This window comes from Acinetobacter sp. CY17 (assembly GCF_059515825.1).
Map to the genome: position 1 here is coordinate 1 of NZ_JCAKMX010000024.1, position 44,295 is coordinate 44,295.

A 44,295-nucleotide genomic window follows, 5' to 3' on the forward strand; every position below is an offset into this window, starting at 1 on the left:
ACAATTGGTCACGTTGACCATGGTAAAACAACTTTAACAGCTGCGATTGCAACTGTATGTGCTAAACAATTTGGTGGCGAAGCGAAAGACTACGCTGCAATTGACTCAGCACCAGAAGAAAAAGCACGTGGTATTACAATTAATACTTCACACGTAGAATACGATTCTCCAATCCGTCACTACGCTCACGTAGACTGCCCGGGCCACGCCGATTATGTTAAAAACATGATTACTGGTGCTGCTCAAATGGACGGTGCGATCCTTGTATGTGCTGCGACTGATGGTCCAATGCCACAAACTCGTGAACACATCCTTCTTTCTCGTCAGGTAGGTGTACCTTACATCGTTGTATTCTTAAACAAATGCGACCTTGTAGACGACGAAGAGCTTCTTGAATTAGTAGAAATGGAAGTTCGTGAACTTCTTTCTACTTACGACTTCCCAGGTGATGATACTCCAATCATCCGTGGTTCAGCTTTAGCTGCACTTAACGGTGACCAAGGTCAATACGGCGAATCAGCTGTTGTAGCTCTTGTTGAAGCGCTTGACTCTTACATCCCAGAACCAGAACGTGCAATCGATAAAGCATTCTTAATGCCAATCGAAGACGTATTCTCTATTTCTGGTCGTGGTACAGTAGTCACTGGCCGTGTTGAATCAGGTATCGTGAAAGTAGGCGAAGAAGTTGAAATCGTTGGTATCAAAGACACAGTTAAAACAACTGTAACTGGCGTAGAAATGTTCCGTAAACTTCTTGACGAAGGTCGTGCGGGCGAGAACTGTGGTGTTCTTCTACGTGGTACTAAGCGTGAAGACGTTCAACGTGGTCAAGTATTAACTAAACCAGGTGCGATCAAGCCACACACTAAATTCGACGCAGAAGTATACGTACTTTCTAAAGAAGAAGGTGGTCGTCATACTCCATTCCTTAACGGTTACCGTCCACAGTTCTACTTCCGTACAACTGACGTAACTGGCGCAATCTCTCTTCAAGACGGCGTTGAAATGGTTATGCCTGGTGACAACGTAGAAATGTCAGTAGAATTAATCCACCCAATCGCAATGGACCCAGGTCTACGTTTTGCGATCCGTGAAGGTGGTCGTACAGTTGGTGCTGGTGTTGTTGCTAAAGTAACTGCATAAGTATTAATTGTGTGAAAAAAAGCGTCCCTTTGGGACGCTTTTTTTATCGCTGGCTTTTTGAAATAAAGTTTTTATAATGCCAATTTTATTTAACTAACGTAGATAACGAACATGATTCGTTTTATGCAAGCAGCTGATGTTGCTGTTGTGACTCAAATTGAGAACAAAGTTCAAAGCCACCCGTGGAGCGAAAAGCAATTTTCGCAAGCAGTTGAACAGTATCAAAGTACTGTGATTGAAAAAAATGGTCAGGTATTGGGTTTTTGTATTTTGCAGCCTGTATTAGACGAAGCTAACTTACTGCTTATGGCGATTGATCCAAGTCAGCAAGGCCAAGGTTTGGGTTATGAGTTGCTCAGTCAATCGCTAGAGATGCTTCAAAATAATCCATTACAGATTTTTTTGGAAGTGCGTCAAAGCAACATTGCAGCAATTAAATTGTATGAAAAGGCAGATTTTCATCAAATTGATTTACGTAAAAATTATTATCCGAAGCCTGATGGCACGCGTGAACATGCCATTATTATGGTCAAAGCATGTAGTGATGATTTTGCTCAACTCTTCAAATAAATCATTTGATAATGGAGTTGTTCCAACCTGAGGGCAGGGTGGTCATCAATGATCGCCCAAGCTGCTGAATTTCATCTTTATTTAAAATCCGATTTAGGCGACGCCATTGTCCATCAATGAGTAATTCAAGCGGTACATACTGCGATTTATAATTCATTTTATCTGAATGTGGTACCCAATAGCCTAAATAAACAAACGGCAAGCCTTTTTGCTGAGCATATTCAATCTGCTTTAAAATCGCATAAACACCTAAAGATCGACGATTCTCATCTGGATCGAAAAAGGTATACACCGCAGAAATACCGTCATCAAGCGGATCACAGGTGGATACGCTGACTAAACGTTGATCTTGCCAGAGTTCTAAAAAAAAACTCTCGGTACAGGTATGCATTAAAAACTTTTCAAACTGGTCTTCACTGGGTGGATACATATCCCCATCAGCATGACGTTGGTTAATGTAGCGCTCATATAAATCATAATGAATGGAGGTGGCATCTTGAGTGCGGGTAATTTTAATGCTTAAGTCTTGATTGCGTTTCCAAGCCTTTTTTTGTTGACTATTCATGTGAAAGTCTTGAACCGGTACACGGCAAGACAAACATTGGCGGCATAGATGGCATTCCGGACGATAAACAAAATCCCCACTACGGCGAAAACCTAAGCGTGATAATTCAGATAGCGTCACAACATCAATACGATGTGCCGGATCTAAAAACACCATCCGCGCAGATTTTTTCTCCAAGTAACTGCAATTATGCGGAGGCGTAATGTAATACTGTAAATCATTTAACAGGGACTGCGGGTGATAAGAATTCATAACAAGTTCCCTCTAGCTATTTATCATTCATTTAGGCACATGTTTTGCGCTATTGTTTTACTTGAAAATACACTGTCCTGATATTTTTTCCAATCGACAGCAGGGGCATTTATCACATCTTGTAACGAATTAAGATAGGCTTGGCGAGAAAGTGTACTCGCACCTAAACTTAATAGATGGTCATTCACCAGTTGGCAATCAATCCAAGGCAGCTGATTGTCTTGTCCAATGAGCATTAAGGTATAAAATGCCATTTTAGAAACGTCGGTTTGCCGACTAAACATCGACTCACCAAAACAGCCTTTACCAATGCTGACGCCATATAAGCCACCAACCAACTGATCTTGTTGCCAGACTTCTACACTATACGCATAGCCGAGCTGAAACAGTTGGCAATAACCTTGAATAATGTCTTCGCAAATCCATGTATCGGCAGCATAACTGCGCGGCATGCTACAAGCATGGATTACTTGCTCAAAAGCTTGATTGACTGTAATTGTATAATCAAACTTTTTCATATTACGTACTAAAGATTTACTCGGTTTGTAATCAAATGGGCGAATAATGCAACGGGGTTCTGGACACCACCAACAGATTGGTTCACCTTCGGAAAACCAAGGAAATAAGCCGTGCCGATACGCTTCTAATAAGGTACTTGGCGCAAGATTGGCACCAATACAAATCAAACCTTGTCCTTCGGGGTCGGCTTGAATAGGATCAGGGAAAATAAACTCAGATTGCAGCTGCATGATCGACACATATTCAAAAGGATCGACTTTATCTTAGCCGATCCTTAACCATTTTAGCTAAATAAAGCCAATTGTTTCGCAATCAATGGTTTTGCTTGGTGAATAAAGAGTTGGGCTTGTTGGCTTAAATAGACTAAGCTGGCTTGACGCTCGAGCAAAGGTTGCTGATGATCATCTAATAAATGCCAATTTAACTGATCAAAGTTTTGCTGTGCATATTCAGCTAAGTCTTCAGGGAGGCGAAGCTGCTCAAAGAAATAACCACGATAAAACAAAGCTTCAATTTGCGAGACGGCAATACCAATCCCTGTCATTGGATTGGCTAATACCTGATAGTTTTGGTGATAGCTGGCCTGTTCTAAGATATAACGATTTAAGGCTTGGCTGGATTGAACAGTGCTATTGGGGACTTTGTTTTGACAAGGCTGGGCTAAATTTAAATGACATAAAATCACCAAAGCATTGAGCAGCTGCGCGTAACTTAAGTTAGGCAAGGCATGTTCGAGTTCAAATAAGCTTTGGCTCTTATATTGAATGCATTTGAAGTGCTGGGCTAAGGGCTGGTAAATCTCTTGTAACAGATTAAATTCACCTAAATGTCCTTGAATCGTTGTAGGTAGAGATTCTGCAGAACTGAGTAAGACAAAGCGAGTTTGACGTAAACGTTGCTGAATTTGTAAAGCGGAGAGCGTATTTTTACCGCGAATAAATAAATCTTTCCTAAATTGAGTATTTGCAAAGTAATCACGGCATTGTTCTTTAAAAATAGGGTGCTCAATTTGATTTAAAAATTGCTGATGTTGCTGGCTAAAATTAATGTCATCTAGATGCACATCTAAATTGGTGCTACTGGCAAAGGACAGTTTAATTTCTTCTAAAGTACGTACCACTTGTTGAAAGGAAAAACACTGCCAATCTTGATTGAGATATTCGTGAATCAAATAGTCAGGATTTTGTTGTTGTAAGCTCTTAAGTTTGTCTAAGGCAAAAGGATTTTTTTTGCTAAACTCTGGACCTTGCTGTAATAAGCTTTGGCTAAACGCTAGCGCATCTTTGACTTTTTGTGCCGGCTGAATACTGGTGCTATTGAAGTGAAAATGGCTATGTAGTAGTTCACGCAGTGGCATATTGGCTGCCCAGCCAGTTAAGCAATTATAACTGATATAGACAATCCCTTTGGGTTTTAAAAATTTACGAATAAATTTTAAAATAATGTGTTGATTGCGGTGACTAATCCAACTCCAAATACCATGTAAACTAATGGAATCAAATTGAGGTAAGTCATGCTCAAGGAGTTCATCAAAACTGGCATCAAAAAAATGATGCGCGGCCTGACTGTGCTCTGCCATGAGGTTGGCATGTGCGGCATGTGCAGGATTGAAATCCGTGCCATAAAATGTCCCTATATTTGAAGCAGCATGTATATTAATGCTTACCCCTTGGCCAAAGCCTAATTCGCAATGCTGGTGTTCAGTTAAGCTATCACTACATTCAACACCATTGAGTAATAAGCAAAACTTTTGAAAGTTTGGACTTAAATCTCGATAGTAGCCATATGTGTAATTCACATCCGTATGATAGCCGTCCGTCCAATTTGTTGTCATGAGAAACTCTTATTAGTAAGTCTTGAGAAACGGTCGGCACTTTATAACTGATTGTTAGACAAAATAAAACCACCGCAAAAGGGTGGTTTTACTAAATGGTAAAAAAAACTTATTCGCCTAAGGCATCCAAGTATTTTTCTGCATCCAGTGCAGCCATACAACCAGAACCCGCTGAAGTAATCGCTTGACGGTAAATGCTATCGGCAATGTCACCTGCAGCAAAAACACCAGGAACTGAAGTTTGTGTTGCATTGCCTGAAGTACCACTTTGGACTTGAATATAGCCATCACGTAATTGTAATTGACCCTCAAACATGCTGCTATTTGGTTTATGACCAATGGCAATAAATAGACCAGATACATCAACGTCTTGGGTTGAATCATCTTGAGTTGATTTTAAACGTACTGCGGTCACGCCAGTCTGATCACCCAACACTTCTTCGACTTGATGGTTCCAAATGATGCTGATTTTGCCTTCTTTTTCTTTGGCAAAAAGGTGATCTTGTAGAATCTTCTCAGAACGTAGGCTGTCACGGCGATGCACTAAAGTGACGTGTGAGGCGATGTTAGACAAATAAAGTGCTTCTTCAACTGCAGTATTACCACCGCCAACGACCATGACTTTTTGTTCTTTATAGAAGAAACCATCACAGGTCGCACATGCGCTTACGCCTTGACCCATGAATTTTTGTTCAGACTCTAAACCTAAGTATTGAGCAGTTGCACCTGTACAAATAATTAAAGCATCACAGCTAAACTCTTCCATATCGCCTTTTAAGACAAATGGACGTTGGCTTAAGTCAACTTCATTAATATGGTCGTAGACGATTTCTGTACCAAAACGTTCAGCATGTGCTTGCATGCGTTCCATGAGGGCAGGGCCTGTTAAACCTTCAGGGTCGCCAGGCCAGTTATCAACTTCTGTGGTGGTGGTCAGCTGACCACCGAGTTGTAAGCCTGCAATGAGAGTAGGTTTTAAGTTAGCACGCGCAGCATAAACTGCTGCACTATAGCCTGCTGGACCTGAACCTAAAATAATTAAGCGTGAGTGACGAGCGCTCATCGAGGGCATCCTTTTTTTATTGAGTAATTTATGGAATTATACAGGTAAAAGCATGAGCCGTCTTAGCGCTTGAATGTAGATATTTTTGATCATGTAAATTGATTTAAACTATATAGACAACAAAACCAGCATTATCGATTGAGTTAACAATATCCAAGCATTCTGCTGCATCTTTTTTTGTACAACAGGTGCATAATATTGCTCTTTAGTTGGCACTTCACCTGCCATAAACTTTGAACCACTTAGCCATAGGACCGTATATGACTGCAATGTCGAGTGCTTATGCACAGCGCTTATTACAGACATTATTTTTGCTCTCATTTGGAACATATTTGTTCCTTGCAACAGTAACCTATACGCCGTTTGACCCAGGTTGGATGCATATCTCTAGTGATACCCAACAGGTGTCTAATGCCAGTGGCGTAGCAGGCGCATGGCTTGCCGACTTAATGTTTGGCTTTTTAGGCTGGGCAAGTTTATTGATTCCGCTTTACTTTTTTATTGAAGCGGTTCAGGTGTGGTGGCCACATAGTTTTCTGACTCGTCCTTTTCGTTATGCGGCACAATTTTTTATGCTGCTTGCTACATCGACCTTATTATATTTGTTTTGGGAAGTCCCTGCTGATACTTTAGCCAATGCTTCAGGTGGGATTATTGGCTATGAATTGGGACAAAGTTTGGCAGGCCTACTGACTATTTATGGCGCTGCGGCATTTTTAATTGTGTTTTTAGTGGTGCTGTTTACCCTCGCATTTGGGGTGAAATGGAATAAAACCCTCACTACCCTTAAAGCCTTACCTACTCAGTTACAAGATTTATTTTATAAAAATGTACCTGAAAGTGAGTCAGCATTTGACCGTACCACAGAGCTGAGCAGTCAAAAGACCAGCTCAGATGTAGCCAAGCCAAGTCCAGTGATTACGCCTGCAGCAGAGCATCAGCCTGTGCAGCATGCACCGGTACGTGAGGCAGCGGCAGAGCGTTTATTTAATGAAATGCTAAGTAAAGAGCGTGAAGCTGAACAACGTTTGCTTGAGCAGGCACGACAAGCTGAATTGGCTAAGCAAGCTGAGCTCGATCGCATTGAAGCTGAAGCGCAAGCCAAAATCCAAGCTGAACAAGATATGCAACACAGCTTTGCTGAGGCACGCCGTGTGCAAGAAGAACAAAGCCGTGCAGCTGCAAGCAATGAAGTATGGCGTGCTTTACATAGTGAAGAAGCCCAAAAACAAGAAATTGATGCTTTGTTAAAAGCAGCTGACGAAGAGATTCCTACAACGCAAACATTTGAGCCCACAACACAGCCCTTAAAAATGCTCAAACAAGACCAAGTAGATTGGGATGATGACCAAGTCTTTGATGATTTGATTAAAAGTGTGCCGCAAACATCGGCTTTAAAAGAAGACAGTGATGTGGTGGTGGCACCTGTACGTAGTAAAGTGACGGATAAAGAACAACCCCAACCAAGTGCAGATCAAGCGCTTGAAGCAGAATTAGCGGCGATTGATGAAATCTTAAAAGATCAGCCACGAGTAGCGAGTAGTTATGCTCAGTCTTCAGCTTTTGTACAAGCCCCGATTCAAACTATGGTGACAGCACCAGTATTCTCTACGCCTGTTGCTGATGTGACTGCTGTTGAACCAGCACCAATCACTGCAGAGAAGAGTAGCGATGATTTAGTGCTTGAGCCAAAGGTAGCAGCCACAGAACGACATGAAGTTGATGCAAAATCACCAGCCTCTGAGGCAATTGAAGTTAAAAAAGAATTGTCTAAACAAGAATTTATTGAAGCATGGCAACAAACCGCAGGTGAACCACAAGCACTTGAAGATGAGTTCGATGCACCGCTTACTGATGCTTATGGCCGTCCAATGTCACGTGCCATGCAAGTGGCACAAAAGCGTTTAGATTTATCGCCATTACCGGGGATTGAATTATTAGATAAAGTTGATCCAAACAAGAAAGTCAATTTTACCCAAGAGCAGTTATCACGTTTGTCTGAACTACTGGAAATCAAATTACAAGAGTTTAACGTTAAAGCTAAAGTGGTAGAAGCCCAGCCGGGGCCGGTCGTGACACGTTTTGAACTGGATTTAGCTCCAGGGGTAAAAGCGTCTAAGGTAACTAATATTTCACGTGATTTAGCACGTTCTATGTCGATGGCATCGGTACGTGTGGTAGAGGTCATTCCGGGTAAACCGTATATTGGGATTGAAGTGCCAAACAGCACCCGTGAAATGGTACGTTTGATTGAGTTAATCCAAACCCCAGCCTTTACTGATCCCAATGGCCTACTTTCTATGGCCATGGGTAAGGACATTTCAGGTAACCCTGTTATTGCGGATTTAGGTAAAGCACCACATATGTTGGTGGCAGGTACGACAGGTTCAGGTAAATCTGTTGCGGTGAACTCGATGATTTTATCGATGTTACTTAAATATAATCCCGATCAACTGCGTCTCATTTTAATTGACCCTAAACAGCTTGAACTTGCCAACTATAGCGACATTCCGCATCTATTAACCCCTGTTGTGACTGACATGAAAGATGCTGTTAATGCATTGAATTGGTGTGTCAATGAAATGGAACGTCGTTATAAACTGATGTCGTTCTTAAAAATTCGTAAATTGGCTGATTACAACCGTAAAGTTGAAGAAGCTTTGGCCAATGGCGAAGATTTAATCGATCCAACGTGGAAAGCCAGCGAATCTGTAGCAGGGGAATTTGCGCCGCGCTTGCAACCTTTACCATCCATTGTGATTGTAGCGGATGAATTTGCTGACATGATTATGCAAGTGGGTAAAAAAGCTGAAGAAATGATTACGCGTCTAGCGCAAAAATCGCGTGCAGCAGGGATTCACTTACTGCTTGCGACGCAGCGTCCATCGGTAGATGTGATTACAGGTTTAATTAAAGCCAATATTCCAACCCGCGCGGCCTTACGCGTCAACTCTAAAATTGACTCACGCACGATTTTGGATGCCAGTGGTGCAGAAGATTTACTCGGTCATGGTGATATGCTGTTTTTAGGACCAGGTAAAATTGAACCTGAACGTGTCCATGGCGCATTTATCAGTGATGATGAAGTCAATCGTATTTGTGACGCATGGCGTGAGCGTGGCGCACCAAATTATGTTGATGAAATACTAACACCTTATGATGAAGAGCCAAGCTCACGTGGCTTTGAAGAGGGTGAGGGCGGTTCAGATCGTGATGCTTTATATGATCAGTGTGTGGCCTTTGTACTTGAAACCCGTAAAGCCACCACCTCATCTCTACAACGTAAGTTTAGTTTAGGTTATAACCGTGCTGCACGCATTATTGACCAAATGGAAGAAGGCGGTATTGTCAGTGCCATGGGTGCCAATGGTAAACGTGAAATTTTAGTTTAAGTCAAAACAGCCTGCCAAGCGCAGGCTTTTTTATGCTTGCTAAAATCAAAAAAAATAGCTGTTTAAATTCTAGTCAGGTTTTATAGTAGGCAATAACCCCTCAAGATACTTACAATATGCTTGTTATTATTATGGCTTTAGTGCCATTAATTAGTCTGATTGCTTTAGGTTATGCGTTTAAGCATTTTCATTTTTTGTCTGAAGAGTTTTGGCGTGGGGCAGAACGACTCAATTATTTTATTTTATTTCCTGTACTGCTGTTTAAAAACTTAGCTTTTGTTAGTTTAGAGTTATCCAGTTTAGTGTGGGTCATTGCAGCCATGCTCATAACAATTTTGCTGGTGAGCTGCGGTTTATGGTTCGCAAAATTTTATTTTCATATTAAGCCTGCACAATTTGGTGTTTATGTACAAAGTCATATTCGTTTTAATACCTATATGGGCTTAGCTCTAGTCAGTAGCTTATTTGGTGCTTATGGCATGAAAATCTTTGCCATGATGATCGCCATTGCGATTCCTACAGTCAATATTATTTCTTTATTGGCGTTTGCTCAGCAAAATCATTCTATTTACAGCACCTTACTGGCTATTATTCGAAACCCGTTAATTATTGGCTGTGTGGCTGGGATTGTATTTAACTTTACAGGCTTAGGCTTGCCGACAGGTATACATGATTTGATAGGGTTATTGGGCAGTGTGAGTTTGCCACTCGGCTTGCTTGCAGTAGGCGCAGCTTTACAGTTTCAAACATTAAAACTGGATATTTGGCGTTTAAGTTTCAATAGTTTAGGGCGTTTGCTGGTGGTGCCTTTGCTGGCTTATGGTGTGACGCAAGTACTGGCTTTACCTGCTTTAGAAAGTTTAATCGTGCTGACCTTCTTTGCTTTGCCTACGGCTTCAGCTGCTTATATTTTAACCCGTTATCTAAAGGGCAATCATCAATTAATGGCAGGGGTGATTAGCTTACAGACCGTTTTGTTTGTGCTGAGTTTTCCGCTGCTGATGTATTTATTTAAGGTATAAAAAAGCCTGCTACTGCAGGCTTTTAGGGTTTAAGCGAACTTAGCTAGTACGCTTAAAAATTCACTACTATGACGCGGGAATTTAGCAATCACGTCATGAATACGTTGACCTTCAGGGTTGGTGGCATTTACATCACGACCATCGGCAACAAACTGAGTCAATAAACGTTCATAATCGCTTGGACGCATATGTTTGTATGCGTGATAAAGCACGTGAAAATCTGCATTTACACCTGCAGGAGGCAGCTGAGTTAAATAGGCAAATACACGTTCATCTGACCATTCTTCGTTAAACGTTGCTGGTTGAGATAATGCCATCGCAATCTCCTTGGCTTGTTGTCAAAATTAAAAAGGCAAAAATATGGATCAAAGCGCGGCTTGCGCTAAACACAAGCCTCACATCAGCGAGAAAAGATCTACACGCCGCTAAGCGGCGCGTTTCATATGAGCGCTGGAGCAAAGCTCTACTGATCCAGTCACTTGTAGCAGCGCTTTTCGTCTTGCGGCTAGACAAAGTCTACACTTTGTTGATCCAACCACTCGAAGCAAAGCTTCCCGTCTTGCGGCTGGGTAAGGCAAAGCCTTACTGATCCAGCTACTCGAAGCATAGCTTCTCGTCTTGCGGCTGGGTAAGGCATTACCTTACTGATCCATCCTCATATTTTGCCTTGATTCAATTTGCTTGACTAATCAGAATTCAGATTATCGTTCTTCAGGCAAATTGATATTCATTTCAAGCATTTCTAAATTGGCTTCAGAACGGACTGCCATTTGAATATGCTGTTCATCGACACCACGCACGTAGCGACTCACCACTTGCATGATTTCTTTTTTCATTTGCTCAATTTTTTCAGGCGTTAAGCGTTTGCTTAAGCCTTTTTCTGAGGCGACAATGACTTTTAATCGATCTTTAGCAGTTTGTGCGCTAGAAGGCTTGTCCTCGCCGCTAAAAAGTTTACTCCAAAATCCTGCCATCTTAAGCTCCAAATAATCGTGCTAACCAGCCTTTTTGTTTGACTTCTAAATGACGGTAAGGACGATCTTCACCTAAGAAACGTGCGACTAAGTCATCATAAGCTTGGCCTGCAGGGGTGTCGGTATATAAAATCGCCGGTTTACCTTCGTTTGATGCTTGTAAGATGCTCTTACATTCAGGGATCACACCTAAGGTTGGCACTTTTAAAATATCTTTTGAGATATCGTCAATGGTTAACATTTCTTGTTTTTCGGCACGTTCAGGGTTGAAACGTGTAATACATAAGTGTTTACGAATGCGACCTTCGTTATTTTCTACTTTTTTGGTTTTGCTATCAAGCATACCAATAATACGATCTGAGTCACGTACTGAAGAAATTTCAGGGTTAGTGACAATAATCGCTTCGTCAGCATGATACATCGCTAAAATAGCACCACGCTCAATCCCTGCAGGCGAATCACAAATAATGTAATCAAACTCTTGGGCTAACTCGTCCATCACACGTGCCACACCTTCATCGGTTAAGGCATCTTTGTCACGGGTTTGTGAGGCAGGGAGGATATATAAGTTTTCAATATCTTTATCACGAATCAACGCTTGCTGTAGGCGTGCTTCGTTATTTAATACGTTTACAAAATCGTACACCACGCGGCGCTCACAACCCATGATAAGGTCTAAGTTACGTAAGCCTACGTCAAAATCGATCACAACAGTTTTGTGGCCACGAAGGGCTAAACCTGTTGCAAACGATGCACTCGTTGTAGTTTTACCTACGCCACCTTTGCCTGATGTTACGACAACAATTTTCGCCACCGAATCCACTCCTGTTATGGTTCAAACACCCGATGTTAAGTTTGGGTGTTTTGGTGATTATTTATACGTTAAAATTCAAGCGCCTGAAATACAAGCTCTTGACTATCATTTAAGTAAATATGTACAGGTTTCTTGGTCATATCTGCCGGAATATCATCCGCGACACAATAGGTTCCTGCAATAGACACCAACTCTGCTTCTAAGGAATGGCAGAAGATGCGCGCCGCATGATTTCCGCCTGCGCCAGCAATCACTCTACCACGAACACTACCATAGATATGTATATTTCCTGAAGCGATCACTTCGGCACCACTATTGACACCTGCACTTAAAATAATATCGCCGTGATCTTGCACTAAGCATTGTCCTGTACGCAGCATTTCATCATGATATGAAGTGGCATGCGCGATACGATTAGCAGGTGCTTTTTCTGCTGTTTGTTCAGTGCTATCAGTCGTTTCAACTGCTTCTGGCTCAGCAGCGAGGACTTGTTCTTTGGTGGCTTTAATACGTTGTAGTGGGCGATCTGCTGGTAAAACAGGAAATTGGATCAAACGTGCCGCATCTGAAAGTACGCCTTCTACCACTGCCATCGGTTGTAAATCGAGGCTGATCAGCAGTTGAATCAGACCAATCAGTTCTTGTTCGACGGTTGAATCAAGAATGACTAATGTACCTTGTGAGGAGGTACCTTGCAGCATGTGTGTCAGTTGTTCACGGATAGCATCATGATCATTTGTGTCCAGGGTTAATCGGGTAAAATTAACCATTCTGCCGGTAATCCGGATATCAGCCATACCTGTTCCTTAAGACTTGTTCACGACTTATTATTTATGCCGAAGTAATGTTATAAAATAGAGCAAATCCTAGAACAATTTGCATGATTTCTCTAGCATCTTGACTAAATATTTTCATGCTTGTTTATTCTTTGTCAGCTTGTTTTTCTGCCAATACCTGCTGCCATTGTTTGATCTTAACCTGCTCACGTAAAGCATCCAAACTTTCAAACACGGCTGATTCAACCAAACGGTCAATTTCAGGGTTGTTTTCAATGGCAATTTGACTGACTTTCTCGGCAATCATTTTATAGGTCGCATTATCGCGTGCCTGTTCACTATGGGTAAAGGGTTCAAGCAAGCCTTGGCTAATATTTTCACCTAAGCGCTGCCCAATACTTTGAATCTGCTGTTCAATACGTCCACCAACTAACGGAATGAGGCGCAACATTTGTGACAGTTCTGGGGTATCTTCAATGGCTTTATTGACCACCAAGCCCACATTTTTAGCAATATCATGCCGCTGGGCCTGTAATTCTTTGCCCAAAGAGTCTTGCAAGACATCGGCTAAAGCAGTCGCGAGTAACTCACGGTGATGATTGACGATGTCTTCGATATATTTTTTATGTGTGGTGCTGCTTTGTAATTCGGTTTTCACTGCATTGATTAAGGTCAACACAATACGGCTGGTGAGTTCTTCCATCAGCAGGCGATAGTAGAAATTGCCGCGTGCATACCATTTTTGTGGAATCACTGTATAACCATGGCTATGCAGGTTATAGGCAATAGCAAAGGCACGGCCTAAACGTAAGAAACGGAACATCGGCAAAATTGAAATAATTTCATACCAATGAATAAAGGGGAAAAACCACCAACGTTGATGATGCTTAAACACAATCGCAATCATCCAACGCACGAACAGCTCAAACACTAAAAATGAGGTAAACCAACCTTCGGTGGTTTTCACCCAAGGATGTAAGCTGGCTTCGTAAAAGTCGAGCACTTGCGGTAATTGAATAAAGTTAAACAACCATTCCGCATAATCACTCATTAAAAATGCGTTGGCCCCTAAACAAAATAAGTTAAAGGTAATCAGCCCCAACATCAAAAAGTCATAGATCAAGGCGACTTTCCAGCCCCATGATCCGTGCTGAACAAAGTGAAAAGAAGATTTCAAAACTTTGTGTTGTGGCTGTTTCATGCTGTTCCTTTAACCGTGTTGCTTATGCAACTGTTGTTTCATTTGCTCAATCAGGTGGTCTTTTTCAGTCCAAATCTGTTGTACCCATTTATGAAAACGCACGCGATATTCACGGTCACTTTCATAATCACCCTCGAGTACCCAAGTGGGAATTTCAATTTTGCGTAGATTCACTGCAATGTGTTTGACATGACCCAACCAGAACTCACCATATTCAGGCACATGCTCATCATACACAATGGTCATATCCACCAATGCATCGACTTTTTCACCTAAGATTTTTAAGGCCAGGGCTAAGCCACCTGCTTTAGGTTTAAGTAGATGAGTATAAGGAGATTTTTGTGCATCGTGCTTCTCTTGCGTAAAGCGTGTGCCTTCTAAATAATTGAGTAAGGTAAAAGGCTGGCTGAGCAATTGCTCGCAGGCTTTACGGGCTTCTTGCAGATCGCGATTTTTAAGCTCTGGATTTTTGGCAATTTCTGCCTTGCTATGGCGCTTCATCATCGGGAAACCTAAAATTTTAAAGGCTTGACCGACAAAAGGAATAAAGATCAGTTCCCACTTGGTAAAGAAGCGCGTTAGCGGCATACGTTTTAAACCGACATATTGATTGACCGTGGTATCCACCCAACTTTGATGATTACAGATCATCAAATAACGCCCCTCTAAACTTAATTCTAAGTTGGGGTCAATGTGTATATCCCATGTTAAATCAGGTAAGACATGCTCAATTAAGTGGTTATTAACGTTAATCCAACTATTGGCCAACTTAATATTGGTCTCATCGATTTTAGGTGATTTTTTAACAAGTTTGGTTAAGCCTAAACCAAGGACGGGTGGGCCATGTACAAAAGTATTGGTTGCCATCACTGAAGTCACGGTTAACGCTTTTTGGACTTTTTTTAATAAAGAAGCACGTGGCTGATCTGTGGACATGCGGCTACCTATTGTTGCTGACCGAAAAAATATGCTGCTCAATATAGAGCCAGTTAGAAAAAATGCAAATTATCACTCGGTAACTATGAAGAAAATATGGGGAAAAATCGCTTAAAATCGTGATATATATTACAAAATGTAAATTAAAGCTTTATTATTAACAAAAAATCAATGTTACAAATTTGATTTTTGTTACATGATTCACACAGCGTAAAAACACCAATAAAGGAGGCATGCTATGCGTGCACTATTGATTACAGCAGTAGCAGGGGCATTGGCACTTTCAGGTTGCCAAAACATGGAATATGACAAAGCAGCTCTTGGTACAGTGCTCGGCGCAGGTGCAGGTGCACTGATTGCAAAAAGCAATGCAGATAAAGATAAAATGGGTCAAGCAGCTGCCATTGGTGCAGTGGTTGGCGCAGGTGCGGGCCTTCTTCTTGATCGTAAAGAAAAGCGCTTAAAAGAAGAATTAGCAGGTACGGGTATTGATGTGGATCGTAACCAAGACGGTTCAATCAATCTTGTGATGCCATCTGTAACATTTGCAACGAATTCATCAACTGTTCAACCGCAATTCCAAGCTGCGTTAAATGATGTTGCAAAAGTACTTCGTGAAGATGGTGCATCAAACAAGTTAGCGCTTGTGATTCACGGTCATACAGACAACACAGGTACAGATGCAATCAACAACCCATTGTCACAAAACCGTGCCAATTCAGTACTTAACTACTTAGCGGGTCAAGGCATCTCTGCAGGTCGTATGACAGCACGTGGCTATGGTTCAACTTCACCGATCGCAAGCAACTCAACTGCTGCGGGCCGTGAACAAAACCGCCGTGTAGAAATCACAGTTTACGAAACAGCAAACTAAGTTTGTTGAGGTAAATTTAAAAACCACCTTCGGGTGGTTTTTTTATGCCATCGAGTTCATTTTTTTAATTAGGCAATCCTGATTTTGCCGACTATAATCAGCGCCTACACGCAAAGAGGATTGAATATGTCGACCGCAAGTCAACTCAATGACAAGCAACTTGAAGCCATGAAATACACTCAAGGACCCTTGTTAGTACTTGCAGGCGCAGGTTCAGGCAAAACCTCGGTGATTACCCGTAAGATTGCCCATTTGGTGCAAAATTGTGGTATTCCGGCGTATAAAATTACCGCTATGACCTTTACCAATAAAGCCGCACGCGAAATGAAAGAGCGTGTAGCCAAGTTGTTATCGCGTGAAGAGGCGAAAGGTTTGTCAGTTTCGACCTTCCATACCTTTGGTTTGAATCTACTGCGTTTAGAACTCAAACATACCCCGTTGAAAAACAATTTTTCGATTTTAGATGCCGATGACTGTAAGCGCATCTTGATGGATTTGATGCACCGTGACAATTTATCAGGTGCAGAAAGCAAAGATTTAATTGCCAAAGCCATGAAGAAAATTTCCGATTGGAAAAACGATCTGATTGCACCAGAGCAAGCCCATAGCACTTGCGAAACCCCAGAAGATGTCCAGTTTGCCCATTTATATCAGCTGTATGAGCGTAATTTACGTGCTTATAACGCTGTGGATTTTGATGACTTAATTGTCATGCCAACCCGTCTTTTACAAGACAATGCAGAAGTGCGCGATAAATGGCAAAATCGCGTGCGCTATTTATTGGTGGATGAATATCAAGACACCAACACCGCGCAGTATATTTTAGTCAAATTACTGGTGGGGGTGATGGGACAATTCACTGCTGTGGGTGATGATGACCAATCGATTTACGCATGGCGTGGCGCTAAGCCTGAAAACATGGCGCAGCTTAAAGAAGACTTTCATAATTTAAAAGTCATTAAACTGGAACAAAATTACCGCTCCACTAGCCGAATTTTAAAAGCGGCAAACTCGGTGATTGAAAATAACCCGCATATTTTTGACAAAAAACTGTGGTCAGATAAAGGTCATGGCGAAGCCATTCGGGTGATTACCTGCCGTAATGACGATGATGAAGCGGAACGCGTGGTCAAAGATTTACTCACTCATAAACTGATGCAAGGTAAATCTTGGAAAGATTATGCGATTTTATACCGTGGTAACTTCCAAGCGCGTATATTAGAAACCCAGCTGCGTCAAATGCAGATTCCATATAAATTATCAGGCGGTCAATCCTTCTTCGCACGGGCAGAAATTAAAGACGTGATGAGCTATTTGCGTTTGATTATTAATCCTGAAGATGACAGTGCCTTCTTACGTATTATTAACACGCCAAAACGCGCCATTGGCCCTGTGACGCTAGAAAAATTAGGTCTATTTGCCCAAGAAACCAATCAGTCATTATTGGCTGCGGCAGGTGATCAACGCTTAAGTTTATCCTTACCTAAAAAAGCCACTTCTCAACTCCTTGAGTTTTATGAGTTTTTAGACGGTTTTACCCGTAACTTGCTTGAAGATGATGAACCAGTCCCGATTATTCGTCAGATGATGAATGAAGCGGGTTATATCGATTACATCAAAGAGCAAGCGGCAACGCCTGCGCAAGAGAAAACCAAGCTGGATAACATTGAAGTATTGTACAGCAGCATTCAAAGCCTAATTAACCGCGCTGAAGATGTTGATGAAAAGAACATTGAAAGTGTGATTCGTAAAATGGTGCTGTTAGATATGCTCGAGCAACAGCAAGAAGAGCAAGACACCGATAAAGTCAATTTAATGACCTTACATGCTGCCAAAGGGCTCGAGTTCCCTTATGTATATATGATTGGCTTAGAAGAAGAAATTCTGCCGCATAAAAACTCAATTGCCGCAGAAACCGTCGAAGAAGAGCGTCGTTTAATGTATGTGGGCATTACCCGTGCCCGTCAAGGTTTGACCATCACCTTAGCTGAACAACGTAAAGCCGGTGGCCAAATGAAACAAATGACGCCAAGCCGTTTCTTAGATGAATTACCGCAAGATGATTTAGATTGGCTTGGTCGTAAGAAAAAGATCAGCAATGTTGATCCTAAATTACAAGCCCAACATTATTTAGAAAACTTACGTGCGCTGATTAAGCGCTAACTCCCATTGCTTAGGAATTTACATGAAAGTTCAAGTTAAAGTTTTAGATTCACGTTTAGGTACTGAGTGGCCAATGCCAAGCTATGCCACCCAAGGTTCAGCAGGTTTAGATTTACGTGCTTGCGTGAATGAAACTACGGTGATTGAACCAGGTCAAACCGTATTAGTTAAAACGGGTTTATCCATTTACATCGAAGATGTGAACTTTGCTGGTTTAATTTTGCCACGTTCAGGTTTAGGTCATAAACACGGCATCGTTTTGGGTAACTTAGTCGGTCTTATTGATTCAGACTACCAAGGTGAACTGATGGTATCGGTTTGGAACCGTAGCCAAACTGCCTTTAGCTTAGAACCCGGCGAGCGTTTAGCACAATATGTGTTGGTACCTGTGGTACAAGCACAATTTGAAATGGTAGATGAATTTGTTGCCACTGAACGTGGTGCAGGTGGTTTTGGTCACACAGGTCAAAACTAATTCTGTAAGCGATGAGGCTCATTGTGTTGAGCTTCATCGTTTTTTAATTGAAAAATTGCGTTAAATAGATTAAAACAATATCCAAAAATTTATACACATTTTATTTTGATTATATACACCTCTAATCTCACTTTAATTAAATTTTCCTATGAATAGACCTGCTGCGTTTCCTGCACATATTTTTCGCGCTTACGATATTCGCGGTAAAGTAAGCCTATTATCGCCTGAGTTAGTGTTTGCCATTGCTCAGGCTTTGGCACGTCAGTATCAAGCAGCAGGCCAGACTGAATTGGTGATTGGTTATGATGCGCGTTTAAGCAGTCCAGCGTATGCCAAGCTGATTCAAACCATTTGTCAGCAACACGGTTTACATGCAGAGTTGATGGGCTGCTGTGCTAGCCCGGCTTTGTACTATGCGGCACGGCATTTTAATGGCAATGGCATTATGGTCACTGCCAGCCATAATCCAAAATCAGATAACGGTATTAAGTGGATTATTCAAGGTGAACCACCGACGCCTGAGATGATTCAGCAAGTGGCGACATGGGCAAAACCACATTTTCAGCCTACACAAAAAATTGAGCTAGAACATGAACCGCATACCGTGGTGGTCAAATATTGTTTGGATTACCAACAAGGGATCTTAGATGATATTAAACTGCAGACTACATTTAAGGTGGTCTTAGATGGATTACATGGTGCGGCAGGGCGCTGTGCAGCCTTAGTATTAGAAAAGCTAGGGTGTGAAGTCATTCAACTGCGCTGTAAGGCCAATGGTGAATTTCCTGACCATGCACCTGACCCATCGCAAGCGGCACATTTAGTCACGCTACAGCAACAGGTCTTAGCACATCAGGCCGATATAGGGATTGCCTTAGATGGCGATGGCGACCGTGTGGTGATTGTGGATGAACAAGCCAATATTATTTCCGCCGATCGATTAATGGTATTGTTTGCCAAAATCTGTTTGTTGGAGCATCCACAGCATGAAGTGGTGTTTGATGTGAAATGTTCTAACCTGGTGGCGCATAGTGTGCAGGATGCAGGGGGCAAAGCCAAAATGATTCGTACGGGGAGTACATTCTTACGTCAATATTTAGCTCAGTCCAAGGGACAAGCGGTATTTGGTGGTGAATACGCAGGGCATTATGTATTTAATGATGGGCGTGGTTTTGGTTACGATGATGGCCTATATGCGGCACTACGCATTTTAGAATACATTGAACAGCACAATATCACCATCTCACAAGCCCTTGCTGACTATCCTGAGCGTTGTAGTACCGAAGACACTTATATTAGTACCTATCAGCAAGACCCTAAACACGTTTTAAACATTGTGGCAGATGCAAGTGAGCAATCGGGCGCGCATTTAAGTCAAATTGATGGGGTAAGGCTTGATTTTGCAGATGGTTTTGGCATTATTCGCGCATCTAATACAGGTGAATACTTTACGGTACGCTTTGATGCCCAGAATCCTGAGCGTCTAGATGCAATCCGTGATACCTTTGCCACCATGCTTCAAGCACATTATCCACAAATTGCACAAGATATCTTAAACGCCAAATAAGGAGCGGCACATGCCACATCAACATACTGGCCTCGACAAAGCACAAGTTTTAACCGAAGCTTTGCCGTATATTCAACGTTTTTCAGGTAAAACGCTGGTGGTAAAATATGGTGGCAATGCAATGACTGACCCTGAGCTGGAAAGCTCATTTGCGCGTGACATCGTATTACTCAAAACAGTAGGTTTAAATCCGATTGTAGTTCACGGTGGTGGACCACAAGTCGATTCATTTTTAAAACAGCTCGGCCGTGAATCTGATCGTATTGACGGTATGCGCGTTACTGACCCTGCAACCATGGAAGTGGTGGAAATGGTTTTAGGCGGCAGCGTTAATAAATCAATTGTGAACTTGATTAACAAACACGGTGGTCGTGCCATTGGTCTAACGGGTAAAGACGGTAATTTACTCCGTGCGCATAAATTACTCATGAAAAAAAACCAAGAAGATGGCTCAATCAAAGAGATCGATCTTGGTTTAGTGGGTGAAGTGGTGGGTGTAAAAACTGACGTACTAGAAATGTTTACCCAAAGTGACTTTATTCCTGTCATTGCGCCACTAGGTGTGGATGAAGAAGGTAACACTTACAATATCAATGCCGATCTAGTCGCAGGTAAAGTCGCAGAAGCTTTAGGTGCTGAAAAATTGATTCTACTCACCAACATTAGCGGTGTATTAGATGAAAATAAAAATCTACTCACTGGTTTAAGCACCCAAGAAGTGGATCGTTTGATTGAAACTGGCGTGATTTATGGCGGTATGATTCCAAAAGTAGGTTGTGCGCTAGATGCTGTAAAAGGCGGTGTGGTGAGCGCACATATTGTCGATGGCCGTGTACCACATGCCACTTTACTTGAGATCTTTACCGATCACGGTGTAGGGACTTTGATCACCAATCGTCAGGCAAAAAAAGCAGCTGAATAAAATGAAAGCCTCCCTTAGGGAGGCTTTTTTATGGCTAAAGTGATTGATAAAAATTAGAAATAGTGATTTGAAAAGCGCTATATAGTCATGCACAATAGCAAAAATTAGTTAGCCCGATGAGAAGATATTATGTGCCAATTACTTGGAATGAACTGTGCCACACCTACAGACATTACCTTCTCATTTCGTGGCTTTTCCCAGCGTGCAGGGATTACCTCAGACCATTGTGATGGCTTTGGTATCGCCTTTTTCGAAGATAAAGCCTGTCGTTTATTTGTTGATAACCAATCCGCAGTTGAATCACCGATTGCGGAATTAATTCGTAATTATCCGATTAAATCACGCAATGTGATTGCGCATATTCGTAAAGCCACGCAAGGCAAAATTAATTTAGAAAACTCGCATCCGTTTAGCCGTGAACTATGGGGCAGACAATGGATTTTTGCCCATAATGGCGATTTACATGATTTTAATCCGCGCCTAAGTGGTCGTTTTACTCCTGTTGGCAATACCGATAGCGAATTGGCATTTTGTTATTTACTGGAGCAACTGGTGCTACGCTTTGGTTATGATGAGCCATCGCTTGAGCAAATTTTTGATTTATTGGTTGAGATTTCACCAAGCATTGCTGAACATGGCACCTTTAATTTTTGTCTTTCCAATGGCCAAGCTTTATTTGCCTATAACATCACCAAATTGCATTGGTTAGTGCGTGAGTACCCATTTCAACCGGCACAATTAATTGATTTAGATGTCGAAGTGGATTTTAGTCAGGTGACTACACCTGAAGACCGGGTTGCAGTCATTACCACAGAACCACTGACCCAAAATGAGACGTGGTCTGCTTTTCAACCGGGTGAAATGCGATTATTTAAAGACGGTCAACCCATTAAAAATCAAATGACGTTTGTGGAGCGTTTAGAACGTGAGCGCTTAAATCCAGCCTTAAAACGTGTTACACGAGCAGATCAATATTAAATGACACAATCAAGTTGCTATTTAAAATAGCAACTTGATGTTTTTAAAATAAAAAAATCATGATTTAAAATCAAAAGTGGTTAAAAAATATCTGAGGTTTTTACTCAACTTAAAATATAAAAACTATTAAAATCAGTACTTTATTAAAAAAACTTAATTTCTTGGATAATTCCTACTAAATCGCTTCATTTTTATTCTATTTAAATCAATATATGATCAATTTTAACGAATTTGGGGATATCAATAGGTAGTCGTATGAAAATGAAATGGATTCCAGAATATAATACTGGCATTGACGTTATTGACGAGCAACACCGCCGTATTCTCGACTACATTAATGAAATTGACAGTATTGGTGTAAATACTGATCGTACACGTATTCGTTCAATTCTAAATAACATTATTGATTATACGCAGTCACATTTTACCTTTGAAGAATCATTACAAGAAGAAGCAGGCTATAAATATCGTGTACCGCATAAACGTGTACATGATTTATTTATTAAAAAGATTGAAAGTTATCGTGATCGTTATGAACAAGGCCATGCGATTGAAACAGAACTGCATGATATTTTGTCAAAATGGTTAATTAATCATATTCAACATGATGATGCAGATTATGTTGGTGCCGTCAAAGAAAATATGATGGGGATTATCAAAGAAAAAGAAAAGAAAAAAGGTAAAAATTGGTTTGCGCGTTTCTTTTCATAACCGTCGAATCCTATAAAAATAAAGCAAAATGATAAAACTTTCAGCCAAGCAAGGTATCTAGGGATGCTTTGCTTTTTCTTTGTTTGGGTTTTGCTTTTTGGTCATGACAACGGCAAAATAGCGCTAGATTTTTATTAGGAAAGCATCATGCACGACAACGCGATGTCTCGATGGCTATCACCGCTGATGGCATTTTGTTTATCGTTTATCATTATTGCCACACTCGCGCCAATTTTAGGTATTGGCGCTGAGCGTCAACTGGATTTCTGGTTGTTGTGGTTGGGGACGATGTTGGTCTTAGCGCTGCCAATTACGTATATGGAAGTGGCGCTGGCTAAACGCAGTAAAACCACAGCTTTAAATGCTTTGTCTGGTTTAACCCGTGATGCCGATGCCTCAGCGCAGTGGCGCTTGGTCGGTTGGCTGGCTGTGGTATTTATGCCGTTTTTAGCAGGCGGTATGTTGTTTAATGCTTCAAATATGTTGACACAGTTTAACGAGATTAGTCATTTAGCTGTATTTGCAGGTTTAGCTGTAGCGGCTTTGGCTTTATCTTTAGCACCGCGTCAAGTGATTGTCATACTGACTTTACTCGGTGTAGTGGCATCTCTAGGCTTGTCAATCGTGCTCGGTGAGCAATTACCGACTTGGCAATTTACTGCACTTGAGTTTGGTGAGTGGGGCGCAGCTACAGTTTTAGCATTGGTGGCCAGTGGTTTAGGTTTAGGTGTGTATTCGCAAGTCAGCCTAGGCCAAGTCAAACAAAGCGATGCAGCGACGACAACTGTATTACCGATATGGATTGCTCAGCTTTTAGCAGTTGGCGCTTTTGGTTTCTTTATTGCCAATAGCCAAATTCCAGCGCTGGCCTTTGTGGTGAGTGTAGTTACAGGTTCAGCATTATTGCTAAGCCTTGCTCGTCAGCAATTGGCTGAACGCCAAATGATTGCCCCAATTCAATGGGCGGTTGTGGCAGTTGCTCTATTGATCTGGGCTATTCCAATGCTCGCTGGGGTATTTAATATTGCACTGCTAGTGTGGGGCTTAATCATTTGTTTAATTTATGCAATTTTTGCAGGTTGGATGATGAAGATCAGTCATCTACGTAAAGCGCTGAATTTTAGCAGTGAAGCAACCTATAACCTGTGGCGTATTGCCATGCGTATTGTGTTACCGCTGTCGATTCTTGTGGCGATGATTGCTTTGCTTGGAAAATTAGTATGAGTCAAAATCAGGTTTGGGTGGCTTATGCTGCCCCTGATGCACAGTTTCATATTGCTTTAGATTTTGTCGAAGGCATGACAGTAGCAGATGCGATTCAAAGCAGTGCTATTGCCGCGCATACGAGCCTTCCTGAACCGCTAAACGTGGGCGTGTTTGGTGTTAAAGTGAATCTTGAACACGTGCTGCAAGTGGGTGATCGGGTTGAGATTTATCGTGCTTTAACCATTAATCCTAAAGATATTCGTCGTAAACGCGCGGCAAAAAATCCTGTTGGAATTTATGGGCGAGCAAATCGCTTTAAACAATCGGAATCATAAAAAAAACCCCTCACTGAGGGGTTTCTTTTTATCTTAAAGCGACTATAGTGGTGGGGCTGTTAAGATCGCCTCTTTAGAGGCAGGTAAACCGGGTTGTGTAGCCGGAATGGTCTCTAGACCTTCAATTTTTTCAACAATACCATTGCCATTAAAATAGACTTTCAGATGCTGACCAGAAGCAGCTGGAATCTTGGCTTTTTTCGCATTGGTACCTGGAATATAATTGTAAATATAGTCCCAACGTAGTGGGTTCATGGGATCAGTAACAGTTGGGCTGCCCAGTAAAAAACGCACTTGTTGATGACTCATACCGACTTGGATTTTAGCGGCTTGTGCTTGGGTCAATGGCGTTCCTTGAGGAATATCCACTTTATATACGCCCAAAGTTGAACACCCTGCGAGCACTGAAGTGACGAACAACGTCAACATAATTTTTTGCATTTTGCTACACTATCCCAAATTATTTATGATGCATTTGATCTGGTCATAGATCATACTGCATCTTAACTTTATTGCCTATTCCAACTTTGATTTTGTTGAGAGACCTTTTTTCATGCCTATTTCAAACCAAGATTTACGTAAAGCTGGACTGAAAGTTACCCTTCCACGAATTAAAATCTTAGAACTATTAGAAAATTCAAAACAACATCATCTAAGTGCGGAAGATATTTATAAGACTTTACTTGAACAAGGTGAAGACGTGGGTTTAGCAACCGTATATCGCGTGTTAACGCAATTTGAAGCGGCAGGTATTATTCAACGTCATCATTTTGAAAACAACCACTCTGTGTTTGAAATTATGCAAGATGATCATCACGATCACTTGGTTTGCCAAAACTGTAACAAAGTTGTGGAATTCCATAATGACTTGATTGAAAACGAACAGCATGAAGTGGCAAAGAAATTTGGCTTTGAACTGACAGGTCACTCATTGAATCTGTATGGTTATTGCGATGCAGCAGAATGCCAAGAAGCATTCCGTAAAAAATAAGCTACACCCAATAAAAAAGGCTTAACCTTAGTTAAGCCTTTTTTGTGTCTGAATTTTTAATGCGCATCAAAGGTGATGTTATTGGCAGCATGCATCAGGCCGCCTGCGCCTTCTTCTGAAAGTTTAATTTGTAAACGTAAATCATTGGCAGAGTCGGCATGTTTGAGTGCTTCTTTGTAGCTAATGATTTTGGCTTGATATAGCTCAAATAACGCTTGGTCAAAGGTTTGCATGCCCAGTTCAGTGGAGCGTTTCATTAAATCTTTGATTTTATGTACATGCCCTTCACGAATGAGATCCGCTACCAATGGGGTATTAATCAGCACTTCAATGGCTGCGCGGCGAGTATGTCCATCGACTGTAGGAACCAATTGCTGCGCTACAATGGCTTTCAGATTTAACGACAAATCCATAAACACTTGATTCTGGCGATCCCCGTCAAAGAAATGCACAATACGATCAATGGCTTGGTTGGCATTATTGGCATGTAAGGTGGCAAAAACCAAGTGACCAGTTTCGGCAAAGGCAATGGCATAGTCCATGGTCTCGCGTGAACGAATCTCACCAATTAAAATGACATCGGGTGCCTGACGTAAGGTGTTTTTAAGCGCGACTTCGAAACTTTCGGTATCAATGCCTACTTCACGCTGAGTAATGATACAGCCTTGATGTTGATGCACAAATTCAATCGGGTCTTCAATGGTAATAATATGACCTTTAGAATTTTTATTACGATAACCAATTAATGAAGCTAGCGAAGTGGATTTACCCGTACCGGTTGCCCCCACAAAAATCACAATACCGCGTTTGAGCATAGCCAATTCTTTCATAATAGGCGGCAAATTCAGCTCATCAATACTTGGAATGACGGTTTCAATCCGACGTAACACCATCCCCGGTTCATCACGCTGCTGAAAAGCGCTGACACGAAAACGGGCTGTGCGTTCTTGGTTGGTAATGGCAAAGTTACACTCGCGGGTGCGGTTAAATTCTTCACGCTGTTTCGGTGACATGATGGACAACACCAACTGCTCGATAATTTCCCCAGTGAGCTTGGTTTTTGCCACAGGAATGATCTCACCGTTAATCTTCATCGAGGGTTCGATGTCGGCAGTGATAAACATATCTGAGGCTTTTTGCTCAATCATTATATTGAGTAAGTCATTAAATTTCATTATAAAGTCCTAATTTTTTTTATTGTTTTTGGAATTATGAAAAGCTTTCAGGTTGTTTTGCCGCAGTGCGCGCTGTTTGGTTGGTGATAATACCTTTAGACACCAACGTTTTTAGGCTTTGATCAAGGGTAGTCATGCCGTAGTTGGCACCAGTTTGAATGGCTGAATACATCTGTGCGACTTTGTTTTCACGAATTAAGTTACGAATCGCGGGAATACCAATCATAATTTCATGTGCTGCCACACGGCCACCACCGACTTTTTTGAGTAAGGTTTGTGAAATAACGGCTTGAAGTGATTCTGATAGCATGGCACGCACCATATCTTTTTCTTCGGCAGGAAAGACATCAATCACACGGTCAATAGTTTTTGCGGCAGAAGTGGTATGTAGGGTACCAAACACCAAGTGACCAGTTTCAGCAGCTGTTAATGCCAAACGAATGGTTTCCAAGTCACGCATCTCACCGACTAAGATAATGTCAGGGTCTTCACGTAGTGCAGAACGCAAGGCGTTGTTAAAGCCATGGGTATCACGATGTACCTCACGCTGGTTGATGAGGCATTTTTTTGATTGATGCACAAATTCAATAGGATCTTCAACGGTTAAAATATGGTCATAACGGTTGTCGTTGATGTAATCGAGCATAGCGGCTAAGGTGGTTGATTTACCTGAACCTGTCGGGCCTGTGACCAAGACAATACCGCGTGGATATTCACAAATATCTTTAAAAATTTGGCCCATACCTAAGTCTTCCATGGTGAGGACTTTAGATGGAATGGTACGAAACACCGCGCCTGCACCCCGGTTTTGGTTAAAGGCATTGACACGAAAACGTGCTACCCCTGGGACTTCAAAAGAAAAGTCAGTCTCTAAGTTTTCTTCATAATCACGGCGCTGTTTGTCATTCATAATGTCGTACACTAATTTGTGTACTTCTTTATGCTCAAGTGGTGGCAAGTTGATTCGACGTACTTCACCATCGACACGAATCATAGGTGGCATACCTGCTGAGAGGTGTAAATCTGAAGCCCCATTTTTAGCCGAAAATGCTAAAAGTTCTGTAATATCCATGCAAATCCCCAAACGAATTAATCTTAATTATTTTGCTAGAATAATAAGGCTTTCTCGAGGCTTAACCAACAGTTGAGTAGAAGGGAAGGTGAAAAAACCGCTATCAAATGAGAATTGCCGTTATGAATCGTCTAGATGCCACACGAAATCAAGTTTTACAACAGATTGCAGAGGCTTGCCAACATGCAGGGCGTGATGTGCAAGAGGTCAGCTTATTGGCAGTTTCTAAAACCCATCCCAGCACAGCTTTGGCCCAAATGTATGCGACCGGTCAACGTGCTTTTGGCGAAAATTATTTACAAGAAGCTTTAGATAAAATTGATGCTTTAGCTGATTTGGATATCGAATGGCATTTTATTGGTCATGTGCAGCGTAATAAAACCAAGCATTTGGCTGAAAAGTTTGCATGGGTACATGGCGTAGACCGTTTCATTGTTGCTGAGCGTTTGTCCAATCAACGTCAAGCCGTGCAAGCACCTTTAAATATTTGTCTACAAGTGAATATTGATGGTCAAGATACAAAAGATGGTTGCCCGCCAGATGAAGTTGCCGATTTAGTGGCGCAAATCAGCCAGTTACCCCATTTGCGCTTACGCGGTTTAATGGTTATTCCGGCTCCAAATCATCCACAAGCCTTTTATGATGCTCAGGCTTTGTTTCATGCAGTGAAAGACCAGCATGCTCAACCGCAAGACTGGGATACTTTGAGTATGGGGATGTCCGGTGATTTAGACGCGGCCATTGCCGCAGGTTCAACCATGGTGCGTGTAGGGACGGCATTGTTTGGGGCGCGTGATTACTCTAAATAAGCATCGGTTGTTACCCCATGCAGAGCGTTTCAGAGCTCGCGCTGCAGGGATGACGTTGTATTTGTAACAAGAACTTTAGACACAGGTGGCTTAGGCTGTGTAGCCACCATCAGCAATAATTTCTGCGCCTGTGATATAAGAAGCTTCTGGGCTGGCTAAAAACGCTACGACATTGGCAATTTCATGGCATTGAGCATAACGTCCTAGGGCAATACCCGGCACAATCATTTGGCTCATTTCACTATTGGCAGGGTTCATATCGGTATCGGTGGAACCGGGGTGAACAATATTGCTGGTAATGCCGCGAGGCCCTAAATCACGCACTAAACTGCGGTTAAAGCCAGAAATTGCGGCTTTACTCATGGTATATAAAGAGATGCCAGCAAAGGCGGCATAGCGGGTCATGGCAGAACCAATATGAATGACACGTCCACCTGATCTCATATGACGTACGGCTTCTTGTGTAGCAACAAACACGCCTGTGACATTGGTGGCCATGGTTTTCTCTAAATCTGCCAAGCTCACCTCATCAATTGTACCAAAGACACTAATGGCTGCGTTATTGACTAAAATATCTAATCCGCCAAAGGTCTCAACAGTACGCGCGACAGCTTGACGTACTGCTTCAGGTTGAGCGGCATCGGCTTGAATCGCTAAGGCTTGGCCACCATTGGCGACAATTTTTTCTACCACCAAATTGGCCTGCGCCACAGAATTTTGATAGGTAATGGCAACGTATGCGCCGTCTTGTGCCAAACGCTGTGCGATGGCCGCACCAATTGAGCGAGAACCCCCAGTGATGAGGGCAATTTTACCTTGGAGTGGGAGAGTTTGAGTTGACATATCATGATCCGTGAAGCGTTAGCTGACTATTTTAATGCGACTTGCCCCACCACCAACAGGTTTAACCTGAATTTGTACTGGAATACGTTCATGCATCTCTTGAATATGCGAAATCAGTACCACTTTACGTCCTTGACTCTGCAGATGATCAAGTGCATTCATCACCATATGCAACGATGCAGGATCTAGGGTACCAAAGCCTTCGTCAATAAATAAGGATTCAAGCTTCATTGAACCCGCTGCCATATTGGCAATCGCTAAAGCTAGCGCTAAAGACACCAAGAAGGTCTCACCGCCAGAGAGGGATAATACGGGGCGGATTTCACTGTTCATGTCTAAATCAATAATGGCCAGACTTAAACTGTCTGGGATACGGTGCAATTGATAGCGCTGTGAGAGAGGTTGTAGCTGTTGGTTGGCATGTTCCACTAAAATATCTAGATGATGCTCTTGGGCGATTTTTTTAAACTTTGTACCTTCTTTATGCCCAATTAAGTCATAGATACGACCCCAACGATATTCCTCCGCCTTAATCTGCTCAATCTGAGTTTGATATTTGCTATAAGTGCTTTGATTGGTGGCATTCATGCGTAGCTTTGCATCCGCCTCATTAAAGGCATTTTGCTGTCTGGTTTTTTCTAATGCCAATTCTGCAAGTTTGATTTGAGCATCTTCAAAGCTGAGTTCAGGTTGCTGCTTAAGATGTTTAGCATAATGTTCTTCAAGCGTTTGCCATGCCGTTTTGGCACTTTCTAAAGCCTGTTGATGATTGAGCAAGTCCTGACGAATATGGCGGTGTTGATCATGCCCAATGGCAAGGCATTGTTCGATCACACTCGGTTGCATCTCAGGGTGGGCCACTGTCCATGTCCCAATTTGCTCAGTGGCTTGTTGCAATTGTTGAGTATTGAGTGTGATTTGGCTGTCCAAATGCTGTTGTTGCAGTTGTAACTGTTGGTGCTGTTCTTCACTCTTTTTTAAGTAGAGTCGCTGTGTAGCAACCACCTGTTGCAATTGTTGTTGCTCTTGATCCAAGGTTGCTTGCCATTCGCTCACCTTCTGATACTGACGACCTGCATAGGCTTCGGTCAGGGCATTGAGTTGATCGCGGAGCAATTTTCCGGCACTGGTAATCTGAGCCAATTGATCTAACTTTTCCTGCGATTGCTTGTTGAATAGTTCAAGTTTGAGTTGCTGTTGACTTAATTCAGCTTGTAGTTTCTCACAATGTTTGTGTTGCTCAGTCACCGCCATCAAAAGTTGTTGGCGTTGTTGTAATTGTTGCAAGATCTGTTCGGCGCAGTGCAGAGGATCTGCTTGCCACTGTTGCTGTTGTGTGTCACTGAGTTGAGGCACGATTGTTTCGATCAGTTGTTCGAGTTGCTGACGTTGTTGTAAGCCAAATTGTAATTGCTCAGCTTGGCGCTGTGCCCAATGCCATGCGTGTAGGATTTGCTGATCGTGCTGTACTTCAAGCTGTAATTGCTGCGTGATTTTCGAGACTTGTTCTAAGTAGATGCGAATTGTGTCCAAGATTTCTGTTGCAGGTTGCTGTGCATTGACATCTAAGGCTTGGTTGTGCAGTTGCGTTTCTAGCTTTTGCTGTTGTAAGCGGATGCTTTGTGTTAACGCATCAAGCTGACCTTGCTGTTGTTGCAAGGTTGCATCCGCTTTGGAAGCTTCAATTTCCAATTGTCTAAGCTGTTGACGCAGTTGAGTGTCTTCTTGCTTTGCATTTTGTAGCTGTTGGTCTTGTAATTGCTCTAAAGCATTGCTGAGCAAATCTGCATGTTCAACAAAGGGATGGGTATGGCTACCGCAGACCATACAGGCTTCATTGGGTTTCAACTGCGCACGTAAATCCTGCACGCTTTGATGTTGTAACAGGCGCTGTTGCTCGAAAATGTGTTCGAGTTGCTGCAATGCAATTTGATGTTGTTGAACTTTTTGCTGTTGGGTACTGATGCGTAGCTTTAAATCATCAGCAATTTTCTGATTGCTCGCTTGCTGTGTTAAGAGTTGCTGATGCTGTTGCTCAGTTTGCACGATCTGCGTCGCCTGTTGCTCAAGGCGTTCTAAAACACGAGATGATTGATCTTGTTTTTGAATAGTATGCTGCTTTTTATGGATTTTTTGCTCAAGTAAGCCAAGTTCTTGATACTGATTTTTCCATATGCAAATACGCTGTTGTAATTCAGACTGTTGTTGCTGTAATGCCGCTACCGAATGTTGCAATAATTCAGGTTGTGTAGTTTTGAGTTGCTGATATTGCTGAATATAATCGTTTAAACGTTGTGAAGTTGTGGAAAATGAATCATCAAAAACAGCCCATTCTTGTGACTGTTGCAGTTGCTGTTCAAACTGTTGTTTACGCTGTAATGCTTGGTTGAAATCGATCTGCTGTTGCTGACATTGCAATTCAAGCGGTTGTACTTGGTTTGCAATAAATTGCTGTTGTTCATGTTTGAGGGTTTGATGCTGTTGAAGCTTGCTTTGAATGTTATGATCAAGCTGTGTGGCTTTTTCTAATTGTGGTTTCAGTTGTTCCAATTGGCTTTGCCACAGAGTGAGATGCTGCTCAGCCTGATGCAAATGCTGAGTCGCTAGCTCATGTTGGATTTGTGCTTGCTGTAACTGGGGTTGGAAATTTTTAAGCTCGTGCGTCAGTTGATTGAGTTTAAATTGACTGTCTTTTTGGGTCTGATATTGGGCACGAATTTCTTGAAATGCATCGAGTTGGGCAAGGAGCTGTTTTTGTGGTTGCAGTTTGAGATCAGCATCTAATTGCACTTCATATACTTCTTTTTTTGCTTGCATGCCTGCATAGAGCTCATGGCGGTCTTTATGCCATTTCAGATCATTCTCAAGTAACTTTTCCGACTGGGCTAAATGTACGAGTTGCTGTTTTAACTGCTGATGCTGCTGATTTAAAGCCTCGAGTTGTTCTTCACTAAGAATATCAATATGACCTAACTGCTTTTCTAAGTCATGACGTTGCTGTTTGATCTCACTAAATTTATCGGCAGCTTTTTTACTGACTTCGCTAAAAATTTGTGAGTTGGTTAAGTATTCTAGTAGATCAGCACGTTCATGGTCTTTGGCTTTTAAAAATGCACCGACTTCCGACTGTGCCAAAAGCACCGCACGGGTGAATTGCTCAAAACTTAGCCCAATCAGTTTTTCAATTAATGGCGTCACTTCCGAGATTTTTTGCGTTAAGGTCGTACCATCATTTAAACATTGAACGAAGCGTTCGACTTTTAAATTACCATCGACTTTTTTACGCGCACGGCTAATTTCCCAACGCGCAATATAGCGTTTCTGATCGAGCGCAACAAATTCAAGTTCAGCAAAACCTGATGTGGTGCCACGGCGGAGAATATTTTTTGAATCTTTAATCGATATATCTTTGCCGCCCACATCTTTCATGCTCCCGGCTGCGCCGCGTAAACGTGGAATTTCATCATAGAGCGCTAAACACATGGCATCGAGTAAGGTTGATTTTCCCGCACCAGTTTTACCGGTAATAGCGATCAAACCTGCTTGAGCCAGTGGGCTGTCTTCAAAATGGATATGCTGTTCACCTGCTAACGAGGCCAAGTTATTTAAACTGAGTCGAATAATTTTCATGGCCAATCCTTAGTGCGCTTGTTGATCCAAATCGTGTTGTGCTGCTTCAAGCAAGGTTAAGAAATCACGTTGTACTGATTCATCCTGCTCATAACCCATTTTGTCCCACAGCGTTAAAAATAATTTTTCAGGCGTGGGTGGTTCTAAATCGACTTTTTGGTTGGTATCATTTTGCTCAGTTTGTTTTTGATAAATTCGAGCAATACGCAGTAAGCGGTAACGATTTGGCGGCAAGGCAAGTTCGATCTGTTGACGTAAATCAACAGGAGGCGGGGCATCCGTCGTATATTCAATTTCTAAAAAATGTCGTGCATTGAGATTGTCAATCTCACCTTGCGGTAAGGCTTGTACAGCGGCAATTAAATCAGTTAAAGGTTTACGAATTCGAATCAGATCGACCGTGCGTGGAATAATATGCGCCTCATAATGAAAACGATTTTTCTCATCTGCCAAAGGATCAATGCTCACTTCAACTACTTGATGTTTATAGTTGCGTTCACTAAATGACAGTGGGATAGGTGAGCCACTGTAGCGGATATGTTCATGTCCAACTTTTTGCGGTTTATGCAAATGACCGAGTGCAACATAGTCAATCACATCATCAAATAATGCGGTGGATAATGCCTCTTCATTACCAATGACAATTGGGCGCTCGGAGTCGGATGTCTCGCCACCTTGCAGATGGGCATGTGACATAAGAATGAGGGCTTGATTGGGCTGTTTACGGGCTTTAGCCTCTAAAATGAGTTGTTGATGCAAATAGGCAATGGCATTTTGGCTGTTGCTGGTGTGTTCATTTAAACCGGTAATTTCTGCGCTACGTAAATAGGGCAAGGTTAAACACCAAGCAATGGTCTGACCTTGGGCATCCTGAATAGGCACCAATAAATGTGATAAATCAAAACTCTGGTTGTCATTGCGTCGAATCACGCCCACTGCTTTGGCATTAAATTTGGCTAAAAAGGGCTCGACTTGCTCGATGCGATAACCAGAGTCGTGATTACCTGCAATCATCAGGGTTTGCATATGCGGGGCAATGGCATGGGCATCGGTTAAAAATTGATAGAGCTGCTTTTGTGCACTTGAGGCGGGGTTAACCACATCAAAAATATCCCCTGCAATGAGTAGTGCATGTGGCTGTTTGGCTTGAATTTGTTGTAATAGCCAAGCGAGAAAATGTTGATGTTCCTCATTACGGTCGTGGTTATGGAAAAACTGCCCTAAATGCCAATCAGAAGTATGAAAAAAACGCACGCTCATGCTATTGCCCAAAAAGTTGCTGCTGCCTACTATAAGGAAAAATGCGCAGAAAATAAAAGACCGACGATTCGAGTGATAGTAAATCGTCGGTCAAAAAAACATTTTGTGCTGACTTTGGTGGCTGCTACACCTAGGTCAAACAAAATTAATTATTATTGCTATAAAAGGTCACCGAAATTTGTGGATGCCATTACAAACGCTCGGCTGCTACAGACCTATACCCTTTATAACGTCACTGTTTTGCAATTGGTTGACAATAAAACTTAAAAAAATAATTTTTTTTTTTATACTGTCATGAGGTCTCAATCCACATGGGTTTAAAAGCAGCATATGTTTAAATATTTTTTAAGATTTTTCATTTACTTAGTGTTATTTACTATGCTGATGGGTATTTTGGCTGCTTTGCTGCCGCGCGGTATGGGACAAGTCTTAACGGCTTTACCATTTTTAATCAGTAGTATTTTATTGTTATTTCATTTTCTTAAAAAAGAGCGCCGTGCGCCTAGTAAGTTAGAACGTAACCGCTTTAGTTTAATTTATGTGCTGATTTTCTTTTTATACAATTATATTTTTGCCGTGCTTGGTCCATTAATGTTTAACCTTAACATTCCAAATGTAGGTGCATTATGGTTAAAAGAGGCTTTAAATCTAGAATTTCAATTGATGCTGATTTCACGCTTACTTATTTTTATGATTCCTTTTTATTTGGTGGTGTTTTGGTTTTATGGTCCACAAGCGCAGCGTATGGCAGCTAAAATGTTTCCACAACAGCAATAATGCTGTAGTGTTGAGCATTGACTCAAAAACAAAAAATATCATAGGTCTTACATGGCTAAACCGTCAGTATTAATTACCGGTGCGAGTGGTTTTATTGGTTCACATTTAATTGCTTTTTTGGTGACACGTGGCTATGAGATTATTGCCTTAAGCCGGCAACTAAGGAGCAACAGTCATGCGGTCACTTGGATCCGTGACTTTGAGCAAATTGGTACGCAGCCGATTGATTATGTCGTAAATTTGGCAGGTGAGAGCATTGGCAAGGGGCGCTGGAGTACTGCTCGTAAACAAAAACTGATCCAGAGTCGGGTGGAGAGCACCGAGCGTTTATATCATTACTTAACTGCGCATAATATATTTCCTAAAAGCATTATTTCTGGCTCAGCGGTTGGTTATTACGGCATTGACCATGAGCACACATGGCAACAGGTCTGTACTGAGGATAGTCCTAGCCAAGCAATTTTTATGTCTGAGCTGTGTCAAAAATGGGAATATACCGCGCTGAAATTTAGTCAATTTAATACCAAGATTATTCGTTTAGGTATTGTATTTGGTAAAAATGGTGGCATCTTGCCACAAATGTTATTACCGATTAAATTCAATTTAGTTGGTAAAATTGCCACAGGACAGCAGCCTGTGGCATGGGTGCATGTGCACGATGTATTAAGAGCAATTGAGTTTTTAATGCGTACCCCGACACAAAAACGCATTTTTAATGTGGTTGCCCCAGAATTAACCAGTCAAGCACAATTTGCCCATCAAGCCGCGCAGTTATTTCATAAGCGACCGCATTTACCGGCACCAGCGTGGCTATTTCAACTGCTGTTAGGCGAGCAAGCACAACTGATTTTAAACGGACAATTTGTCCGACCTCAGCATTTAAATGATGCAGGCTTTATTTTTCATTTTCAGAGTGTGCAACATGCATTAAGTAATTTAAAGCAAAGTAAAAGGCCAGCACATGCTGACCTTAAGAGTTAAATTTATTGCATGTCTTTAAGCTTCAGTGCGGCTTCTTCAGCAAAGTAAGTCCAAATTCCATCTGCGCCTGCGCGGCGGCAGCTCATTAACGATTCAATAATCACGCTATCGGACAACCAGCCATTTTGAATGGCACCGGCAAGCATGGCATATTCACCACTGACTTGATACACAAAAGTCGGCACGCCAAAGGTGTCTTTGACTTCACGCACAATATCTAGATACGGCATACCCGGTTTGACAATCACCATATCTGCACCTTCTTGAATATCAAGGGCAATTTCATGCAGGGCTTCGGCACGGTTGCCAATATCCATTTGGTAATTGTACTTATTGCCACCTTTTAAGTTGCTGGCAGAACCGACAGCATCACGGAAAGGACCGTAGAAGCTTGAGGCATATTTGGCAGAATAGGCCATAATACTGGTATAGATATGGCCATTGGCCTCTAGTGCTTGACGAATGGCACCAATACGTCCATCCATCATGTCACTTGGTGCGACCACATCGGCACCCGCTTCGGCATGACTTAAGGCTTGTTTAATTAATGCTTCTACGGTTTCGTCATTTAATACGTAGCCTGTGTCATCAATAATGCCATCTTGACCATGGGTGGTATATGGGTCAAGTGCACCATCGGTAATTAAAACCATTTCTGGTAATTCTTTTTTAAGTAAGCGCACCGTGTTTTGTACTAGACCATCGTCACGCCAAGCGGCTTCTGCTGTTAAACTTTTATCTTCTTGTGGTGTCACTGGAAATAGCGCGAGTTTTGACACCCCTAGCTCAAGTAAGCGTTCTGCTTTTTTTAATAATAAATCTGCCGATAAACGCTGTACGTTGGGCATACTTGGAATATCTTGAGTTTGATTTTGCCCCGGCAGTACAAATACTGGATAAATTAAATGATCTGTAGAGAGTTGTGTTTCACGTACCATGGCACGTAATTGATCATTTTTACGAATACGACGCATGCGAGTCGCAGGAAAAGCCGGACGATTAAACGTATAGGTCATAACAATCTCAATGTTTCGTATTAAAATTTAGTTTATTGTAGCTCTATAATGACAGCTTGGTCATTGTAAATTGTTGTTAAGGTAATTTGAAAAAATGAATGATGCTGTGAAAAAGTGGACGGGTGAATTAAATCTCGGCGAAAAAATTGAAATCAATGCAGTATTTGAAAAGCTATGCCAAGCCTTTAATAGCTCGCCATTTTTTCAACATAACGGAATGCAAATGCGAGTGGTGAATGGGCAAATTCAAGCTTATATTCAGATGCAACCTCATTTAATTGGTAATATGCAATATCAAATCTTACATGGTGGCTCGACCGCGACGGTACTCGATAGTGTCGGGGGAATTATCGCCATGGCGGAATTGTATAAAAAAGCCAGCAAAGAGACCTTTGAGCAGGTCAGTCTGCAAGCAGCACGCTTGGCAACGCTAGATATTCGGGTGGATTATTTAAAACCGGGACGCGGTGAATATTTTATTGCCACCGCTGAAGCGCTACGCATGGGGCGTAAAGGTTGTACCATGCGTATGAATATGGTTAATGATCAAGATGAGCTGATTGCTACAGCAATTGCCTCTTATGCTTATTGATCAGTGTTAGACTTAAACAGCAGATTAAAATAGCTAAAAAAGACCCGAGCGAGGGTCTTTTTTTATAACAATTGGGCACGGATATGTTTATAGGCCTGCCAATCAAAAGGCGCGATGGGTTTAGGGATATAGGTCGGCTGCTGGGCTTCGAGATGAAAACGCTGTTTAAAATTGGCCACATGGTTTTGATGCTGTAATTTATCTTGATTCCCTAAAATAAAGTCGGCAGCGGCAGCCACACCGAGCTTAAATAATTTTAATTGTTTTTCGAGCGGCATCTGAAAATCAAGCCAATGAAATTCATGAATCTCACGCGCTTGATTGGCTTTAAAGTGATACCACAGCGCAGGGGCAGGCACTTTATGTCGTGCAATCTCGATATAACTAATTAAATGGCGATAATCTTGGTTTTGGTGCAAAAAGTTAAAGTCTGAGGTATGTCTTGCGGTATCAAACAAAGCGTTTAAAAATGCCAACATGCCTTGAGTATTTTGGGGATGCTCACGGTCAGTATCTAGCTTCGCACCAAAGGTTGGACACAAAGGCACATATTGGCGTTGATGAAAAATATCAATTGGGAAGTTGGACATGATCCCACCATCGACCAAAGCGGATTGTTCAGGCAATTGACCTTCATAACCCACCCATTTACTCCAATTTGCTTGAGGGTTGACAGGTAACAGCACAGGCTCAAAAAAAATCGGAATCGCCATGGAGGCACGCACACATTTGGCCAGTGTTAGCTGTTGCTGCTGGTACAGTTCGGCCATACGCGGAAATACAATTTTACTTTGGGTACTAATATCGGCACTGACCATACACAATTGAATATTGGCTGCAATTTTTTCTATCCGTTGTTGGTCGCTCAGCCGTGTGCCGTGTGCTGCACGCATAGGGTGGGCGGTTTCAGATTCGCGTTGGGGGCGCAGTTTAAGGGTGTTGGGGGCTAATTGTAGATGCTGCTCTAAGTCAGCAATATGGTTAATGCTCAGATTTTCTGTCAGCCACTGTTCAAAGCGTTGCCCTGAGTTAAGCGCAATGCGCTCTTTGGACAATAAACGGCGTAGCTCTTTGAGTAAGCTTAAACTCAATTTTTTCTTCCACATGTCGGATTGTTGGCTTTGTAGTGCCTCGACTACATAGTCTGCCAATTTACCGCCATCAATAAACTCCTGCATCGGCATACGACTGAGGAGTTCAAGCAGTTTATCGCTGCGCATTTGGTTAGGTTTAGCAAGCGTGGCTAAAAACACGGCATTGATCGCGCCTGCGGATGTCCCTGCAATATTTAAAAAACGAATGCCTGCTTGTTCTAGGGCATAGGTATAGCCTGCCAAGGCGATGCCTAACACCCCGCCACCTTCTAATACGAGATCGACATATTGATGCCCTTGATCATCGACAATGTCGGAAATGGGTTGCTGTTGAATTTTGCTCGTGATGTTGTGGATAGAATGCCGAATCTCACGGTCGTCTAAGACCTGCTGTTGTAATGTGGAGGAATGAGACATCGCAAAACTCCATCTTATTTATTATTGTGAAATTTGAGTATAGTTTTTTTGAGCGCATTTCTCGAGCAAAGATGATTTTTTTATCAATTGTGCTAAACAATGAACGTGCGCTCAAGCACGAGACTCAAGTGCTTAAAAAAGCCCTGCAAAAAGCTGCTTACAAAAGCACTTAAGTCACAGCGCTTAATGTCAATGCGACTTGGCACGTTGCAGTGCATCTTGCCATTTGGCTAAATGACGCTCACGTTCCAGTTGGGGCATTTGGGGTTCAAATGCACGTTCTAATTGCCAACAGGCGGCAATATCATCGAGCGAACTGAACACGCCTGATTTTAAACCTGCCATAGCAGCTGCTCCCCAAGCAGTAGACTCCAACATTTTAGGGCGTAGCACAGGCACGTTTAAAATATCGGCCTGAAACTGCATGAGGGTATTATTGTGACTGGCACCACCATCGACACAAAGCTGGGTGAGTTGTTGGCCTAAATCGGATTGCATGGCGGTTAAAACATCTGAGACTTGAAAAGCTATCGCTTCTAAGGCTGCGCGGGCAATGTGATGTTTGTTGGTACCGCGCGACATCCCACATAATAAAGCGCGTGCCTCAGAATCCCAATGCGGTGCGCCAAGCCCGGTAAAGGCTGGCACCAAGACCACGCCATCGCTATCAGGGACCTTATTGGCGAGGCGTTCTACATCGCTACTTTTATGTAAAATTCCTAAACCATCCCGTAACCATTGCACAATGGCACCAGCCATAAACACACTACCTTCTAAGGCATAGGTGGCTTGACCTTGTGCTTGCCATGCAAGGGTAGACAAGAGTTGATTTTGGCTGGTTTTGACTTCTTGACCCGTATTAAACAGCATAAAACAGCCCGTACCGTAGGTGTTTTTAGCGCTACCGGGTTTAAAGCAGGCTTGTCCAAACAGTGCAGCTTGCTGGTCACCTAAAATCCCAGTAATCGGAATACAGGCACCCAATAACCCTTGGGCGGTGTCTGCGACATAGCTGTCTGAACTGATAATTTTAGGCAATACGCTGCTTGGAATCTCAAAGCGCTCCAGTAGTTCTTGATCCCAAGTTTGGCTTTTGAGATTCATGAGCATGGTACGTGAGGCATTACTGGCCTCAATAATATGTTCTGCGCCTTGGGTCAAATTCCAAATCAGCCAACTGTCAATGGTGCCAAAGGCAACATGACCTTGCTTGGCCAATGGGCGTAAACCCGCGACATTTTCAAGTAACCACACTAATTTTCCTGCACTAAAATATGGATCAATCCTTAAGCCAGTTTTTTCTAAAATGTTGGTAGTTAAACCTTGCTCAATCAGTTGATTACACCATGTGCTTGCCCGGCGATCTTGCCAAATAATGGCAGGGGCAAGGGCGCGACCTGTACGTTTATCCCATACCACCGTAGTTTCACGTTGGTTGGTTAAGCCAATGGCATGAATATCCTTGGCCAATAAACCCGCGGCAGCCAAGGCTTGCTGCACCACGCCCAATTGGCTACTCCAAATTTCATGTGCATCTTGTTCAACCCAGCCTGAGTGCGGGGTTTGAATTTGGGTTTCGCGTTGCGCTGTGGCTTGAATTTCGCCTTTTTCATTAAAGATAATCGCGCGGCTTGAAGTGGTGCCTTGGTCTAGGGCCAATAAATAACTCATATTTTTTCTAATATTATGCTTGAAAGGCAAAATATTAACCCAATTAATCAAACAAACGCATAAAGCAGGCGTAATTTATCGGTAAATAGACTCGTAATTACTGATAGTTGTGCTATGATTAAGCCGTACTTTGGGGGTGTTTCTGGCTTCGACGCTGGTGATGAAACTCATAGATGCATGCCGAGAGCGCATTTTCTCTCGTAAATCAAATTTGCATTTTTATAGTCGCAAACGACGAATCTTACGCTCTAGCTGCCTAAGGGCAGCTTGTCCGCATCCCTGAATACTTGTGGTTAGGGGTCCCGACTGAAGCGAACGCACACAAGTCCGTATGAAATCAAGCCTCGGGGTTTCGTACTAAATTAAGAGGATCGCAACTTGTACCCTGTTCGTCGGGTCACAAGGCGCTAAAACAATAGACGATATCTAAGCATGTAGTATTCTGGGGCGTAATGCTGGCGGACGCGGGTTCAACTCCCGCCACCTCCACCAAATACCTAGCTGAATATAACAGGATATAGCGTTATATAAAGCGGAAAGGCTTGATTCTAAAGGGATCAAGCCTTTTTTTATGTCTAAATATAACTGAGCTTAACCGACTATATGAGGTTGTATCATGTATCAGATTGTGTATCATTAATAAATTATTGAAACCACTGTGATACACGATGAAGCGTTCAGATATTAAAAAGCGTCCTTTGTCAGATACCGTTTTGGAAAATCTAAAACCTGAAGATAAGGACTATCGGGAGTTAGATGGTAATGGGTTGTATTTCTTTGTACAGAAGAATGGAAACAAGTCTTGGCAATTAAGATATAAAAAGCCTGATGGGAAATGGTCTTGGGTTGGGCTAGGTGGTTATCCTGCGATTAAAGGCAAACTTGCTCGAAAGAAAGCTCAAGAATTATTGAATGACATCGGCAATGGCGAAAATCCTATTGTCAGCAAGCAAGAGCGAAAGATAAAAGAGCTTGAAACTAACAATGCTACTTTTGAAGCTTTAGCTCGTGAATGGCTTGATACCAAGCAAATGCAATGGGTATCCGATACCATGACACGTAACAAAGGTGCGTTAGAGAAGCATATATTCCCAATGTTTGGAAAACGCTTATTTGTTTCTATCCGACCGATTGAATGGATGGAGTATCTAAAGCGCATTCAGCTTGAAAAAAAGATTTATGAGCAAGTTAAGCGTATGTGTGCAATGTGTCGTGACATTTATGACTATGCAAAGGTTACAGGGCGCATTGATTACAATCCATTAGAAGGAATGCAGAAATACCTTATTCAAGGCAAAAAAGAAAATATGGCTCATGTGTCGGAAAATGAATTGCCTGCATTGCTCCGAGCTATCAATAATTATCCAACATTAGATAGCCGTATTGGTTTACAACTCTTAGCTATGTTGTTCTGTCGACCAAGTGAGTTACGTGAGGCTAAGTGGGAAGAGTTTGATTTAGAAAATGCACTTTGGACTATCCCAGACTTCCGCATGAAGAAACGCCGTGAACATACAGTACCCTTGCCAAAACAAGCTATTGATTTGCTTAAACAGCTTAAGACTATTTATTCTGAATCTGATTTCCTTTTCCCAAGTCGATCAGATAAGAATAAGCCAAAGTCGGATACAGTTTTTATTATGGCATTGCGCCGTCTTGGGTATGAGGGGCGTCAGACCCCTCATGGATTCCGACATATTGCTAGTACGCTTTTAAACAACCGTGGCTTTGATGAAAGACACATTGAGTCTGCTTTAGCGCACGTCAAAGATGGTGTGGCAGGTGTATATAACAAAGCCCAATATTTGGAAGATCGTGCACGTTTGATGCAATGGTATGCCGACTATCTTGAAGAGTTGGCAGATATGAAAGTAATTCAATTTAAGAAGGTTAAATAACGTTGGATTTTCTGTCTTTTAATGAGCTGAAATCAAAGCTAAGTGAGTCGTATAAAAGAAACGTTGAAAATGCAGAGACTACGCATTTTATTAAAGATAACCATCTCGAAGTTTTTACTATTGTTGATGGTTTATGTGGGGGTGGATACGACAATGTGCTGACAGAAAGAATAGTAAAAGAGATTTTTCTCGAAATTAGTTATGTTGAGCTTTTTCGAGATAGAGATTTGAACAGCTTAATGTTTGGCGATGTTGATAAAATATCGGTAGATAAGTTCAAGAAAATTTATGGTGAAGAGTCGAAGTGTGACGGTTTTATTATTCTACCAAATGATATTCATGAACGAATGTTTATAGAGAAGCATGTAAATGGCGATGAAAATGAACTCCCTTTAAATACTGAAAATTTAAAAAAATATTATGAACAATCTGAGGTATCAATAAGTATCACTCGCAATAGCATTTGTGTTTCAAAAATAGCTTTAGAAGAGGTTATCGATGAGCCTTTGATATCACTTCAAGAAGATTCAGATGATTGTTGATCCTAGACAGTATCGTGGACAACAAATCCCTCTAAATTCTTAAAATATTTCTGTTCAAAGGCTTCTGGGCTTAACCAGCCGTTTGCGGAATGCCTTCTGACCCGATTGTAATAAATCTCAATATAGTCAAACAAGACTGTATTCGCTTCTTTTCGAGTGGCAAACACACTGCCATGGACCACATGACCTTTCAATGTATGAAAGAAGCTTTCGGTCACTGCATTATCCCAACAGTTTCCCCTGCGTGACATACTTTGAACGCAGTTATTCGTCAATAATAGCGCCCTAAAATCACGACTACAGTACTGTGAGCCTTGGTCCGAATGCACCATGACACCCATTGGATACCCCTGACGAGCCATTGCATAATGAAACGCATCACACACCAATTGACGGTCTATTCGATGGCTGGTTTGCCAGCCGACAATACGACGGCTGAATAGATCCAGCATCACACATAAATACAGCCAACCTTGCTTAGTACGGATATAGGTAATATCCGTTGTCCAGATCTTATTGGGTTCATTGACCGTAAATTGACGATCCAACAAGTTAGGCGCTGTAGGCAAACGATGGTTTGAATCAGTCGTATGCTTGTATTTACGTGCAATCCTGCTACGTAAACCAAGCTTTTTAAGCATTCTTCCAACGGTTCGTTCGCTCATGCTGTAACCTAAATCATGCATGTCATGTACCAATGAAGGTGCACCCAATCGTGCATGATGCTGCCAATATACGGCTTTTAAATCATTATATTTCTGCGCTGGATTGGTCTGGCGTTTTCGCCAGGCATAATAGCCTGAAGTGCTGACACCCAGGCATTGACAGGCAGAAGATACAGTGACTTCATTCACATCCAGATCTTGAATTACCGTGTACTTTTCTTGGCATGATCTGTCAGAAAGTACACATGCGCTTTTTTAAAGATGTCATTGGCTTCCCTGAGCTGTTTGACTTCTTTCTCTAATTCTAAGATCCGCTGTTGTTCTGGTGAAAGTTGACGTTTGCTTGAACCCACTGGATTGGCTTCACGAATCCATTTGTCTAAAGTTGAATAACCCACACCTAATTTCTGGGCGATTGCAGCTATAGGTTCGTGGGAGTTTGAAAGTGCATAATCAATCGCTTGCTGTTTAAATTCAGGACTAAAACGTTTAGCCATTTCTTGAATCTCCAAAGATTAAAGTTACGTTATCTTTAGAGGGACGTGCTGTCCATTATTTTGGCTAGGATCA

40 protein-coding genes and 1 other RNA gene are annotated in these 44,295 nt (G+C 42.0%); 21 read left to right on the top strand and 20 right to left on the bottom strand.

Going from position 1 to position 44,295, the window contains the following annotated elements; genetic code table 11:
- Both tuf and rimI read left to right on the top strand, forming a co-directional pair.
- Positions 1 to 1,143, top strand: a 1,143-nt coding sequence (gene tuf / locus AC5YCI_RS13960; protein WP_496129349.1) for an elongation factor Tu, incomplete at its 5' end; no start/stop codon positions are given.
- A gap of 111 nt (positions 1,144 to 1,254) precedes the next feature.
- Positions 1,255 to 1,713, top strand: coding sequence for a ribosomal protein S18-alanine N-acetyltransferase (gene rimI, locus AC5YCI_RS13965; protein WP_496130373.1), 459 nt, complete (start codon positions 1,255 to 1,257; stop codon positions 1,711 to 1,713).
- 1 nt (position 1,714) lies between these two features.
- Here the strand turns inward: rimI and AC5YCI_RS13970 are convergent, their stop codons facing one another.
- From AC5YCI_RS13970 to trxB, 4 genes are all read right to left on the bottom strand, one after another.
- Positions 1,715 to 2,530 carry an arginyltransferase gene (locus AC5YCI_RS13970; protein WP_496130372.1) on the bottom strand — a complete coding sequence of 272 codons (816 nt, stop codon included), beginning with the start codon at positions 2,528 to 2,530 and terminating at the stop codon, positions 1,715 to 1,717.
- A 23-nt stretch (positions 2,531 to 2,553) separates the two neighbouring features.
- Positions 2,554 to 3,279, bottom strand: coding sequence for a leucyl/phenylalanyl-tRNA--protein transferase (gene aat / locus AC5YCI_RS13975; RefSeq protein ID WP_496175729.1), 726 nt, complete (start codon positions 3,277 to 3,279; stop codon positions 2,554 to 2,556).
- Positions 3,280 to 3,332: 53 nt separating this feature from the next.
- Positions 3,333 to 4,883 (bottom strand): methyltransferase regulatory domain-containing protein, encoded by a 1,551-nt coding sequence (locus tag AC5YCI_RS13980; protein WP_496175730.1) that lies wholly within the window; start codon positions 4,881 to 4,883, stop codon positions 3,333 to 3,335.
- 109 nt (positions 4,884 to 4,992) lie between these two features.
- Positions 4,993 to 5,946, bottom strand: a complete 954-nt coding sequence (trxB, locus tag AC5YCI_RS13985; protein ID WP_496130369.1) for a thioredoxin-disulfide reductase — start codon at positions 5,944 to 5,946, stop codon at positions 4,993 to 4,995.
- A gap of 260 nt (positions 5,947 to 6,206) precedes the next feature.
- On the opposite strand from trxB, the gene AC5YCI_RS13990 reads away from it, so the two are divergent.
- Entirely contained in the window at positions 6,207 to 9,338 is a 3,132-nt protein-coding gene (locus AC5YCI_RS13990) for a DNA translocase FtsK 4TM domain-containing protein (protein ID WP_496130368.1), read from the top strand.
- Between the two features lie 116 nt (positions 9,339 to 9,454).
- Positions 9,455 to 10,360, top strand: a complete 906-nt coding sequence (locus AC5YCI_RS13995) for an AEC family transporter (protein WP_496130367.1) — start codon at positions 9,455 to 9,457, stop codon at positions 10,358 to 10,360.
- Between the two features lie 29 nt (positions 10,361 to 10,389).
- Here AC5YCI_RS13995 and AC5YCI_RS14000 read toward each other — a convergent pair whose 3' ends face one another.
- The 6 genes from AC5YCI_RS14000 to yihG all read right to left on the bottom strand — a co-directional run bounded on the left by AC5YCI_RS14000 (position 10,390) and on the right by yihG (position 15,061).
- Positions 10,390 to 10,677, bottom strand: a complete 288-nt coding sequence (locus AC5YCI_RS14000) for a PA4642 family protein (protein ID WP_496130366.1) — start codon at positions 10,675 to 10,677, stop codon at positions 10,390 to 10,392.
- A gap of 384 nt (positions 10,678 to 11,061) precedes the next feature.
- Complete coding sequence (minE, locus tag AC5YCI_RS14005) at positions 11,062 to 11,334, bottom strand: cell division topological specificity factor MinE (protein WP_122901720.1); 273 nt, start codon at positions 11,332 to 11,334, stop codon at positions 11,062 to 11,064.
- 1 nt (position 11,335) lies between these two features.
- Positions 11,336 to 12,148, bottom strand: coding sequence for a septum site-determining protein MinD (minD, locus tag AC5YCI_RS14010; RefSeq protein WP_496130365.1), 813 nt, complete (start codon positions 12,146 to 12,148; stop codon positions 11,336 to 11,338).
- Positions 12,149 to 12,216: 68 nt separating this feature from the next.
- Positions 12,217 to 12,945 carry a septum site-determining protein MinC gene (gene minC / locus AC5YCI_RS14015; RefSeq protein WP_496130364.1) on the bottom strand — a complete coding sequence of 243 codons (729 nt, stop codon included), beginning with the start codon at positions 12,943 to 12,945 and terminating at the stop codon, positions 12,217 to 12,219.
- A 124-nt stretch (positions 12,946 to 13,069) separates the two neighbouring features.
- The gene (locus tag AC5YCI_RS14020; RefSeq protein WP_496130363.1) at positions 13,070 to 14,125 is read right to left on the bottom strand and encodes a preprotein translocase subunit SecA; all 1,056 of its coding nucleotides are present in this window, start codon (positions 14,123 to 14,125) and stop codon (positions 13,070 to 13,072) included.
- Positions 14,126 to 14,134: 9 nt separating this feature from the next.
- On the bottom strand, positions 14,135 to 15,061 hold the full coding sequence (yihG, locus tag AC5YCI_RS14025; RefSeq protein ID WP_496130362.1) for a 1-acylglycerol-3-phosphate O-acyltransferase, YihG family: 927 nt from the start codon (positions 15,059 to 15,061) through the stop codon (positions 14,135 to 14,137).
- A gap of 238 nt (positions 15,062 to 15,299) precedes the next feature.
- On the opposite strand from yihG, the gene AC5YCI_RS14030 reads away from it, so the two are divergent.
- From AC5YCI_RS14030 to AC5YCI_RS14070, 9 genes are all read left to right on the top strand, one after another.
- Complete coding sequence (locus tag AC5YCI_RS14030) at positions 15,300 to 15,935, top strand: YiaD family glycine zipper/OmpA-like lipoprotein (protein WP_496130361.1); 636 nt, start codon at positions 15,300 to 15,302, stop codon at positions 15,933 to 15,935.
- 126 nt (positions 15,936 to 16,061) lie between these two features.
- On the top strand, positions 16,062 to 18,098 hold the full coding sequence (gene rep, locus AC5YCI_RS14035; protein ID WP_496130360.1) for a DNA helicase Rep: 2,037 nt from the start codon (positions 16,062 to 16,064) through the stop codon (positions 18,096 to 18,098).
- A 22-nt stretch (positions 18,099 to 18,120) separates the two neighbouring features.
- Positions 18,121 to 18,573: a dUTP diphosphatase gene (dut, locus tag AC5YCI_RS14040; protein ID WP_496130359.1), complete on the top strand. Its 453-nt coding sequence runs from the start codon at positions 18,121 to 18,123 to the stop codon at positions 18,571 to 18,573.
- Positions 18,574 to 18,721: 148 nt separating this feature from the next.
- On the top strand, positions 18,722 to 20,140 hold the full coding sequence (locus AC5YCI_RS14045; protein WP_496130358.1) for a phosphomannomutase/phosphoglucomutase: 1,419 nt from the start codon (positions 18,722 to 18,724) through the stop codon (positions 20,138 to 20,140).
- A 10-nt stretch (positions 20,141 to 20,150) separates the two neighbouring features.
- Positions 20,151 to 21,062, top strand: coding sequence for an acetylglutamate kinase (argB, locus tag AC5YCI_RS14050; RefSeq protein WP_496130357.1), 912 nt, complete (start codon positions 20,151 to 20,153; stop codon positions 21,060 to 21,062).
- Between the two features lie 129 nt (positions 21,063 to 21,191).
- Positions 21,192 to 22,040 carry a class II glutamine amidotransferase gene (locus AC5YCI_RS14055; RefSeq protein ID WP_496130356.1) on the top strand — a complete coding sequence of 283 codons (849 nt, stop codon included), beginning with the start codon at positions 21,192 to 21,194 and terminating at the stop codon, positions 22,038 to 22,040.
- A 255-nt stretch (positions 22,041 to 22,295) separates the two neighbouring features.
- Positions 22,296 to 22,751 carry a bacteriohemerythrin gene (locus tag AC5YCI_RS14060; protein WP_496130355.1) on the top strand — a complete coding sequence of 152 codons (456 nt, stop codon included), beginning with the start codon at positions 22,296 to 22,298 and terminating at the stop codon, positions 22,749 to 22,751.
- Positions 22,752 to 22,898: 147 nt separating this feature from the next.
- The gene (locus AC5YCI_RS14065) at positions 22,899 to 23,975 is read left to right on the top strand and encodes a hypothetical protein (protein WP_496130354.1); all 1,077 of its coding nucleotides are present in this window, start codon (positions 22,899 to 22,901) and stop codon (positions 23,973 to 23,975) included.
- Entirely contained in the window at positions 23,972 to 24,292 is a 321-nt protein-coding gene (locus AC5YCI_RS14070; RefSeq protein WP_496130353.1) for an RnfH family protein, read from the top strand. Before AC5YCI_RS14065 ends, AC5YCI_RS14070 begins: the two co-directional genes overlap by 4 nt.
- Positions 24,293 to 24,334: 42 nt before the next feature.
- Here AC5YCI_RS14070 and AC5YCI_RS14075 read toward each other — a convergent pair whose 3' ends face one another.
- Complete coding sequence (locus AC5YCI_RS14075; protein WP_122901692.1) at positions 24,335 to 24,733, bottom strand: outer membrane protein assembly factor BamE; 399 nt, start codon at positions 24,731 to 24,733, stop codon at positions 24,335 to 24,337.
- Positions 24,734 to 24,845: 112 nt separating this feature from the next.
- Here AC5YCI_RS14075 and fur point away from each other — a divergent pair, with 112 nt between their 5' ends.
- Complete coding sequence (fur, locus tag AC5YCI_RS14080; RefSeq protein WP_496130352.1) at positions 24,846 to 25,283, top strand: ferric iron uptake transcriptional regulator; 438 nt, start codon at positions 24,846 to 24,848, stop codon at positions 25,281 to 25,283.
- A 56-nt stretch (positions 25,284 to 25,339) separates the two neighbouring features.
- Here the strand turns inward: fur and AC5YCI_RS14085 are convergent, their stop codons facing one another.
- Positions 25,340 to 26,458, bottom strand: coding sequence for a PilT/PilU family type 4a pilus ATPase (locus tag AC5YCI_RS14085; RefSeq protein ID WP_496130351.1), 1,119 nt, complete (start codon positions 26,456 to 26,458; stop codon positions 25,340 to 25,342).
- A 34-nt stretch (positions 26,459 to 26,492) separates the two neighbouring features.
- Positions 26,493 to 27,530 (bottom strand): type IV pilus twitching motility protein PilT, encoded by a 1,038-nt coding sequence (locus tag AC5YCI_RS14090; RefSeq protein ID WP_496175731.1) that lies wholly within the window; start codon positions 27,528 to 27,530, stop codon positions 26,493 to 26,495.
- Between the two features lie 122 nt (positions 27,531 to 27,652).
- On the opposite strand from AC5YCI_RS14090, the gene AC5YCI_RS14095 reads away from it, so the two are divergent.
- The gene (locus AC5YCI_RS14095) at positions 27,653 to 28,339 is read left to right on the top strand and encodes a YggS family pyridoxal phosphate-dependent enzyme (protein WP_496130374.1); all 687 of its coding nucleotides are present in this window, start codon (positions 27,653 to 27,655) and stop codon (positions 28,337 to 28,339) included.
- Between the two features lie 90 nt (positions 28,340 to 28,429).
- Here the strand turns inward: AC5YCI_RS14095 and AC5YCI_RS14100 are convergent, their stop codons facing one another.
- Genes AC5YCI_RS14100 through AC5YCI_RS14110 form a run of 3 tightly spaced genes read right to left on the bottom strand, consistent with a single transcriptional unit; the run spans position 28,430 to position 34,072 of the window.
- Positions 28,430 to 29,182 carry a 3-oxoacyl-ACP reductase family protein gene (locus AC5YCI_RS14100; protein ID WP_496130349.1) on the bottom strand — a complete coding sequence of 251 codons (753 nt, stop codon included), beginning with the start codon at positions 29,180 to 29,182 and terminating at the stop codon, positions 28,430 to 28,432.
- An 18-nt stretch (positions 29,183 to 29,200) separates the two neighbouring features.
- Positions 29,201 to 32,812: an AAA family ATPase gene (locus AC5YCI_RS14105; RefSeq protein WP_496175732.1), complete on the bottom strand. Its 3,612-nt coding sequence runs from the start codon at positions 32,810 to 32,812 to the stop codon at positions 29,201 to 29,203.
- Positions 32,813 to 32,821: 9 nt separating this feature from the next.
- Positions 32,822 to 34,072 carry an exonuclease SbcCD subunit D gene (locus AC5YCI_RS14110; RefSeq protein WP_496175733.1) on the bottom strand — a complete coding sequence of 417 codons (1,251 nt, stop codon included), beginning with the start codon at positions 34,070 to 34,072 and terminating at the stop codon, positions 32,822 to 32,824.
- 330 nt (positions 34,073 to 34,402) lie between these two features.
- On the opposite strand from AC5YCI_RS14110, the gene AC5YCI_RS14115 reads away from it, so the two are divergent.
- Complete coding sequence (locus tag AC5YCI_RS14115) at positions 34,403 to 34,849, top strand: ABZJ_00895 family protein (RefSeq protein ID WP_496130346.1); 447 nt, start codon at positions 34,403 to 34,405, stop codon at positions 34,847 to 34,849.
- Between the two features lie 51 nt (positions 34,850 to 34,900).
- Entirely contained in the window at positions 34,901 to 35,830 is a 930-nt protein-coding gene (locus tag AC5YCI_RS14120) for a TIGR01777 family oxidoreductase (RefSeq protein ID WP_496130345.1), read from the top strand.
- A gap of 2 nt (positions 35,831 to 35,832) precedes the next feature.
- Here the strand turns inward: AC5YCI_RS14120 and hemB are convergent, their stop codons facing one another.
- Positions 35,833 to 36,846: a porphobilinogen synthase gene (gene hemB, locus AC5YCI_RS14125; RefSeq protein WP_496130344.1), complete on the bottom strand. Its 1,014-nt coding sequence runs from the start codon at positions 36,844 to 36,846 to the stop codon at positions 35,833 to 35,835.
- A 94-nt stretch (positions 36,847 to 36,940) separates the two neighbouring features.
- Here hemB and AC5YCI_RS14130 point away from each other — a divergent pair, with 94 nt between their 5' ends.
- Positions 36,941 to 37,438, top strand: coding sequence for a thioesterase family protein (locus tag AC5YCI_RS14130; protein WP_496130343.1), 498 nt, complete (start codon positions 36,941 to 36,943; stop codon positions 37,436 to 37,438).
- A 62-nt stretch (positions 37,439 to 37,500) separates the two neighbouring features.
- Here the strand turns inward: AC5YCI_RS14130 and AC5YCI_RS14135 are convergent, their stop codons facing one another.
- Complete coding sequence (locus AC5YCI_RS14135; RefSeq protein WP_496130342.1) at positions 37,501 to 38,949, bottom strand: patatin-like phospholipase family protein; 1,449 nt, start codon at positions 38,947 to 38,949, stop codon at positions 37,501 to 37,503.
- A gap of 189 nt (positions 38,950 to 39,138) precedes the next feature.
- Complete coding sequence (glpK, locus tag AC5YCI_RS14140) at positions 39,139 to 40,620, bottom strand: glycerol kinase GlpK (RefSeq protein WP_496130341.1); 1,482 nt, start codon at positions 40,618 to 40,620, stop codon at positions 39,139 to 39,141.
- 132 nt (positions 40,621 to 40,752) lie between these two features.
- On the opposite strand from glpK, the gene ssrA reads away from it, so the two are divergent.
- From ssrA to AC5YCI_RS14155, 3 genes are all read left to right on the top strand, one after another.
- Positions 40,753 to 41,112: a transfer-messenger RNA gene (ssrA, locus tag AC5YCI_RS14145) on the top strand.
- A 176-nt stretch (positions 41,113 to 41,288) separates the two neighbouring features.
- Positions 41,289 to 42,518 (top strand): tyrosine-type recombinase/integrase, encoded by a 1,230-nt coding sequence (locus AC5YCI_RS14150; protein WP_496130340.1) that lies wholly within the window; start codon positions 41,289 to 41,291, stop codon positions 42,516 to 42,518.
- Positions 42,519 to 42,520: 2 nt separating this feature from the next.
- Positions 42,521 to 43,060, top strand: a complete 540-nt coding sequence (locus AC5YCI_RS14155) for a hypothetical protein (RefSeq protein WP_496175734.1) — start codon at positions 42,521 to 42,523, stop codon at positions 43,058 to 43,060.
- 2 nt (positions 43,061 to 43,062) lie between these two features.
- Here AC5YCI_RS14155 and AC5YCI_RS14160 read toward each other — a convergent pair.
- Positions 43,063 to 44,222 (bottom strand): IS3 family transposase gene (locus tag AC5YCI_RS14160; RefSeq protein ID WP_496175269.1). Its coding sequence is split into 2 segments (ribosomal slippage): positions 43,063 to 43,976 and positions 43,976 to 44,222, totalling 1,161 coding nucleotides; the frame shifts between segments, so codons are not numbered across the junction.
- Between the last annotated feature and the right edge of the window lie 73 nt (positions 44,223 to 44,295).

Coding starts and splice junctions, on each gene's coding strand:
- AC5YCI_RS14085 (WP_496130351.1), bottom strand. CDS start 26,458: ATGAAATTTAATGACTTACTCAATATAATGATTGAGCAAAAAGCCTCA.
- aat (WP_496175729.1), bottom strand. CDS start 3,279: ATGCAGCTGCAATCTGAGTTTATTTTCCCTGATCCTATTCAAGCCGAC.
- AC5YCI_RS14100 (WP_496130349.1), bottom strand. CDS start 29,182: ATGTCAACTCAAACTCTCCCACTCCAAGGTAAAATTGCCCTCATCACT.
- minC (WP_496130364.1), bottom strand. CDS start 12,945: ATGGCTGATATCCGGATTACCGGCAGAATGGTTAATTTTACCCGATTA.
- AC5YCI_RS14065 (WP_496130354.1), top strand. CDS start 22,899: ATGCACGACAACGCGATGTCTCGATGGCTATCACCGCTGATGGCATTT.
- AC5YCI_RS13990 (WP_496130368.1), top strand. CDS start 6,207: ATGACTGCAATGTCGAGTGCTTATGCACAGCGCTTATTACAGACATTA.
- rep (WP_496130360.1), top strand. CDS start 16,062: ATGTCGACCGCAAGTCAACTCAATGACAAGCAACTTGAAGCCATGAAA.
- AC5YCI_RS14090 (WP_496175731.1), bottom strand. CDS start 27,530: ATGGATATTACAGAACTTTTAGCATTTTCGGCTAAAAATGGGGCTTCA.
- AC5YCI_RS14055 (WP_496130356.1), top strand. CDS start 21,192: ATGTGCCAATTACTTGGAATGAACTGTGCCACACCTACAGACATTACC.
- rimI (WP_496130373.1), top strand. CDS start 1,255: ATGATTCGTTTTATGCAAGCAGCTGATGTTGCTGTTGTGACTCAAATT.
- argB (WP_496130357.1), top strand. CDS start 20,151: ATGCCACATCAACATACTGGCCTCGACAAAGCACAAGTTTTAACCGAA.
- AC5YCI_RS13995 (WP_496130367.1), top strand. CDS start 9,455: ATGCTTGTTATTATTATGGCTTTAGTGCCATTAATTAGTCTGATTGCT.
- dut (WP_496130359.1), top strand. CDS start 18,121: ATGAAAGTTCAAGTTAAAGTTTTAGATTCACGTTTAGGTACTGAGTGG.
- fur (WP_496130352.1), top strand. CDS start 24,846: ATGCCTATTTCAAACCAAGATTTACGTAAAGCTGGACTGAAAGTTACC.
- hemB (WP_496130344.1), bottom strand. CDS start 36,846: ATGACCTATACGTTTAATCGTCCGGCTTTTCCTGCGACTCGCATGCGT.
- AC5YCI_RS14130 (WP_496130343.1), top strand. CDS start 36,941: ATGAATGATGCTGTGAAAAAGTGGACGGGTGAATTAAATCTCGGCGAA.
- AC5YCI_RS14020 (WP_496130363.1), bottom strand. CDS start 14,125: ATGAAACAGCCACAACACAAAGTTTTGAAATCTTCTTTTCACTTTGTT.
- AC5YCI_RS14060 (WP_496130355.1), top strand. CDS start 22,296: ATGAAAATGAAATGGATTCCAGAATATAATACTGGCATTGACGTTATT.
- AC5YCI_RS14095 (WP_496130374.1), top strand. CDS start 27,653: ATGAATCGTCTAGATGCCACACGAAATCAAGTTTTACAACAGATTGCA.
- AC5YCI_RS14150 (WP_496130340.1), top strand. CDS start 41,289: ATGAAGCGTTCAGATATTAAAAAGCGTCCTTTGTCAGATACCGTTTTG.
- AC5YCI_RS14075 (WP_122901692.1), bottom strand. CDS start 24,733: ATGCAAAAAATTATGTTGACGTTGTTCGTCACTTCAGTGCTCGCAGGG.
- AC5YCI_RS14070 (WP_496130353.1), top strand. CDS start 23,972: ATGAGTCAAAATCAGGTTTGGGTGGCTTATGCTGCCCCTGATGCACAG.
- AC5YCI_RS14030 (WP_496130361.1), top strand. CDS start 15,300: ATGCGTGCACTATTGATTACAGCAGTAGCAGGGGCATTGGCACTTTCA.
- AC5YCI_RS14115 (WP_496130346.1), top strand. CDS start 34,403: ATGTTTAAATATTTTTTAAGATTTTTCATTTACTTAGTGTTATTTACT.
- AC5YCI_RS14000 (WP_496130366.1), bottom strand. CDS start 10,677: ATGGCATTATCTCAACCAGCAACGTTTAACGAAGAATGGTCAGATGAA.
- yihG (WP_496130362.1), bottom strand. CDS start 15,061: ATGTCCACAGATCAGCCACGTGCTTCTTTATTAAAAAAAGTCCAAAAA.
- AC5YCI_RS14135 (WP_496130342.1), bottom strand. CDS start 38,949: ATGTCTCATTCCTCCACATTACAACAGCAGGTCTTAGACGACCGTGAG.
- AC5YCI_RS13980 (WP_496175730.1), bottom strand. CDS start 4,883: ATGACAACAAATTGGACGGACGGCTATCATACGGATGTGAATTACACA.
- glpK (WP_496130341.1), bottom strand. CDS start 40,620: ATGAGTTATTTATTGGCCCTAGACCAAGGCACCACTTCAAGCCGCGCG.
- AC5YCI_RS14045 (WP_496130358.1), top strand. CDS start 18,722: ATGAATAGACCTGCTGCGTTTCCTGCACATATTTTTCGCGCTTACGAT.
- AC5YCI_RS13970 (WP_496130372.1), bottom strand. CDS start 2,530: ATGAATTCTTATCACCCGCAGTCCCTGTTAAATGATTTACAGTATTAC.
- AC5YCI_RS14105 (WP_496175732.1), bottom strand. CDS start 32,812: ATGAAAATTATTCGACTCAGTTTAAATAACTTGGCCTCGTTAGCAGGT.
- minE (WP_122901720.1), bottom strand. CDS start 11,334: ATGGCAGGATTTTGGAGTAAACTTTTTAGCGGCGAGGACAAGCCTTCT.
- trxB (WP_496130369.1), bottom strand. CDS start 5,946: ATGAGCGCTCGTCACTCACGCTTAATTATTTTAGGTTCAGGTCCAGCA.
- AC5YCI_RS14120 (WP_496130345.1), top strand. CDS start 34,901: ATGGCTAAACCGTCAGTATTAATTACCGGTGCGAGTGGTTTTATTGGT.
- AC5YCI_RS14110 (WP_496175733.1), bottom strand. CDS start 34,072: ATGAGCGTGCGTTTTTTTCATACTTCTGATTGGCATTTAGGGCAGTTT.